Source organism: Pantoea sp. C2G6 (genome assembly GCF_051336815.1).
Classification (GTDB): Bacteria; Pseudomonadota; Gammaproteobacteria; order Enterobacterales; family Enterobacteriaceae; genus Pantoea.
Genome location: NZ_JBGMNJ010000016.1, coordinates 57432 through 113972 on the forward strand (window position 1 = coordinate 57432; position 56541 = coordinate 113972).

General features: G+C 57.4%; 56 protein-coding genes (1 of these 56 cut by a window edge). 16 read left to right on the forward strand and 40 right to left on the reverse strand.

The features are described 5' to 3' along the window. Positions 1–2: 2 nt before the first annotated feature. From ACCW71_RS17775 to dolP, 4 genes are read left to right on the forward strand one after another with little or no spacing between them, the layout of a single operon-like run. Complete coding sequence (locus tag ACCW71_RS17775) at positions 3–2063, forward strand: penicillin-binding protein activator (protein WP_436373650.1); 2061 nt, start codon at positions 3–5, stop codon at positions 2061–2063. After that, positions 2021–2416 carry a YraN family protein gene (locus ACCW71_RS17780; protein WP_436373652.1) on the forward strand — a complete coding sequence of 132 codons (396 nt, stop codon included), beginning with the start codon at positions 2021–2023 and terminating at the stop codon, positions 2414–2416. Before ACCW71_RS17775 ends, ACCW71_RS17780 begins: the two co-directional genes overlap by 43 nt. A 14-nt stretch (positions 2417–2430) precedes the next feature. Then, positions 2431–3018, forward strand: a complete 588-nt coding sequence (diaA, locus tag ACCW71_RS17785) for a DnaA initiator-associating protein DiaA (protein ID WP_436373654.1) — start codon at positions 2431–2433, stop codon at positions 3016–3018. A gap of 14 nt (positions 3019–3032) precedes the next feature. After that, positions 3033–3605: a division/outer membrane stress-associated lipid-binding lipoprotein gene (gene dolP / locus ACCW71_RS17790; RefSeq protein ID WP_436373656.1), complete on the forward strand. Its 573-nt coding sequence runs from the start codon at positions 3033–3035 to the stop codon at positions 3603–3605. A gap of 52 nt (positions 3606–3657) precedes the next feature. Here dolP and ACCW71_RS17795 read toward each other — a convergent pair whose 3' ends face one another. Then, a complete protein-coding gene (locus tag ACCW71_RS17795; RefSeq protein ID WP_436373658.1) occupies positions 3658–4362 on the reverse strand; it encodes a pirin family protein in 705 nt (234 codons plus the stop codon). A 129-nt stretch (positions 4363–4491) separates the two neighbouring features. Between ACCW71_RS17795 and ACCW71_RS17800 the strand changes: the two genes are divergently transcribed. Next, complete coding sequence (locus ACCW71_RS17800) at positions 4492–5391, forward strand: LysR family transcriptional regulator (protein ID WP_436373660.1); 900 nt, start codon at positions 4492–4494, stop codon at positions 5389–5391. 38 nt (positions 5392–5429) lie between these two features. On the opposite strand, the gene ACCW71_RS17805 is transcribed toward ACCW71_RS17800, so the two are convergent. The 11 genes from ACCW71_RS17805 to pmbA form a co-directional block, all read right to left on the reverse strand. Further along, entirely contained in the window at positions 5430–7340 is a 1911-nt protein-coding gene (locus tag ACCW71_RS17805; protein ID WP_436373662.1) for a BglG family transcription antiterminator, read from the reverse strand. Positions 7341–7463: 123 nt separating this feature from the next. After that, on the reverse strand, positions 7464–8204 hold the full coding sequence (dagF, locus tag ACCW71_RS17810; protein WP_436373664.1) for a 2-dehydro-3-deoxy-phosphogluconate aldolase: 741 nt from the start codon (positions 8202–8204) through the stop codon (positions 7464–7466). Then, positions 8201–9322: a DgaE family pyridoxal phosphate-dependent ammonia lyase gene (locus ACCW71_RS17815; RefSeq protein WP_436373666.1), complete on the reverse strand. Its 1122-nt coding sequence runs from the start codon at positions 9320–9322 to the stop codon at positions 8201–8203. The genes dagF and ACCW71_RS17815 overlap by 4 nt, the downstream gene beginning before the upstream one ends. Continuing rightward, positions 9306–10436, reverse strand: a complete 1131-nt coding sequence (locus tag ACCW71_RS17820) for an amidohydrolase/deacetylase family metallohydrolase (protein WP_436373668.1) — start codon at positions 10434–10436, stop codon at positions 9306–9308. Before ACCW71_RS17820 ends, ACCW71_RS17815 begins: the two co-directional genes overlap by 17 nt. A 43-nt stretch (positions 10437–10479) precedes the next feature. Continuing rightward, on the reverse strand, positions 10480–11121 hold the full coding sequence (locus tag ACCW71_RS17825) for a DUF4310 family protein (protein ID WP_436373670.1): 642 nt from the start codon (positions 11119–11121) through the stop codon (positions 10480–10482). 12 nt (positions 11122–11133) lie between these two features. Continuing rightward, the gene (locus ACCW71_RS17830) at positions 11134–11910 is read right to left on the reverse strand and encodes a DUF4311 domain-containing protein (RefSeq protein ID WP_436373672.1); all 777 of its coding nucleotides are present in this window, start codon (positions 11908–11910) and stop codon (positions 11134–11136) included. Positions 11911–12042: 132 nt separating this feature from the next. After that, the gene (locus ACCW71_RS17835) at positions 12043–12342 is read right to left on the reverse strand and encodes a DUF4312 family protein (RefSeq protein WP_436373674.1); all 300 of its coding nucleotides are present in this window, start codon (positions 12340–12342) and stop codon (positions 12043–12045) included. Between the two features lie 2 nt (positions 12343–12344). Next, complete coding sequence (locus ACCW71_RS17840; RefSeq protein ID WP_010256477.1) at positions 12345–12701, reverse strand: SFCGS family glycine-rich protein; 357 nt, start codon at positions 12699–12701, stop codon at positions 12345–12347. A gap of 13 nt (positions 12702–12714) precedes the next feature. Then, positions 12715–13050 (reverse strand): glycine dehydrogenase, encoded by a 336-nt coding sequence (locus ACCW71_RS17845; RefSeq protein ID WP_436373676.1) that lies wholly within the window; start codon positions 13048–13050, stop codon positions 12715–12717. Between the two features lie 296 nt (positions 13051–13346). Then, positions 13347–13733: a cytochrome b562 gene (gene cybC / locus ACCW71_RS17850; RefSeq protein WP_436373678.1), complete on the reverse strand. Its 387-nt coding sequence runs from the start codon at positions 13731–13733 to the stop codon at positions 13347–13349. Positions 13734–13798: 65 nt separating this feature from the next. Next, complete coding sequence (gene pmbA, locus ACCW71_RS17855; protein ID WP_436373680.1) at positions 13799–15139, reverse strand: metalloprotease PmbA; 1341 nt, start codon at positions 15137–15139, stop codon at positions 13799–13801. A gap of 114 nt (positions 15140–15253) precedes the next feature. Here pmbA and yjgA point away from each other — a divergent pair, with 114 nt between their 5' ends. After that, a complete protein-coding gene (gene yjgA, locus ACCW71_RS17860) occupies positions 15254–15799 on the forward strand; it encodes a ribosome biogenesis factor YjgA (protein ID WP_436373682.1) in 546 nt (181 codons plus the stop codon). A gap of 35 nt (positions 15800–15834) precedes the next feature. Here yjgA and ACCW71_RS17865 read toward each other — a convergent pair whose 3' ends face one another. Together ACCW71_RS17865 and mpl are read right to left on the reverse strand one after the other, a co-directional pair. After that, positions 15835–16575, reverse strand: a complete 741-nt coding sequence (locus ACCW71_RS17865; RefSeq protein ID WP_436373684.1) for an oligogalacturonate-specific porin KdgM family protein — start codon at positions 16573–16575, stop codon at positions 15835–15837. Positions 16576–16937: 362 nt separating this feature from the next. Beyond that, positions 16938–18290, reverse strand: coding sequence for a UDP-N-acetylmuramate:L-alanyl-gamma-D-glutamyl-meso-diaminopimelate ligase (gene mpl, locus ACCW71_RS17870; RefSeq protein WP_436373686.1), 1353 nt, complete (start codon positions 18288–18290; stop codon positions 16938–16940). A 168-nt stretch (positions 18291–18458) separates the two neighbouring features. Between mpl and fbp the strand changes: the two genes are divergently transcribed. After that, entirely contained in the window at positions 18459–19466 is a 1008-nt protein-coding gene (gene fbp, locus ACCW71_RS17875) for a class 1 fructose-bisphosphatase (protein WP_436373687.1), read from the forward strand. Positions 19467–19531: 65 nt separating this feature from the next. On the opposite strand, the gene ACCW71_RS17880 is transcribed toward fbp, so the two are convergent. Next, on the reverse strand, positions 19532–20182 hold the full coding sequence (locus ACCW71_RS17880) for a hypothetical protein (RefSeq protein WP_436373689.1): 651 nt from the start codon (positions 20180–20182) through the stop codon (positions 19532–19534). A 151-nt stretch (positions 20183–20333) separates the two neighbouring features. Continuing rightward, complete coding sequence (locus tag ACCW71_RS17885; RefSeq protein WP_436373691.1) at positions 20334–21893, reverse strand: methyl-accepting chemotaxis protein; 1560 nt, start codon at positions 21891–21893, stop codon at positions 20334–20336. Between the two features lie 171 nt (positions 21894–22064). Between ACCW71_RS17885 and ACCW71_RS17890 the strand changes: the two genes are divergently transcribed. The 3 genes from ACCW71_RS17890 (at position 22065) to ppa (ending at position 23617) form a co-directional block, all read left to right on the forward strand. Then, a complete protein-coding gene (locus ACCW71_RS17890; RefSeq protein ID WP_436373693.1) occupies positions 22065–22475 on the forward strand; it encodes a lysozyme inhibitor LprI family protein in 411 nt (136 codons plus the stop codon). A 61-nt stretch (positions 22476–22536) separates the two neighbouring features. Next, on the forward strand, positions 22537–22986 hold the full coding sequence (locus ACCW71_RS17895) for a DUF441 domain-containing protein (RefSeq protein ID WP_436373695.1): 450 nt from the start codon (positions 22537–22539) through the stop codon (positions 22984–22986). Between the two features lie 100 nt (positions 22987–23086). Continuing rightward, on the forward strand, positions 23087–23617 hold the full coding sequence (gene ppa / locus ACCW71_RS17900; RefSeq protein ID WP_009087427.1) for an inorganic diphosphatase: 531 nt from the start codon (positions 23087–23089) through the stop codon (positions 23615–23617). A gap of 57 nt (positions 23618–23674) precedes the next feature. On the opposite strand, the gene ACCW71_RS17905 is transcribed toward ppa, so the two are convergent. Genes ACCW71_RS17905 through tamA form a run of 3 tightly spaced genes read right to left on the reverse strand, consistent with a single transcriptional unit; the run spans position 23675 to position 29513 of the window. Beyond that, a complete protein-coding gene (locus ACCW71_RS17905) occupies positions 23675–24028 on the reverse strand; it encodes a gamma-glutamylcyclotransferase family protein (protein ID WP_436373697.1) in 354 nt (117 codons plus the stop codon). 2 nt (positions 24029–24030) lie between these two features. Continuing rightward, positions 24031–27801, reverse strand: a complete 3771-nt coding sequence (tamB, locus tag ACCW71_RS17910; protein WP_436373699.1) for an autotransporter assembly complex protein TamB — start codon at positions 27799–27801, stop codon at positions 24031–24033. Further along, positions 27798–29513 (reverse strand): autotransporter assembly complex protein TamA, encoded by a 1716-nt coding sequence (tamA, locus tag ACCW71_RS17915; RefSeq protein ID WP_436373762.1) that lies wholly within the window; start codon positions 29511–29513, stop codon positions 27798–27800. The genes tamB and tamA overlap by 4 nt, the downstream gene beginning before the upstream one ends. Before the next feature lie 460 nt (positions 29514–29973). Here tamA and ACCW71_RS17920 point away from each other — a divergent pair, with 460 nt between their 5' ends. Next, positions 29974–31296 (forward strand): hemolysin family protein, encoded by a 1323-nt coding sequence (locus tag ACCW71_RS17920; protein ID WP_436373701.1) that lies wholly within the window; start codon positions 29974–29976, stop codon positions 31294–31296. Positions 31297–31328: 32 nt separating this feature from the next. On the opposite strand, the gene ACCW71_RS17925 is transcribed toward ACCW71_RS17920, so the two are convergent. Then, a complete protein-coding gene (locus ACCW71_RS17925) occupies positions 31329–31535 on the reverse strand; it encodes a DUF1107 domain-containing protein (protein WP_003855513.1) in 207 nt (68 codons plus the stop codon). Positions 31536–31850: 315 nt separating this feature from the next. Here ACCW71_RS17925 and ACCW71_RS17930 point away from each other — a divergent pair, with 315 nt between their 5' ends. After that, complete coding sequence (locus tag ACCW71_RS17930) at positions 31851–32408, forward strand: YtfJ family protein (RefSeq protein ID WP_436373704.1); 558 nt, start codon at positions 31851–31853, stop codon at positions 32406–32408. A 39-nt stretch (positions 32409–32447) separates the two neighbouring features. Here the strand turns inward: ACCW71_RS17930 and cysQ are convergent, their stop codons facing one another. Next, positions 32448–33191 (reverse strand): 3'(2'),5'-bisphosphate nucleotidase CysQ, encoded by a 744-nt coding sequence (gene cysQ / locus ACCW71_RS17935; RefSeq protein WP_436373706.1) that lies wholly within the window; start codon positions 33189–33191, stop codon positions 32448–32450. Positions 33192–33484: 293 nt separating this feature from the next. Between cysQ and ACCW71_RS17940 the strand changes: the two genes are divergently transcribed. Next, positions 33485–35428: a bifunctional 2',3'-cyclic-nucleotide 2'-phosphodiesterase/3'-nucleotidase gene (locus ACCW71_RS17940; protein ID WP_436373708.1), complete on the forward strand. Its 1944-nt coding sequence runs from the start codon at positions 33485–33487 to the stop codon at positions 35426–35428. A 44-nt stretch (positions 35429–35472) separates the two neighbouring features. On the opposite strand, the gene fklB is transcribed toward ACCW71_RS17940, so the two are convergent. Next, positions 35473–36093 (reverse strand): FKBP-type peptidyl-prolyl cis-trans isomerase, encoded by a 621-nt coding sequence (fklB, locus tag ACCW71_RS17945; RefSeq protein WP_436373710.1) that lies wholly within the window; start codon positions 36091–36093, stop codon positions 35473–35475. Positions 36094–36311: 218 nt separating this feature from the next. On the opposite strand from fklB, the gene ACCW71_RS17950 reads away from it, so the two are divergent. Continuing rightward, complete coding sequence (locus ACCW71_RS17950) at positions 36312–36980, forward strand: OapA family protein (protein WP_436373712.1); 669 nt, start codon at positions 36312–36314, stop codon at positions 36978–36980. Positions 36981–37061: 81 nt separating this feature from the next. Here the strand turns inward: ACCW71_RS17950 and rplI are convergent, their stop codons facing one another. From rplI to yjfP, 5 genes are all read right to left on the reverse strand, one after another. Further along, complete coding sequence (rplI, locus tag ACCW71_RS17955; protein WP_436373714.1) at positions 37062–37511, reverse strand: 50S ribosomal protein L9; 450 nt, start codon at positions 37509–37511, stop codon at positions 37062–37064. 39 nt (positions 37512–37550) lie between these two features. Further along, positions 37551–37778 carry a 30S ribosomal protein S18 gene (rpsR, locus tag ACCW71_RS17960; RefSeq protein WP_002210155.1) on the reverse strand — a complete coding sequence of 76 codons (228 nt, stop codon included), beginning with the start codon at positions 37776–37778 and terminating at the stop codon, positions 37551–37553. A 4-nt stretch (positions 37779–37782) separates the two neighbouring features. Further along, positions 37783–38100, reverse strand: a complete 318-nt coding sequence (priB, locus tag ACCW71_RS17965; protein WP_436373716.1) for a primosomal replication protein N — start codon at positions 38098–38100, stop codon at positions 37783–37785. A gap of 6 nt (positions 38101–38106) precedes the next feature. Further along, on the reverse strand, positions 38107–38502 hold the full coding sequence (rpsF, locus tag ACCW71_RS17970) for a 30S ribosomal protein S6 (protein WP_436373718.1): 396 nt from the start codon (positions 38500–38502) through the stop codon (positions 38107–38109). A gap of 218 nt (positions 38503–38720) precedes the next feature. After that, complete coding sequence (gene yjfP, locus ACCW71_RS17975; RefSeq protein ID WP_436373720.1) at positions 38721–39470, reverse strand: esterase; 750 nt, start codon at positions 39468–39470, stop codon at positions 38721–38723. Positions 39471–39629: 159 nt separating this feature from the next. On the opposite strand from yjfP, the gene ACCW71_RS17980 reads away from it, so the two are divergent. Then, on the forward strand, positions 39630–41561 hold the full coding sequence (locus ACCW71_RS17980) for a methyl-accepting chemotaxis protein (protein WP_436373722.1): 1932 nt from the start codon (positions 39630–39632) through the stop codon (positions 41559–41561). Between the two features lie 56 nt (positions 41562–41617). Next, positions 41618–41944 (forward strand): biofilm peroxide resistance protein BsmA, encoded by a 327-nt coding sequence (bsmA, locus tag ACCW71_RS17985; protein WP_436373724.1) that lies wholly within the window; start codon positions 41618–41620, stop codon positions 41942–41944. Here the strand turns inward: bsmA and ACCW71_RS17990 are convergent. The 13 genes from ACCW71_RS17990 to amiB form a co-directional block, all read right to left on the reverse strand. After that, entirely contained in the window at positions 41918–43546 is a 1629-nt protein-coding gene (locus tag ACCW71_RS17990; protein WP_436373726.1) for an isovaleryl-CoA dehydrogenase, read from the reverse strand. The two genes, bsmA and ACCW71_RS17990, sit on opposite strands and share 27 nt — an antisense overlap. A 220-nt stretch (positions 43547–43766) precedes the next feature. Then, positions 43767–44501: a 23S rRNA (guanosine(2251)-2'-O)-methyltransferase RlmB gene (gene rlmB / locus ACCW71_RS17995; protein ID WP_436373728.1), complete on the reverse strand. Its 735-nt coding sequence runs from the start codon at positions 44499–44501 to the stop codon at positions 43767–43769. A gap of 70 nt (positions 44502–44571) precedes the next feature. Then, entirely contained in the window at positions 44572–47061 is a 2490-nt protein-coding gene (gene rnr, locus ACCW71_RS18000; RefSeq protein WP_436373730.1) for a ribonuclease R, read from the reverse strand. A 16-nt stretch (positions 47062–47077) separates the two neighbouring features. Beyond that, complete coding sequence (gene nsrR, locus ACCW71_RS18005; RefSeq protein WP_436373732.1) at positions 47078–47521, reverse strand: nitric oxide-sensing transcriptional repressor NsrR; 444 nt, start codon at positions 47519–47521, stop codon at positions 47078–47080. A gap of 218 nt (positions 47522–47739) precedes the next feature. Continuing rightward, the gene (locus ACCW71_RS18010) at positions 47740–49038 is read right to left on the reverse strand and encodes an adenylosuccinate synthase (protein ID WP_436373734.1); all 1299 of its coding nucleotides are present in this window, start codon (positions 49036–49038) and stop codon (positions 47740–47742) included. Positions 49039–49203: 165 nt separating this feature from the next. After that, positions 49204–49404 (reverse strand): DUF2065 domain-containing protein, encoded by a 201-nt coding sequence (locus tag ACCW71_RS18015; RefSeq protein ID WP_436373736.1) that lies wholly within the window; start codon positions 49402–49404, stop codon positions 49204–49206. Between the two features lie 59 nt (positions 49405–49463). Next, on the reverse strand, positions 49464–50468 hold the full coding sequence (hflC, locus tag ACCW71_RS18020) for a protease modulator HflC (protein WP_436373738.1): 1005 nt from the start codon (positions 50466–50468) through the stop codon (positions 49464–49466). Positions 50469–50471: 3 nt separating this feature from the next. Next, complete coding sequence (hflK, locus tag ACCW71_RS18025) at positions 50472–51710, reverse strand: FtsH protease activity modulator HflK (protein ID WP_436373740.1); 1239 nt, start codon at positions 51708–51710, stop codon at positions 50472–50474. Positions 51711–51880: 170 nt separating this feature from the next. Beyond that, positions 51881–53161, reverse strand: a complete 1281-nt coding sequence (gene hflX, locus ACCW71_RS18030; protein ID WP_436373742.1) for a ribosome rescue GTPase HflX — start codon at positions 53159–53161, stop codon at positions 51881–51883. 74 nt (positions 53162–53235) lie between these two features. Then, positions 53236–53547, reverse strand: a complete 312-nt coding sequence (hfq, locus tag ACCW71_RS18035; protein ID WP_436373744.1) for an RNA chaperone Hfq — start codon at positions 53545–53547, stop codon at positions 53236–53238. Between the two features lie 104 nt (positions 53548–53651). Continuing rightward, a complete protein-coding gene (gene miaA, locus ACCW71_RS18040; protein ID WP_436373746.1) occupies positions 53652–54602 on the reverse strand; it encodes a tRNA (adenosine(37)-N6)-dimethylallyltransferase MiaA in 951 nt (316 codons plus the stop codon). Next, entirely contained in the window at positions 54595–56460 is a 1866-nt protein-coding gene (gene mutL, locus ACCW71_RS18045; RefSeq protein WP_436373748.1) for a DNA mismatch repair endonuclease MutL, read from the reverse strand. Before mutL ends, miaA begins: the two co-directional genes overlap by 8 nt. Before the next feature lie 49 nt (positions 56461–56509). Continuing rightward, positions 56510–56541: the 3' portion of an N-acetylmuramoyl-L-alanine amidase AmiB gene (gene amiB, locus ACCW71_RS18050; protein ID WP_436373750.1), read on the reverse strand. It continues 1636 nt past the right edge of the window; 32 of the gene's 1668 nt are visible here — the last part of the coding sequence; its start codon lies beyond the right edge, outside the window; the stop codon is at positions 56510–56512.

Genomic DNA, 56541 nt, shown 5'->3' on the forward strand with positions numbered 1-56541 from the left:
GTATGCTTCCTTCAAAAGTCGTTCGTCATAAAACAGGACGCTTTCTGCCTGTCATTCTTGCTGGGCTGATTTTAGCCGCGTGTAGCGGTCAGGGGCCGCAAACCTCAACCGTCAATATTCAGGGGCCTGTCACAGCCAATTCTGCTTACTATCTGCAACAAGCGCAGCAAAGCAGCGATGATAGCAAGACCGACTGGCAATTACTTGCAGTCCGCGCCCTGCTGAAGGAAGGAAAGTATCCCGAGGCGACCCAGCAGCTGAGCCAGCTGCCGCAGCAGCTTTCCGAAACGCAGCAGCAGGAGTCGCTGCTGCTGAAAGCGCAGTTGCTGATTGCTCAGCAGAAGATTCAGGACGCTCAGCCACTGTTAGCCGCGGTGAAAACCAGTGCACTGTCGCAGGATCAGCTGGCGCGTTTCTACAGCCTGCAAATCGCCAGCGCGCAGGGCCGTCCGTCGCTCTCACTGCTGCGTACCTATATTGCCCAGGAGCCGCTGCTGAAAGGCACCGATCATCAGGGTAACATTGACGCCACCTGGCAGGCGCTGACGCAGATGTCACCACAGGAAGCCAGCAATCTGGTGATTAACGCCGATGAGAATGTGCTGCAAGGCTGGCTGGACCTGCTGAATGTCTGGCGTACCAATGCCCAGGATGCAGAGATGCTCAAGTCAGCGATTAAGGACTGGCAGACCCGCTATCCACAGAATCCGGCGGCGAAAACGCTGCCGACGCAGCTGAGCCAGGTACAGAACTACACCAAAGCCTCAACCAGCATTATCGCGCTGCTGCTGCCGCTGAATGGCCAGGCGCAGGTGTTCGCCAATGCGATCCAGAAAGGCTTTAACGACGCGAAGAATGGCGTCGCCACACCGACGGCTCAGCCAGCCGCCGCCCAGCCCGCTGCGGCTGACGCGACCGCCAGCGCCACGCCAGCAAACAGCGCCGCCGTGGTCGGCTCGGCCAGCGATCCTATCAGCGCGCCGCAACAGCAGGCCGCCGGGACGACGCAACAGCCCGCCGCAACAACACAGCAAGCGCCCGCCCAGCCCGCCGCCACCGAGTCAGCCAGTAACGCGCAGATCAAGGTCTATGACACCAGCAGTCAGCCGATTCAGCAGGTGATGCAACAGGCGCAGCAGGATGGTGCCACTCTCGTCGTCGGTCCTTTACTGAAGAGCAACGTTGAGCAGGTGGCGAATAGCCAGACCCCACTGAACGTGCTGGCGCTGAACGAGCCGGAGAAGATCCAGAACCATCCGAATATTTGCTACTTTGCGCTTTCTCCTGAAGACGAAGCGCGCGATGCCGCGCACCATATCTGGGAACAGGGCAAACGTCAGCCGCTGTTGCTGGTGCCGCGCAGCGGACTGGGCAACCGTGTGACCAACGCTTTTGCTCAGGAGTGGCAGACGCTGGGTGGCGGTACCGTGATGCAGCAGCGCTTTGGCTCCACCTCGGAGCTGAAACAGGGCATTAACAGCGGTGCGGGTATCAGCCTATCAGGTACGCCGGTTAACGCCGCTCCCGCCGCCTCTCAGGGCGTTTCCATTGCGGGCCTGACGATTCCGGCCCCGCAGCAGAGCACGCCTGAGGTGGTCAGCCCCAGCAGCGCGAACAGCGGCGGCGCGGTCGATTCGGTCTATATCGTTTCAACCCAGGATGAGCTGCAACTGATCAAGCCGATGATCACCATGCGCACCGGCAGCCGCAGCAACATCGCGCTCTACGCCAGCTCACGCAGCGCACAGGCGGGGGCCGGCCCCGACTTCCGTCTGGAGATGGAGGGCTTGCAGTTCAGCGATATTCCCCTGCTCTCCGGCAGCAATCCTGGCCTGATGCAGCAGACCTCGAAGTCATTTAATAATGACTACTCGCTGGTGCGTCTCTATGCGATGGGTATGGATGCCTGGACGCTGGCGAATCACTTCAACCAGATGCGCCAGGCGCCTGGCTTTACGCTGGATGGCAATACCGGCAAGCTCAGCGCCGACACGGATTGTGTGATCAACAGGAAGTTGACATGGAACCAGTATCGCCGGGGCGAAATCGCACCGGTCAACTAAATCGCCGTCAGATTGGTGCCGGGCATGAGTTGCGGGCCCGGCACTATCTTGAGCGGGCTGGCCTGAAATGGGAGGCCAGTAATGTTCACTTTCGCGATGGTGAACTTGACCTGATTATGCGTGACGGGCACTGTTGGGTGTTTGTCGAAGTTCGCTACCGGCGCGATGCGCGTTACGGCGGCGCACTCGCCAGCGTGACCCGCGATAAACAACAAAAGCTGCTGCGTGCTGCCGCTCTCTGGCTGGCGCAACGCGGCGGCAGTTTTGAAACAGTGAATTGCCGTTTCGACATCATCGCCATTACCGGCACGGCGCTCGAATGGCTGCCGAATGCCTTTAATGCAGACGTTTAGAACCAGGTGGTCATGTGCAGGACAGAATTAAAGCGTGTTTTACCGAAAGTATCCAAACCCAGATTGCTGCCGCCGAGGCGCTGCCCGATGCCATCTCCCGCGCGGCAATGACGCTGGTACAGTCGTTACTCAATGGCAATAAAATCCTGAGCTGCGGCAACGGCGCTTCATCCGCCAACGCCCAGCACTTCGCCGCCAGCATGATCAATCGTTTTGAGACCGAGCGCCCCAGCTTACCGGCGCTGGCGTTAAGTGCGGACAATGTGATGCTGACCGCGATTGGCAACGATCGGCTGCATGATGAAATCTACGCCAAGCAGGTGCGGGCGCTGGGACAGGCGGGCGACGTGCTGCTGGCTATCTCAACCCGCGGTAACACCCGCGACATCGTTAAGGCGGTGGAAGCGGCGGTAACACGCGATATGACTATCGTTGCGCTTACCGGTTATGATGGCGGCGAGCTCGCCGGATTGCTGGGGCCGCAGGATGTGGAAATCCGTATCCCGTCGCACCGCAGCGCTCGTATTCAGGAGATGCATATGCTGACGGTTAACTGCTTATGCGATCTGATTGATAACACCCTGTTTCCTCATCAGGAATGACCGAAGGAGCACTAATGAAAGCATTGAATGCTGTAGCTATTCTGTTGACCGCCATGCTGCTGCAAGGCTGTGTTGCGGTCGTCGCCGGCGGCGCGGCTGTCGCGACCAAAACCGCTACCGATCCCCGTACGGTCGGCACCCAGGTTGACGACGGTACGCTGGAACTGCGTGTCACCAACGCCTTAGCCAAAGATCAGCAGATCAAAACCGATGCCCGCGTCATCGCCACCGCCTATCAGGGTAAAGTGCTGCTGACCGGTCAGGCACCTTCGCAGGAGATTGCCAACCGCGCGAAGCAGATCACCATGGGCGTTGACGGTGCCACCGAAGTCTATAACGAAATCCGCATTGGTCAGAAAGTGACGCTGGGGACCACCTCCTCCGACACCTGGATCACCACCAAAATCCGGTCGCAACTGCTGGGCAGCGATCAGGTGAAATCTTCCAATGTGAAAGTGACGACGGAGAATGGCGAAGTGTTCCTGCTCGGTCTGGTTACCCAGCAGGAGGCGCAGGCCGCCGCCGACATTGCCAGCCGCGTCAGCGGCGTGAAGCACGTCACCACCGCGTTCACCATGCTGAAGTAAGGTGCAGAACGCAAAAAGGCGGCCCAGGCCGCCTTTTTTATTGTCTGAATTCTCAGACCGGAATATCGATCACCAGCGCCCGCGTCGCCGTTTTTGCCGTCAGCAGGAGCTGCTGCTCGTCCTGCAAAAAGGCCCCATCGCCACAGCCCAGTTTTTCACGGTGCTCTGCGCCGGAACCCGCCTCCAGCGATCCATGTATCGATTGCAGATAGGCCCGCGGTCCCTTTAAGCGCAGCGCATAGTGCTCGCCTGGTGCCAGCTCAACCTGATGGATCCACACCTGCTGACGCAGTTGCAGGCTGCCATCCACGCCGTCTGGCGAGGCGATCAGCTGAGATACCCTGCCAGCTGGCAGAGCCATTTTCTGCATCCGCGAATTTTCCCGCTCAGGACAGGCGGCCAGCCAGAGCTGCATGCGCGTCAGCGGGTGCTCTTTGCTGAGATTAATTTCCGTATAGTTTACCCCTGGCTGAGCAGAGAGCAGCAGCACTTCCCCCTCGCTGGCGCTGATGCTGTTACCTTCACTGTCGCGATATTCCGCCTCACCCTGTAGCACGATGTTCAGCACATCGACCTGCGGATAGGTACGCGGCTGAAAAGCGGCACCCGGTGCCAGCACTTCCTGGTTCAGGACGCGCAACGAGGCGTAACCCATGAGACCGGGATCAAAATAGTGGCCAAAAGAGAAACTGTAGCGCGCCTGCAACCAGCCGAAGTCGGCCTGTCCACAAGCGGACGCACTGCGGGTTGTGATCATTTTTTACCTCCAGCGTCCGGTGACAAGGATCGGTCACGGACTGTATGCCCCCATGGTAAAAGTCTGGACGCCGGATTGTTAGCCAGTTAATCTGCCCGGCATGTTCAAATTTCCTGACAGAGAACCAGGATGGCCAAAGAGCGTGCGTTAACCCTTGAGTCTTTACGTGTTATGGATGCGATCGACCGGCGTGGCAGTTTCGCCGCGGCGGCTGATGAACTGGGCCGCGTCCCCTCCGCACTCAGCTACACCATGCAGAAGCTGGAAGAGGAGCTGGATGTGGTGCTGTTCGACCGCTCCGGCCACCGCACTAAATTTACCAACGTGGGACGCATGCTGCTGGAACGCGGCCGGGTGCTGCTGGAAGCGGCCGATAAGCTCACTACCGACGCGGAAGCGCTGGCGCGCGGCTGGGAGACTCACCTGACCATCGTCACCGAAGCGCTGGTACCGGTTGAGGCACTGTTTCCGCTGGTGACCCGACTGGCGGACAAAGCCAACACCCAGTTCTCGCTGGTGACGGAAGTGTTAGCCGGTGCATGGGAGCGACTGGAACAGGGCCGTGCCGATATTGTGATTGCCCCGGATATGCACTTCCGCGCCTCGACTGAAATCAATACCCGCAAGCTCTACACCATGATGAGCGTCTATGTCGCCAGCGCCGACCATCCGATTCATAACGAGCCTGAACCACAGTCTGAAGTGACGCGGGTGAAATATCGCGGCATTGCGGTGGCGGATACCGCGCGTGAGCGGCCGGTTCTCACCGTGCAGCTGCTGGATAAGCAACAGCGCCTGACCGTCAGCAGCATGGATGATAAACGCCGGGCGCTGCTGGCCGGTCTGGGCGTGGCAACCATGCCCTACTCGCTGGTAGAGCAGGATATTGCCGAAGGTCGCCTGCGGGTGGTCAGCCCGGAATATACCCGTGAGGTGGACATTATTATGGCGTGGCGGCGCGACAGCATGGGCGAAGCCAAAGCCTGGTGCCTGCGCGAGATCCCGCGTCTGCTGGCGAAGAAAAACTAACGCCGCCAGGTCAGCGGCGACCGGCCGCCTGCCACCGCTTATAGCCGGTTCAGGCACTCCATCGCCACCGCTTTAAAACTGGTGAAATCGCTGCTCTCCCGCAGGCGGGTCATCGCCCGTTCACGCAGAAAGGTGACGAACAGATCGTAGATCGCCATCGCCTCTTCATATTCGCTTTTGCTGATCGCCAGCAGGAAGATGACATAGGCGGTATCGTCGCCCCAGGGAATGCCGTGGGGAGCCAGCACGGTACAGACCACGGTTTTCTTTGCCAGCAGCCCCAGCGAGTGCGGCAGCGCAATGCCTTCCCCCAGCATGGTGCTGACAATCGCCTCGCGCTCCTCCACTGAGGGATAGAACGTCGCGTCGACATAGCCTTCTGCCTCCAGCTGATCGCATAGCTGCCGGAACAGCGCCGACCGGGTCATGGGCCGATCGACGATATGGAAATGCTGAGCATCAAAAAATTTCGCCAACATATAGGGGCGGGTACGATCGACCAGCACCAGCTTGCCAATCTGCTCCAGCTGAAAGCTGGTGGGAAACGGTGACATCACCACCACCGGCTTCTCTTTTTCGCTGAGCCGGATGGTGGAGATAACAAAATCCTCATCAATCCGGCTGCGCGCCTCATATTCGCGCTGTGATAAACGCGCCGTGACCTGAAGCTGCGGATATTTGCGCAGCAGCATCGCCTCAATCATCCGCAGCGTCGAGTTACCGCTGTCACACACCAGCAGCACCTGCGGATGACGCTGATAGCCCACATCGTAGTGGCGCTCCAGCCCGACGCCGATATGCAGCACCAGAAAGCCAATCTCATTCTCGCTGATAACGTAAGGGGTATATTTCCCCCAGCTGGTGACCGCCGCTAACGTCACATCATAGGCCATCGGATAGTGCTGTTTGATGTTATCCAGCAGCGGATTGGGGATATGGATCTGGTAGCGCACCCGGGTAATCATGGTTTTGATATGGGTGAGCAGATCGGCACGCAGCTGCTGATCGCTTTGCAGATTGAAGTTGTAGTGGGTGTTGATAAAGCTGAGCAGGTAATCCACCAGCGCGTCGGCGTCATCGGCATTGATGGCGCTGGGGGCGACCGCCTGAATCTGGCGCGCCGCGATATTGACCCGCAGCCAGCTCTCTTCGGCCGGGGAGATCGGTTTGCTGACCAGCGGGCGCATCAGGTTGATCAGCTGGCGTGCCGCTTCGCACACCTCGTCGCCAATCTCCTCCGCGCCGGGATCGTTCAGCGGGTAGCCTTCGCTGATGCGCCGCACCGCCACGGCGCAGTAAAGCCGCAGATAGCGCTCGCCCTCATCGCTGATGCGGATGTTGTGCCGGGCAAAGCAGTTTTGCAGCAGCGGACGCAGCGTTTCAAGGATGTGGCTGTCGAGCGCTTCGATGGTGAGCAACGGGCTCTCCGGCTGCGCCTGATCGATTTGCCACAGCAGGTCGGTCAGGCAGGTGCGAATCGCCACCTCGCTGCCGAACAGCTTCATGCCGTAGTGCGGCTTGCTCTCAATGGTGAGGTGATAGCGCCCCAGCCATTCGCGCACCTCCGCCATATCATTCTGCAAGGTGGCGCGGCTGACAAACCACTCCTCCGCCAGCTCTTCCAGCTTCAGCGAGTAGGTCGCCGTGAGAAAGCGGGTCAGCAGGTAGCGAACGCGATCCGGCGAGGTGCGCGGCACCCGTAGCGGTGACGCGCTGTGCTGTTGCAGATGCTGAAAGCGCTGAGCGTCCTCAATCTTCAACTGATAGCCCGCGCCACGGTTCAGGATAAACTGCGCGCCATGCTCCGCCAGCAGTGAGTTCAGCGCGGTAATATCGGTGCGCACGGTGCGGGTCGAGACGGCAAAGCGCCGCGCCAGTTCATCCTGAGGCAGCGTTTCGTTTTGCAGGGCATCAAACAGTTGCGCAAGGCGCTGATTGGGAAATCTCACGAGTGTTACCTGTATGCAGACAGAAAAAGCCGAACCATAACATCAGCCTACGGGGATCGTGATGCCACGTCCATGTGGTGTGATCGGCCCACCCGGTGACAGATGAGCCGATCGGCGCGATCCCTAGGCCAGCAGCTGTTTACAGATTGCCAGCAGTTGCCGCACATCTTCAACCCGGGTTTCACCGCTGGCTTTGTCGATGATCGAACTATATACGTGCGGGATCACTTTGCTGACGCCCGCGTCCAGCGCGATGCGTACGATCTCGCCGAAGTTCGCCAGATCGATACCGCCGGTTGGCTCCAGCCAGAAATCCTGTTTCGCACAGGCTTCGGCGACCGCACGATACTCATCCACCGCCTGCAAACCGCCCATCGGGAAATATTTCACCGAGCTGCCGCCCATATCCTGTAGCATCGCGATGGCCGTTTCAACGGGCACTATTCCGTCGCGACGCTGCGCGCTGCGCGGTCCGGTCGAGATTTTTACCTGGCCTGGCGTGCCGGTTGGCGAGATCAGCCCGTTGACCACGGTCTGCGACTGGCCCAGCAGCGCACGGCTGGTGGCGACGCCGGTAAAGACCTGGTTCACATGTTGCGGTTGCAGCACCGCGGAAATCTCACTCACCATCTGCGACTGATTAGGATCGCCCGCGCCCAGTCCAACCGAGAGCGCGTTATCGATCAGCGCGGCATACTCGCGCATATCGGCGATGGCAGCCTCATTGCTGGTGTAGTTTTTCGACAGCACGCCAACCAGTACATGCCCTTCCGCCGCCTGCCAGATGGCGCGCGCGTTCTCTTTTGATCCCGCCAGTACGTTCAGGCAGAGACGATCCTGATAAAAATGGGGTGTCAGCGTCATGCTTGTTTTTCTCCGGTTAACAGCGCCTGGATGCGGCTAAAAATGGTGTGCAACTGCTCGGCGCTGACGCTGCGCACATCCGCTTCAATAATCCCTTCGTTGGCTTTATAGCCACGGAAGTAGATGGCGATCTCGCCGTTTTTCAGCGCCTGCACCAGATCGCCGGTGCGCTGCCGGATCACGGCTTCATCAAAGGCGATCTCCGCCCTGGCGATGTCACGTCCTGCCCCATCCCACACCACGCGAGCGGTCACGCCCGGCAAGGTGTTGAGCTGCTCAATAAACGGCGTCATTTTTTCCACCATCTGCGCGCCGCTGATTTTTGGCTGCGTCAGATAGTTTTCAATCGCCTGGGTCAGCCCCAGAATGCCCTCTTTGCCCACTTTCATGGCGCGGCCAATGCCGTTGGTCTGCCGTTTAACCCACTCAACGTAGTGGTGGCGGCCAATCACCAGCCCGCTGGTCGGCCCTTCAATCGCTTTTGCGCCGCTGTAGATCACCAGATCGGCTCCTGCCTGGTAGTAGCATTGCAGATCTTCTTCCGCTGCCGCGTCGACGATCAGCGGGACGTTATGTTCGCGCGCCACCGCCGCGGCCTGCGCCACATCAAGGTGACTTTTCTGCACGCAGTGGTGCGACTTCACGTAGAGGATCGCCGCGGTCTGTGGGGTGATCGCCGCCGCCAGTTGTGCCGGTGAGCATTCGTTGCTGTAACCCGCCTCTACCAGTTGCCCGCCACCCAGCGCCACCATGCTGCCGACCGGCGCGCCATAGTTAACGTTGTGGCCTTTCGGCACCACGATCTGATGCGGCACGGTCAGCGGCGCGGCATGCAGGTTATCCACCAGCCAGTCGTTGTCTTTGACGATCACCGCCGCCACGCTCTGGGCGATGCCTGCCGAAGCGCAGGAGACCACCAGCGCGTTCTCCACCTTCAGCAGACCGGCGATATAAGCCCCGGTCTTATCCACCAGATCTTTCATCTCAAAGTAGTGATCGAGGCCATATTTCACCGTATCGATCACCTCACTCGACGGCGTGGAGACGCCGAGGATCGTCATACGGCCAGAGGCGTTAATCACCGGCTTCAGGCCATACTTCTCATATACCGAGGTCATGCGCTACTCCTTCTTCAGTCGTGATCCATTGACCGGCGACCACCGCCGCCAGCGGGACCAGATGTTTCTCACCCGCGATCTGCTCACCTTCTGAATCGATGAACGGCCGGGTTTCCTGTTTAACGGTGAAAATGGTCAGATCGGCGTCATAGCCCACCTTCAGTGCACCCTTACCCGTCAGCCGCAGGGCGGCCGCGGCGTTTACCGTCACGCAGTCGATCACCTGCGGCAGGGTCATCCCCACCGTGAAAAATTTCGACATCACGTGCGCCAGGTTGTGTACCGGTCCTGCCAGACGATTGCGGCAGTAAATATCGGAGCTGATGGTGTCGGGCAGAATGCCCTGCGCAATCGCCACCCGCGCAACATCAAAGCTGAAACTGGCGCTGCCGTGACCCACATCCAGTTTTACGCCGCGCGCCATCGCCTGCTTAACCGCCGCTTTCAGCTCACCCTGCGGCGTCAGAATGCGGTTGGGTTTGCCGTTAAAGCAGTGGGTAATGATGTCGCCGGAAGTGAGTAAATCGGCGATCTGCTCAAGATTGGGTGGATTATTGCCAATGTGCACCATCAGCGGCAGACCCCCGCTCTGCTGCTGGATCGCTTTGGCTTTCACCAGCGGCTGCACGCCGTTGTCGCCCACCACGCTGCTGCTGATGCGCGCCTTGAGGCCGACAATAAAATCGGGCAGTCGCGTCACCGCCTGCTGCACCGCCGCGCCATCGATCTGCGTCATATCGGCCAGCTCATTCTGCGTGACGATGCCGGTGCGGGCGATGTTGATCAGCGCATAGACCTGGGTCTGCGCCGCGCGTGTCAGCTGATAGAAGTCATCAATATGGTCAGCACCGGTGCTGCCCGCATCGACCACGGTGGTGACGCCATGCGCCACACCAATCGCGTCCGCTTCATCGTGATAAATCGGTGACTTGGGGTAGCAGTGAACATGAGAGTCGATCCAGCCCGCGCTGAGGTAATAGCGGCCAGCCAGATCGCGCTCATCGTGCGCACGGCCCTCGACGCTGCCGATGGCGGCAATCCGGCCATTCTGCACCGCGATGTCCACCAGCCGTTCATCGCTGAGTCGTGCCCCACGAATAATCAGGTCGTACATGATTTCTCCTTAACGGCAGCCCGCTGCCGGGCTGCCGGTGACATCAGAGAGCAACCGGGAAAATCGCCCCGAGGATCATGGCACCGAGGATGGCACCACCGGTAATCGGCTTGTTCCACAGGTAGAACAGCAGCGCGCCCAGCAGCGAACCCAGACCAATCGGAATCGAGGCCGCCATCGCGGACAGGATGATCAGCGGCCCCAGGAAGCGGCCTGAGGTGTTGCCCGCGCCCATCATCACATCCGCGCCGTAGGTGGAGTCGCTCTGGTTGATGGTGAATTTACGCGCCAGAATAATCAGGTAGCCAATCGCCACGCCAATCACCAGACCGGTTGCCAGCGAAGCCGCGAAATTGGCCACCGGAAAGACGATGCCCGCGCCCAGCAGCAGGGCCGGTACACCCAGCCCGACGCCGGTCTGAATCGCTCCGCCAATATCGAGAATGCCCACCAGCGAGCCTTCAATAATGCGGGCGAACAGGAAGCTGGCACCGAATGCCGCGACCGCGCCATAGACGCCGGTCTCCATGCCGGAGCGCAGCATCGACACAAACGCCACTTCGTTAAACGCGCCGATACCATAGAGGTAATACATATGGGTCCCGGCAAAGACACCGGCAGAGAGCAGGCCAACAAAGATCGGGAAAGACCAGTCGGCGTACCAGAAGCCTTTATTTTCGTTCATCAGCATCGCCTCCTATTTACCGCTCACGGTGTTGTGGATCATGTCGAGCCAGCCAGGAATGCCGAGCTGGAAGGACTGCAACAGTTTCATGTCGAACCCGCGGAAGAAGCCGCTCAGCACAAACAGCAGCACGATGGCGGTCATCATCACTTTGGTGACCCGATTCCAGCCGCTCTCTTCCACCCCTTTGCCGATCAGAATACCCAGCACCAGACCCGGTACGGCGTTGCCCATAATCAGCTGCGCCAGGCCGCCGAAAATCGTGGCCCAGAAGCCCGATTTGCGGCCCGCGTCGATCGCCGCCAGCCAGAAGATCACCGGCATCACGGTATTCACCAGCAGGTTGGCGGCAGGCACCAGCACTTTCACCGCGGTGACCTGCAACGCAGCAGGCACGGCGGAGGCGGTGGAGTTGAGGAAGGCGACCACCACCATGCCGATGATGCCGCAGGCGATAGCCATTTTTTTCGGGTCGTGCAGCGTTTCTGCCACGTTACGATTCTTTATCATCAGTGCGGCGGCACCCCAGTTTGGAATGATGCGATGATCGACATCCTGGGTGAATGAACCGGCCGCGACTGAAGATGCCCAGGCGTTGAAAAAGAAGCCAAGACCAAAGGAGAAGTGAGAGGCCGGATCGCCTTCGCACGAGTTCAGCTCGCCCAGCGTACGAAATGCGCCCATGCCCTGAGTGGTGGGTGCGTGAAACATCCGCGCAGCGCCAGCGCCGACGCCGACCCCCACCAGTCCCCCGATGATCAACGACTTAAACAAAATGATTAAAAACATGTTGTTGTACCTTGTTGTCGTTTTTACCCGTTTTGCCCCAGAGGCCGCCCGGCTACCGCCTGGCCGCTGCGGAGTGGCAGACGGTCAGCAGCGGGTCGGGCAAACGGCTGGCTGAGGTGAACAGGTTTTGTTTCAGGATGTCGCCGTAAACGTCACCTGGTCGGTGTCGAAAACGGTGACGCTGACGGTGATCTCCAGCGTGACGCTGAAGGTCCGCCGTTGGCGCGCCAGAAAGAAGAAGAGAAACTTCTCGGTTCTGACGCTCTCCTGCGCACGCAGCACCCGGACATCCTGAGGTTCAATGCGCAGCAGAATTTTTTGCGTCGCGCGCAGAACCTGGCTCTGCACCCGACTCAGGGCATCGGCAAAGGCTTTCGCCCTGGTGTCGCCTTTGCCCTCGACCGTCACCTGGGTAACGTATTGTTCTTTCATAATCAGCTGCCGTGCTTCTTGTTCCAGGCCTGCACCAGCCGCTCGCCTAACTCTTCTTTATCCATAAAGCCGAAGCCCAGCACCGTGGCACCTTCGTTAATGGCGGTGACACCTTCATCCACAGAGCGCATTCCGTGTTTCGCTTTGTAGCCATATTTGTTCTGGGCGGTAATGGCACCTGCGCCACCGCTGCCGCAGAACGAGATGCCGAAATCGGCGTTTTCCGCCTTCATCACATCCCCCAGCTTCATGTCGGCGGCGACACCGGGCACCACCACGGCGCGGCCACCCGCTTTTTCAATGCCCGCGGCCACTTTCTGGCCTTTACCTAAACGATCGCCAATCACTACAGTTACCATGTTGCGTTCCTCTCTAGTTGTTTGCCCGGGCGACTTCAATGTGTACCGACAGCAGCCAGGCCTCTTCGCGTGGCAGGTTGCCGAACAGATCCACCACCTGCTGCGCCAGTTGCAGCGTGTCTGCCGGAATATCTTCAAACAGCTCCGCTTCCACCTCCGGCAGCGGCTCCCCGCTCAGGGAGCGGGAGGCCATCGCCCCGACATGGGATTGCAGCATCTGCTGCTGAACCGCGTTGGGCTGAATGCCGTGCTGCTGATAGATCAACGCGATTTGCGCCATTATCCTGTCAGCCAGCTGTTGCACTTTCTCCGGTGGCGCTTCGTGCACCGGGACGCCGTTGTTGCTCACCTTGCTACTCCTGTTAAACCGGATAATTCGCGTTGAAAATAAATTACCCGCGATAGCCGCCCCTGTGGAGAGGCAACATTTCCAGCAGCAAGTGGAAATCGAAGTGAAGGGTGTGCGCCAGATCGCAGGCTGCACGCTTAGTGCGACATGCGTCGCAAAATGCACGGGGTGATGGTGTTAACGCTCAGTAATGGTGATGTTGTGCAGCGGCGATCGGCAGGTGCGACAAGGGGAATAAGCGGTAATAAGCAGAAGTGATGATAAAAAACCGCCGGTCGGGCTGACCGGCAGTCTGATTAACGGAATTTTTTATGGTTGCTGTTGCGGATCTCATCAAACCGGGCGGCTTCGCGCTTTGCGCCCGCTACGTTGTTGGCTTTCGCCAGTTCGCTGACCACGTCGATCTGGGCAATCAGCGAGTCGAGACCCGCGTGGTAGTCTTTGATTTGCGCGCTGTCAGCGGGCTGACCTTCCAGTTTATCCGGGGTCGACTGCTTCGCGTCCTGCGCGGCGGCGCGCATTTTGGTTAACGCCTGCTGCATCTCCTGCGCATCGTCAGTTTTTTTGACGATTTTCAGGTTCGCATTCAGCGTGTCCATATCCTGCTCCAGATCGGCCGCATAGAGGCTGACGCTGGAGAACAACAGAGAAGCCGATAACATTGCAATTACGTGCTTACGCATCATTACTTCCTTTTTTTATTGTGATGAAAAAAAGCAGCCAACCGGCTGCTTCAGAAATTCATCTTTTACTGTCCCGCTATCTTCATCTCAGGCAGCAGCACTGAGCCGCACTGGATATTGCTGCGGGTTTCAATATCGTCACCGATTGTCACCATATTGCGCCACATCTCTTTGAGATTGCCGGCGATGGTCACTTCGCTGACCGGGTACTGAATCACGCCATTCTCTACCCAGAAACCGGCCGCGCCGCGCGAGTAGTCACCGGTAATGGCACTGACGCCCTGCCCCATCAGTTCAGTGACCACCAGCCCGGTGCCCATCTGCTTCAGCAGGTCGTCAAAGCTGTTGCCCTGACCCGCGATGCGCCAGTTATGAATGCCACCGGCGTGACCGGTGCTGGTCAGGCCCAGCTTGCGGGCCGAGTAGCTGGTCAACAGCCAGGTTTGCAGCACGCCATCTTTAATGATGTCACGCGCCTGGGTGCGCACCCCTTCGCTGTCGAACGGGGTGGAGGCCAGGCCTTTCAGCAGATGCGGCTGTTCCTGGATAGTCAGCCAATCCGGCAGGATCTGCTGCCCCATTGAATCGAGCAGGAAGGTCGATTTACGGTAAACGCTGCTGCCGCTGATCGCCCCCACCAGATGACCAAACAGACCGGTCGCCACTTCAGAGGCGAAAATCACCGGCGCTTTCATGGTCGGAAGTTTACGCGGAGCCAGACGGGAGAGCGTGCGACGCGCGCACTCTGCGCCCACCCACTCCGGGCTTTTTAAATCTTCAAACGCGCGGCCAATGGTGTAGGCGTAGTCCCGCTCCATATTGCCATCCTGCTCGGCAATCACACAGCTGGAGAGCGAGTGGCGGCTGGAGCAGTAGCTCTGAAGCATGCCGTGACTGTTACCGAACACCTTAATGCCAACGTGACTGTTGAAACTGCCGCCTTCGGTGTTAGTGATGCGTTTGTCGGCGCGCAGCGACGCCTGCTCAGCCTGGGCCGCCAGTTCAATGGCGCGGTCAGCATCAATCTCCCACGGATGGTAGAGGTCGAGGTCCGGCGCGTCATAGGCCAGCAGCTCCGCGTCGGCCGGGCCAGCGAAGGGATCGGGCGAGGTGTAGCGCGCAATATCGATGGCCGCCTGCACGGTACGTTTGATCGCCTCCGGGCTGAGGTCGGTCGATGAGGCGCTGCCTTTACGATTCTGATGATAAACGGTGATGCCCAGCGCACCGTCGCTGTTGAACTCGACGTTTTCCACTTCGCCATAGCGGGTGCTGACACCGATGCCGGTGGTTTTACTGACCGCCACTTCCGCGCTGTCCGTACTGGCTTTAGCCAGTTCAAGCGCCTGTGCGATGGCCTGCTCCAGTACTTTTCGCTGTTCTGCAACCTGAGTAGATACGTTCATCGACCTGCCGTCTAATCTTATGTGTGAATGATTTGAGTCTATCAGAGTCAGAGAACAATTTCGCAGTCACCCGATAAACTGGTAGGATTAGCCTCTTTTTTCAGGAGCCCGGAAATGACCAGAAAGCCCGATGAGTGGCTCGACGATGTGCCAGATAATGATAAAGAAGAAGATGAAGAGATTATCTGGGTCAGTAAGAGTGAAATTAAACGCGATGCGGAAGAGCTGAAACGCCTGGGGGCCGAACTGGTTGACCTGGGTAAAAACTCGCTGGATAAGATCCCGCTGGATGAGCGTCTGCGTAGCGAAATCGAACTGGCGCAGCGCATCACCAAAGAGGGTCGCCGCCGTCAGTTGCAGCTGATTGGCAAACTGCTGCGCAGCACCGATGTGGAACCGATCCGCACCGCGCTGGATAAGCTCAAGAATCGCCATAACCAGCAGGTTGCGCTGTTCCATAAACTGGAAATGCTGCGCGATCGTCTGATCGAACAGGGTGATGACGCCATGAGTGACGTGATTGCGCTCTATCCCCATGCCGATCGCCAGCAGCTGCGCAGCATGATCCGCAACGCGCAGAAAGAGAAAGCGGGCAGCAAGCCGCCGAAATCTGCCCGTCAGATCTTCCAGTATCTGCGCGAACTGGCCGAAGCGAAGTAACACCCTGGCGGGCAGCCCGCCCGCCTCCCGGACGATTACTTATAGATGTAGAGAATGCCGGTACGCAACCGCAGCTGGCGTTCGCTTGAGGTGGCGGAGCGTCCAATATCGCCAAAGGTGACGTAAGGCACCCAGACGCGATCGTTGCCCAGCGCATAATCGAACTGCAACTCCTGCTCATAGTCGTCATGTTTGTTAGCAAACAGCTTCGCATCCGCGTGTTTATAAACCAGCTTATAGGTGGTGGTCAGCCGATCGCTTTTATTACGCAGGTAGAGATCAAAACGGTTAGCGGTGCGATGCCGATCGGTATCGCAATAATCGATGCCACCGGTTCGGCAGTTATCGTCATGGGCGTAATCGGTGAGTTCCAGTCGGTAAAGACCGCCGAGCGACCAGCTGTCATTAAATTTATACCAGGGCGCGACACCAAATTTCCATTCGGTGCGTGAGGAGTTAAACTCCGGCTGAATAAAGGGGGAGAGCGTCCAGTTTCCCCAGTAGTACGATTTCAGAAAGGTCACTTCCACGACATTTAAGACGGTGTCGTTATAAAATTTATCTTTCGGATCTGCGCCGCCGGTTTTAAATTTGGTTTCCACACCTAAGAACATATTATCCGGCAGGGTGGTGCTCAGCCCAAGTTTGTCATAGTGGGTGCGATCGCGCAGGCGGTACTCATGCCGGTAATCCACCGTCGCGGTCGCCAGCGCCGCGGCAGAACTGGCTAACAGCGTTACGCCCAGCACTAACGTTAATGGCTTATTCTTTCCCATATCAACATCCTTATTTTTGGTAAGCGGGACAATGAATTTCTCCCAGCGCATTCATTAACCCAAAATTAACTTATATTTAAAAATCCTTGCCAGAATAAAGGTGCACGCCGGACCAGCCGGTAACCGGTTGCGCTAAGAGAATCTGGCTCATTGCTTTTTTATCAGCTTATGGCAACAGTGCAGATGCTAGAAATAAGTGGCGCGCTAAGCCTTTCTGTTTTAGACAGGAAAAGAAGAAAAATGGCAGCAGCAGGAAGAGTCAGCAGATCAGACTCAAAAATATGGGGTATAAATGACGGGAATAATCGTCGCGGCAATCGTATCTGGAAAAATCAGCGCCCGGCGCGGGCGCTGAATGGATGTTATGCCAGTCTCTCCAGCAGCCTCTGATGAATACCGCCGAATCCGCCGTTGCTCATCACCAGAATTGAGTCGCCAGGCTGAGCGGCTTTCGCCACCATCTCGACCAGCGCATCAATATCCGCACTCCAGTGTGCGGGTGGGATGCAGGCTTCGGCCACGTCTGACACCTGCCACGGAATATGGTGCGGCTGGAACAGAAAGACTTCATCGGCGCGCGCCAGCGAGGGAGCCAGATCGTTTTTATTGACGCCCATCTTCATGGTGTTGGAGCGCGGCTCCAGCACCGCCAGAATGCGCGACCGGCCGCCAACTTTACTGCGCAGCGCGGCCAGCGTCGCCAGAATCGCCGTGGGATGGTGAGCGAAGTCATCATAGACTTTGATGCTGTTTACTTCACCGCGCAGCTCCAGCCGCCGGCGGGCGTTGATAAAGCTGTTCAGCGCCTGGCCGGCGTCTTCCGGCTTCACCCCGACATGACGCGCGGCGGCAATCGCCATCAGCCCGTTATGCATGTTGTGTTCGCCGACCAGCCCCCAGTTCACCTCGCCGACTTTCTCGCCGTCGAGCCACACTTCCCAGTGGGAAGCGTCGGTGGTCAGCTTCTTCGCCTGCCAGCGCCCATGCTCGCCGACGCTCTCCTGCTCGCTCCAGCAGCCCATCGCCATCACCTGTTTGAGATTGGCATCATGTTCCGGCAGCAGGATCTTGCCCTGGCCCGGCACGATCCGCACCAGATGATGGAACTGCTTCTGGATCGCCCGCAGATCGTCAAAAATATCGGCATGATCAAACTCAAGGTTGTTGAGGATCAGGGTACGCGGCGAGTAATGGACGAATTTGGAACGCTTATCGAAAAAGGCGCAGTCGTACTCATCCGCCTCGATCACGAAGAATGGACTTTTTCCTAATTTTGCTGAGACGTCGAAGTTTCCTGGCACCCCACCGATGATGAAGCCAGGTTCAAGGCCGCACGACTCCAGAATCCACGCTGCCATCCCGGCTGTCGTGGTTTTGCCGTGGGTTCCCGCCACCGCCAGCACCCAGCGATCGCGCAGGACGAAATCGTGCAGCCACTGCGGGCCGGAGAGGTAAGGAATGTTGCGTTCCAGCACCGCTTCCACACAAGGGTTTCCGCGCGTCATCGCATTGCCGATAATCACCAGGTCCGGGGTCGGGTCAAGCTGACTGGCGTCATAACCTTCTGTTAATTCAATGCCTTGCTGTTCGAGCAGGGTGCTCATTGGCGGGTAAACGTTGGCATCTGACCCGGTCACCTGATGACCAAGTGAACGGGCCAGCATCGCCAGACCGCCCATAAAAGTGCCACAAATCCCAAGGATGTGAATGCGCATAACATGATCCATTACTCAAAAGTTCGGCGCACAGTGTAACGCCGCTCGCAGACGGAAGAAACGGATTAGGACTATGGTTTTTGAAGTTCAATCGGCTAAACTGCGTACGCATCCGTTGGCAGACTGTTACGCGTGCTGCCACTCCATCGAAGAAGCAGGGAATGTGTTATGAAAACGTTGGGCGAATTTATCGTCGAGAAGCAGCACGACTTTCCGCACGCTACAGGTGAACTGACAGCGCTGATTTCCGCTATTAAGCTGGGTGCCAAAATCATCCATCGCGACATCAACAAAGCCGGTTTAGTGGATATTCTGGGTGCCAGCGGCGTCGAGAATATTCAGGGTGAGCAGCAGATGAAGCTGGATCTGTTTGCCAACGAGAAACTGAAAGCGGCCCTGAAAGCGCGCGGCATCGTCGCCGGTATCGCGTCTGAAGAAGAAGATGAGTTTGTCATCTTTGAAGGTGAAGAAAACGGTAAGTACGTGGTGTTAATGGACCCACTGGATGGCTCTTCTAACATCGACGTTAACGTTTCTGTCGGCACCATTTTTTCCATCTACCGTCGCGTCAGTGAACCGGGTACGCCGGTGGTTGAAGCGGACTTTATGCAGCCGGGTAACAAACAGGTTGCTGCCGGTTATGTGGTTTACGGTTCATCAACCATGATGGTCTACACCACCGGTGCAGGCGTGCATGCGTTTACCTACGACCCTTCGCTGGGTGTTTTCTGCCTCAGCCACGAGCGTATGACTTACCCGCAGACCGGTTACACCTACTCGATTAACGAAGGTAACTATATTCGTTTCCCGCAGGGTGTGAAGAAATATCTGAAGTTCTGTCAGGAAGAGGATCTGGCGACCCACCGTCCTTATACCTCACGCTACATCGGTTCGCTGGTGGCGGATTTCCACCGTAACCTGCTGAAAGGCGGGATCTACCTCTATCCAAGCACCGCCAGCCATCCTCAGGGTAAGCTGCGTCTGCTGTATGAGTGCAACCCGATGGCGTTTCTGGCTGAGCAGGCGGGCGGTAAAGCCAGCGATGGTCAGAAGCGTATTCTGGACATCCCACCGGTCACGCTGCATCAGCGCTGCCCGTTCTACTGCGGTAATGAGGCGATGGTAAACGACGTTGAGCGTTTCCTGGCTGAGTTCCCGGATTGCCGTCAGGGCTGATCACGTTCTGGTAGAGTTAAAACATAAAAAGCCTGCTTAAAGCAGGCTTTTTTATTGATGTGTTATTATCGCATTTCAGAAACATGACTATGCTGGTAATAATTGGCTATCTCTTTTTCAGCCTGTTTGCGCATGCTGCGACTGGCAGGAAAATGGCCTAAGCCACCGAAATAAAACACCATCCCTAAAAGGCATATTAATAATCCAAACATCAAACCTAAAGATATAATCCAGAACCCAAAGCATAGCATAAGCAGGCCGATAGCCAGCAGCAATAAAGCTTCAACGAACCTTACTTTTATTTTATGCTCACTGAAAAACAATTTTCCATCGCTATCAACATCCAGAACATATTGATAGATTGAAAAGTATTTGAAGTTTTTTATCTGACTTGAGTTATCGATAATATTAATGACTTCACGCTGAATAAAACTATTTTTGACACCATATATTTTCTGATTTAACAGGTTTTCATAGCACTTTTCGAGTTGCTTCTGTTGATGCGCTCCAATCACCCCATCCTTAAGCTCATTTTTTATGAAACGTAGTTTATTACTGATCGTATGCTGGAAAAGATGTTCAGCTTTAATATTTTTTGTTAACCAGCGGATAAACCCTACCACAGCAATGAAGACAATAGCAGCACCTATATAGATAGGGTTGCTTTCAAAAGCTGCAATGAGTTTATCGATATTGCTAATCACTAAATTTTCCACAATTTACTCCCGAATATCCATTCTTTCAGACGTTTAACCATATTAACCAATTCGGGAAATGATAGAAATCATGCAGGCAGAGTAATGAGGAGCTTAAAAGGCGAATAAGAGAAGGCGAAATGAGCACACCAGAGTGTGCTCACCATTGTTATTACGCGGTCTGCAATCTGAACTGCGCCATAGTGGCCTGGAGCTGACCCGACTGCGCTTCCAGCGACTGCGTCGCCGCCGTCGCCTGCTCCACCAGCGCCGCGTTCTGCTGCGCCGCCTCATCCATCTGGGTGACCGCCAGATTGACCTGTTCGATACCCCGGCTCTGCTCGTCAGAGGCCATTGAGATCTCTTTCATCAAGGCGGTGACGCGCATCACCTCACCGGAAATTTCATCCATCGTCTCTCCGGCGCGCGTCGCCATCTCACTGCCCTCTTTGACCCGTGACTGGGAATCCCCGATCAGCGTACGGATCTCTTTGGCGGCGTTCGCACTGCGCTGCGCCAGCGTGCGCACCTCGTTCGCCACCACGGCAAAACCGCGTCCCTGTTCTCCGGCCCGCGCCGCTTCCACCGCCGCGTTAAGTGCCAGGATATTGGTCTGGAAGGCGATGCCGTCAATCACGCTGAGAATGTCGCCGATGCGATTGGCGCTGTCGGTAATCTCGTGCATTTTCTCCATCACGTAGCAGACCACTTCCGCGCCACGATCGGCAGTATCTGACACCGCATTAGCCAGCTGATGCGCCTGCTGGGCATTGCTGGCGTTGAGCCGGACCGTCGCGGTGAGCTGCTCCATGCTGGCCGCGGTCTGCTCCAGCGAAGCGGCGGACTCTTCGGTACGCTGCGACAGGTTGACGTTACCGGCAGCCAGTTCGCGGCTACCGATATCGATTTGCAGACTCGCCTCACGCACCTGGCTTACCGACGCGCGCAGCGACTGCTGCATCCCGGCCAGCGCATGATTAAGCCGTCCCAGCTCATTGTTGCTGGCGGGCGGCAGCGCCTGCGACAGATCGCCCGCTGCGACCTGCTCCAGATGCAGAATCGCCAGGTTCAGGGGTTGCAGCAGCATCCGCCGCAGCAGCTGCCAGGCGAGCACCAGCAGCAGCAGGGTTAAGACCATCGCCACCGCAATCAGAATTTTCATTTTGGTTTCGTTATAGGCCGCCTGTTTCAGTTGCGCCTCTGTGACCTGCCCGGCGAACTGACCAAAGTCCTCCACCGCTTTGTTATAACTGGCCGCCAGCGTCGCCAGGTTGCCTTCCAGCAGCTGGTAATATTCATCGGTATATTGCTTATCCAGCGCGCTCATCATCGGCTGGATGCCCTGATCGAGATAGGCTTTGTAACTGCCCGACACCGCATCCGCCAGCGTTTTACCGTGCGCGGTCACCGTACCGGCGTCAACGAAGCGCTTAAGGCTTTGCTGCGACGCCACCACGTCAGCCTGCGCCAGTTTTGTTACGGCAGCGCCCTCTTCCAGCAGGCCAATTTCAATTTTGCGCACCGCCAGCGCCGCATTAGCGCGTGCCCGCATTAAATCAGCATTGCTTTGATAGAGACTGTTTAGCTCGATCCCCTGAATGCGGTTGATCACATCCAGCGAGCGGTTTCCTTTGTTAATTGCCACGATACCCATAAAACTCACCGCCAACAGCAGCAGTGTCATAAATGCCAGCAGTGCCAGCAACCCCGTGCGAAGTGATAACTGTTTCATCTTGATAGTTTCCGTGTATGAGGAAAGGCGAAATGTCCAGCGGCCCTGAAACGGAACAAGTATCGGCCATAACCCTCCGAAACTTTAACCTGGGTTGAGTGTTAACAGCTTGATCATCACGGAAACATCAATCAAGCTGATCACCGCTTGTCCGCTACCCGGAGACTGAGAATGAAAACAGCCGTAGTTCTGACGCTGCTGTTCAGCAGCGCGACGGCAGTGGCGCGGTCGCTGCCCGCCGACGCCGCACTCGATCACTGCCTGAACGACGCCACCACCACCCTCGCCATCAATCAGTGCTACGCCACCGCGAACCAGGCCTGGGACCAGGAGATGAACTGGCAGTATGAAAAACAGATGAAAACCCTGACCGGTGAGGCTAAAAGCAAATTGCGCAACGCCCAGCGCGCCTGGCTGAGCTACCGTGATAGCTGGCTGGCGGCGAGCCGTAGCCAGCTCGCCACGCAAGGCACGCTCGGCAGCGTGGCGCTGAGCGTGCAGGGCCTCAGCCTGGTGCGGAATCAGGCGCTGATGTTGCAGTCACTGGGTAAAGGCAGCTGCGCCAATCCCGACGACTGCTGATTAATAAACGGATCGGGCGCTGGCTGCGGTCAGTGCGCTCCTTCACCTTCAGGGAGAAACCATGGCTGCTTACGCCTCCACCCTTATTCTGGTCGGCCTTGCCGTGCTGAGTTACTTCGTTCACAACAACGCCGTCACCATTTCCATACTGGTGCTGCTGGCGATCAAAATAACGCCGCTGGCCCAGTTCTTCCCCTACGTCGAAAAACAGGGCATTACCTTAGGCATTATCATTCTTACCGTGGCGGTGATGGCTCCGCTGGCCAGCGGTTCGCTGCCCGCCGCCACGCTGCTGAAATCCTTTGCTAACTGGAAGTCGATTGTGGCGATTCTGGTGGGGATTTTTGTCGCCTGGCTGGGCGGCCGTGGCGTGAACTTTATGAGCGCGCAGCCCTCGGTGATCGGTGGCCTGCTGATTGGCACGGTGATTGGCGTCGCCTTCTTCCGTGGCGTGCCGGTAGGGCCACTGATTGCCGCCGGGATTGTTTCGCTGTTTGTGGCGGCGAAGTAGCGTTAGGGCGCATTCCGAAACGCCAAAAAGAGGGCATACTTTCAGAGTCAGTTGGCTATAATAGCCGACACTCAACATACGACTACTGAAGGAATGCCAGATGAGTTTGAACCAGGTGCCAGCAGGTAAAGACCTGCCAGAAGATATCTACGTTGTCATTGAGATCCCGGCGAATGCCGATCCGATCAAATATGAAGTTGATAAAGAGTCTGGTGCCCTGTTTGTAGACCGTTTCATGTCTACCGCCATGTTCTATCCGTGCAACTACGGCTACATCAACCATACCCTTTCTCTGGATGGTGATCCGGTTGACGTACTGGTTCCGACCCCGTATCCGCTGGTGCCAGGCTCAGTGATCCGCTGCCGTCCGGTTGGCGTGCTGAAAATGACCGACGAGTCTGGCGAAGACGCCAAACTGGTTGCGGTTCCGCACACCAAACTCTCTAAAGAGTACGATCACATTAAAGATGTGAACGACCTGCCAGAGCTGCTGCGCGCCCAGATCACCCACTTCTTTGAGCACTACAAAGATCTGGAAAAAGGCAAATGGGTGAAAGTGGATGGCTGGGATAACGCCGAAGCCGCGAAAGCCGAAATCATCTCCTCATTCGAGCGCGCCCAGAAGAAATAATTCTGCCGTCAGCCCGTGAGTAAAAAAAAACACCGTCCAGCTGGACGGTGTTTTTGTTCAGGCCTCTGACTCCTCATCACGCTTCAGCCAGTCACCGCTCATAATGCGCTGGCGTCCTGCCACCGAGCGTTGATAGACATAAAGCCATGCACTGCCAAACGGCGTCTGAGTCAGATAACGTTTGTACTCTCCCCCTTTGGTGCGAAGCGCATCCAGCTCCGCAAGGGTTGAGGCATCAATGCGGTACACTTCACACTGCACCGCTCCCTTGCCCTCTATAACGCCGGGATAATGGCCCAGACTGTAAAGCTCAAAGCCTTCAATCTGGTGATCTCCCAGCCACTGCGCATTGGTCATCCAGTGACTGTTTCCCTGTTTGCGCCGTAAACTGCCGTAGACAATTATTCGCATTGCTAAAACTCAAACTGATAGAGCAAATCGAGAGCCTGATCCACACCGGACACGGCTTCCAGATAGAGTTTAGGCATCAGGCGGTAACGCAAGGTTAACGTCGCCAGTGAATCAAATATGCCAACACCGTATTTTACTTGAAGACCCGGCAGTACATAGCCGCTGACCTGCACCTGCTGGCTGTCGCCAACACCGGCAGTATCAAGGGCCAGGTTACTGACACCGAAGGTCTCCCCGATTTTACCCACAACCTGCCCACTTTGTGCAACCCCTAAGCCAACCAGCGCGGAAGTCAGTGCGTTACTGTCACCGTCGCTGCCGAGCCCCTGACCGCGCAGCAGGTAAGAGAGCGCCTCCTGTTGCGACATCGCCGGGTCGGAGAAGACTTCGGCTTTCGGCTCATCCGCCAGCCCGGTGACGCGCAGCCCGGCGGTGACGTCATCTTCGGTGGCGTCCGGGTTACGAATCGCTTCAAGGTTGATGTAAGGCTGATCCGGCGGACCGGCAAACTGCAACTCACCTTTACGCACGATCAGATCCTGCCCGTAGGCGTGGAAGCGACCCGACGGAATGTTGATCTGGCCGTTTAAGCCCAGCCCGGATTTGTCCTGTACCAGCTTCAGATCGCCATTCAGCTTCGCTTTCAGGCCGAAAGCGGAGAGCCGCACGTCGTTGCCGACGTGGATCACCAGGTTGCTGTTAATCGGGATAGCGGCGGTTTGCGGCTGAATCGGCTTCAGCTGTTTATCCAGCATCACCTCATCCGACGAGACGCCGGTGGCGCTTTCCGGCACCTCCTGCACCGTGATGCGCGCCCACGGAATATCGACGCGACCATCAAGGTTAAAGGCGGCGGGCGTCGCTTCAAACACCAGGTCTGGCGAGACATCCATGCGCACCATCGGCGGCACCGTCACCCGCACCCGACTGCCCTGCGCCGCGACGCGCGCGCGCCAGTTATCCAGCTGGCTCCAGTCGGCGTTACCGCTGAGGTTGATGTTGCCCTGCGCGGTCTGCACCAGCCCGTTCAGGGTGGAACTCATGCCGTTGAATACCAGATTCAGGTTGGCAGCGGTGAGATCGACCGGCATAAAGTTGCCATCCACATCGACCCCGGTCAGGCCAAGCTGACCAAACACCTGCGGCTGCTGCACGCTGCCGCCCAGTCGCAAGCTGCTGTTGAGGTTACCCTTGATCTTCTCGCCCTGCATCAGCGCCGGATTGAGCATCGCCAGCGAAATATTGCGGATGTTGACGTTACCGCCCAGCGTGCGGCGGTTGGCCGGATCGGCGATCTGCACATTGCCATCAAGCTGACCGTTATTGGCGATGCGGATCAGCCAGTCGAGCTGGGCGCGACCGTTACGCAGCGCGGCGTTGAGGTTCAGGGTGTCGAAGGCGATCGGCAGGTTATTGCCCTGCACATCCTGCACCACTTTCACCCCGTTGCCCTTGAGCGCCACGGTGCCGGTCGGCAGCCCACCATCGGCGGTCCAGTTGACGCGCACGTCACCGCTGAACAGTCCGCTGAGCTGGGTGGTGTCCGGCATAAAGGGCTTGATCATCGCCAGGTCAAAGCGATTCAGCACCACATGCGCATGACCGGCAGGACCCGCTTCAACCGGTTCCGGCACACAGAGCTGGGCGTTGGGGTTCTGCCAGCAGTGCGGTCCGATGGTGGCGGTCTGACGGCTGTTGAGATAGTCGATCGCCATCGCCCGGGTCAGTCGCCATTCCCCTACCGGCGTATCAAAGCGGGTATCGTTCAGGGAGCCTTTCCAGCGCTGCGTCTGGCGATCAAAGCTGCCGTTCAGGGCCAGCTGGCCCGATACCGGTTCGCCCTGCACGTTGAGCTTCAGCTGATGCTGATGCTCATTACCGTCCGCATTCAGCGTCAGCAGACGGATAGTGAGCGCATCCTGCTTCAGCTGCTCAACGCGCAGTTGCAGTTTACCCGCCACCTGCTCGCCGGAGCTGACGTCGCCGTTCAGCGTGACGCGATTAATCTGCATCTGCTGCCAGCGCAGGCCACGGCCATTGAGATCGGCCAGCAGCTGCGGAGCTGCCAGCGTACCGCGCGCTTTTATCGTGCCTTTCACTACGCCGCCCAGACCTGGCAGCGCATTGTCGAGCTGCGGCGCGTCAATGCTGGCGTCCAGATCGAGACTCTTGCCCAGCGCCCCTTTCACATCCAGATGGTTACGTCCCAGCGCCAGTCTGATGCCCGGCACCGTCCACTGGTTGTAGCTGTTGCCGGTCAGTGAGCCATCGGCAGTCACCGCGTTCTGCTTCACGTTTCCTTTCAGCTGTAACTGTGGCACGCTCAGCTGCCAGCTGCCGCCATACAGACTGCCGCGGGTAGTGATTTTGCCATCCAGCCGCGCTGGCCAGTCGGGATACTGTTTCGCGGTATTGATCCCCGCCAGCGTCAGCTCACTGCGCCAGCTGATCGCCTTGCTCCAGTCCACCAGCGCGGTGAGGTCGATATTGCCCTGCAACGCGGCAACGCGCAGCCGATCGAGGCTGAACTGCTCAACGTTGCCTTTACCCGCCAGCGTAACGGTCGCCGGTGGCACAGATTCGCCCTTCACGGCGGTGTGCAGCGACATGACATAGTCGGTCGCTTTGCCTTTGAACTGATAATCGAGATTGTCCGCCTGATACTGGACCGCGCCGGTCAGCGGCCAGCGCAGTTGCGGGCTGGTCAGGTGCAGTGACAGCGGCAAGCCGGCCACCGCCAGCTGGGTTGTGGCATCCAGCTGCGCCTTTACCGGACCGGCAAGGTTCAGCGCCAGCTTCAGCTCGTCGCGCATCGCGCCGTTGAGTTTCAGATCGAGCTTTTCACCTTTGATCGGGTCGGTATTGACCGTGCCGTTCAGCGCGAAATCCACCGGCCAGTTGTCCGCCAGCGTCGCCTGGCCGCTGCCGTTAAGTTTGCCGAGGTTTGAGTCGACCTCCAGCGTGCTGAGCTGCATATGGCGATCGGCGGTTCTGGCTTTCAGCAACAAGCGGCTGACCGAAATATCGGTGTCACCGGTAATGCGCAGCTGTTCACCGAGGATCTGCTGCACCTCAATATCCAGCGGCAGACGGAAATCGGGCAGCGCAGGCAGCAGCGGTTGTGCAAACATCGCCTGCAAGGTCTCACCCAGCGGTTTTTCGGCGGGCTGCGGCTGCTGCACTTTCGGCTGCACCACCTGTTCATTCGCCACCTTCGCCGCTTTGGGCAGCGCAATCAGCAGGCTTTGAATGTGGGTCGGGTTCAGCGTCAGCGCACGATCCTGCCATTGCAGGCCGGTGGTGAAGTCGAGCAGCGAGATGGCGGTATCATCAACTTTGACATTGATGTTGTGCAGGCCAAGATGCCGCAGCGTGATGGGATAAGGCGTGCTGAGGTTGGCGTTGCCGCTCTCCTCTTCTTCCGGCTGGGGTGCCGCAGGGGTCATCTTCTTGCTGTCGACCACCACACTTATATCGCTCAGGCTGACATCATTCACACACACCGAGGAGTGCAGCAGGCAGTTGAGATCGACCGCCAGATGGATTTTTCCGGCATCCACGCTGACACCCGGCATCTGATAACGCAGACCGTTGAGCGTCAGGTTACGCCAGCCGCCATCGACCTGTTTGATCGACAGGCCCGGCACCCAGCGCGATGCCCCCTTCAGCACTAAGTGCAGTCCTGGCGTGGTGCCGATTAAAAACGCCACGCCGCCCAACAGCAGCACCAGAAAAATCAGAATGCCGATCAGGACCTTTTTCCACAGCTTCATAGTTCAGGCCCCAGTCCTACGTAAAATTGCAATCCATGTTCCTCGTCATCCCCAATCGGACGGGCAATATCAAATTTGATCGGCCCGACCGGTGAAGACCAGCGCACGCCGACGCCCGCGCCGGTTTTAATATTGCTCTGCTTGATGTCGTCGACCGCTTCACCCGAGTCGACAAACACCGCGCCCCACCATTTGCCGCTGACGTTGTACTGATACTCCAGCGAGCCGGTGGCGAGTTTAGAGGCGCCGGTCAGTTTGCCATCGTCGTCGCGTGGTGAGATGCCTTTATATTTGTAGCCGCGAATGCTGCGGTCGCCGCCCGCGAAGAAACGCAGATCCGGCGGGACTTTTTCGAAGTCGTTGGTTTCGATCCAGCCCAGGTTGCCGCGCGCCACAAAGCGATGGCTGTCGCCCAGAGTGCGGATCCAGACGTTCTGCGCCTGCATGATCAGGAAGTCGACGTCCGATCCCCAGGTGGTATCAGAGACGTCGACGGAGTAGCGCTGGGAATCCCCCCAGGTCGGCATCAGCCCGCCGCGCGAACGGGTGCGGTTTACGCTGACGCCGGGATAGAGCAGCATCGTGGTGTTGGTGACGCTCCCCTGGGTAAAGTGGTCGAGGCTCCAGCGCAGGTTAACCGCCTTCTGCCAGCCGCTGCTGCTGTCCCAGTTGCGCGACATCGCCAGGGTGGTGGTGTCCGCTTTGGTGTCGTTGAGGTCGGTGCGCTTCAGACCGCCCGAGAAGGTGTAATACTGCTCCAGCGGGCTTTTCAGCAGTGGCACTTTGTAACTCAGATCGACCTGCTGTTCAGGCGCAGAAATGTAGGCGCTGGCCGCCAGGCTGTGGCCGCGATCATTGACCCACGGCTTTTTCCAGGTGCCCTTCAGGCGGGGGCCGACATCGGTTGAGTAGCCCACCCCGGTCTCAATGGTGTTTTCGGTGCGCGGCGACACCACGGCACTCAGCGGCAGGACTTTGGTCTGTCGGCCCTTGCTGAACTCCGGGGCGACCACCACCGAGTTAAACCAGCCGGTGGCGGAGAGACGACGGTTCAGCTCGGCCAGGTCACGCGAGCTGTAGAAGTCACCCTCTTTAAACGGCACCAGGTTTTGCAGATACTCTTCGCGGATCTGCGAACCCTCGAAGGTGACATCGCCAAAGCGATAGCGCTCGCCGCTGTCGTAGTCGATGTCCCAGAACGCTTCACGCCGCTCCACCGAAACACCGAGCTGGCTCTTTTTAAAGGTTCCGTCGAAGTAGCCATTACGCAGCGCGAGATTAGAGAAGCCGCTTTTGAATTTGTCATACGTGCCGTGGTTGAGCTGGCTGCCCACTTTGGGGCGTCCCTGCGCGACCCAGGCTTTGTAGTCGGCGTCGTTGCGCGCATCCCCTTCAACAACAATGCTGCTGCCGCCAATTTTAACCGGCTCACCTGGCGTCACGCGCGCCACCAGCACCGGACGGCCACCCTTTGCGGGCGCAGGACGGGATTCAAAATCGATCTCTGGCTCGTAATAGCCGAGCGCGCGCAGCCCCTCTTTTATCGCGACAGAGACCCGCGCACGAAAACGGCCATCGTTGGAAACCTCATCGCTGCCGATGGTGGACAGGCGCGCTCTGACATTTTTTTGCAGATCCCCGGTCAGACCTTCTACCTGTAACCGCACGGTCGCCGCCTCAAGGGCGGGCGCGGCAAGCAGCAGGCTGGCCATGCAATAAACATAAAATCGTGGCACCTGTACTCCTGTTAAATCATGCCGGCCCCTTTTCCGCGGGGCGCTTATTAATCATCTTTGCCCGCACCAGCGCGACGGCAACACCCTCATCATAGCCGCACTTTATGCTAATCGGCGGGGCAAAATCGACATCTAAGTCAAATACCGGGCTATTGTCGGTAAATGAGGCGGTCGATACAACAACCGCGGCGAGGAATGATCGCCGCGACCGCAAGTGGTTTGCCCTCTGGCGGCCCGGTGAGGGCACCTGCTATAATCTGCCACCACAGGCATTTCGCCTGTTTTCATTTCTGCCCCGACATTGTCTCTCCTGTCGAACTGGCGCAGACATTTTTGGCACGGATAGCCCTGTATCACGGGTCAGCAGATCACTCCCGATCGCGCCTGTACGCTGCCCAGGCCAAAAATGACAAGTGGATAACCCTTTGGATCTCTTATGTTAGATAGCTTACTTGTCATCCTGTTACTGATCGTCATTAGTGCCTTTTTTTCCCTCTCGGAAATCTCGCTGGCGGCCGCCCGCAAGATCAAACTCAAACTGCTGGCTGATGAAGGCAATATCAACGCGCAACGTGTGCTGAAGATGCAGGAAACGCCGGGCATGTTCTTTACCGTGGTGCAGATTGGCCTGAATGCGGTGGCCATCCTCGGGGGTATCGTCGGTGACGCCGCCTTCTCGCCCGCCTTCAGCAGCCTGTTTAACCGTTTTATGGCCCCGGAGCTGGCGGAACAACTTAGCTTTATCTGCTCCTTCACCATCGTCACCAGCCTGTTTATCCTGTTCGCCGATTTAACCCCAAAGCGGGTGGGTATGATCGCCCCGGAGACCATCGCGCTGCGCATTATCAACCCGATGCGTTTCTGTCTGCTGCTGATGCGTCCGCTGGTGTGGCTGTTTAACGGTCTGGCCAACGTCTTCTTCCGCATCTTTAAACTGCCGATGGTGCGTAAAGATGACATCACCTCCGACGATATTTATGCGGTGGTGGAGGCGGGTGCGCTGGCCGGGGTGCTGCGTAAACAGGAACATGAGTTAATTGAGAACGTGTTTGAGCTGGAGTCCCGTACCGTCCCCTCCTCCATGACCTCGCGCGAAAATATCGTCTGGTTTGATCTGCATGAAGATGAGAGCAGCCTTAAAACCAAAATCGCCCAGCATCCCCACTCTAAATTCCTGGTGTGCAGCGGCGATATTGACCATATCGTCGGCTACGTTGACTCGAAAGAGCTGCTGCTGCGCGTGCTGGGCAACCAGAGCATGGCGCTGAATAGCGGCCTGCAAATTCGCTCGGCGCTGATCGTGCCGGATACGCTCACCCTCTCGGAAGCGCTGGAAAGCTTTAAAACCGCCGGGGAAGATTTCGCGGTGATCATGAACGAATATGCGCTGGTGGTGGGCATTATTACCCTGAATGACGTGATGACCACGCTGATGGGTGATCTGGTCGGCCAGGGCATGGAAGAGCAGATTGTGGCGCGCGACGAGAACTCGTGGCTGGTGGAGGGCGGTACGCCAATTGATGATGTGATGCGGGTGCTGGATATTGACGACTTCCCGCAGTCCGGCAACTACGAAACCATCGGCGGCTTTATGATGTATATGCTGCGTAAGATCCCGAAGCGGACCGATTTTGTGAAGTTTGCTGGCTACAAGTTCGAGGTGGTAGATATTGACAGCTATCGCATCGACCAGCTGCTGGTCACCCGCATTGACGAACGACCGCCGGTGCTGAGCATGACCAAAAGCGACGACGAATAGAAAGACTAAGGGCGCCATCGGCGCCCTTGCTGTTAGTTGAACTCAAGTTTCAGACGAACCACCTGGCGGTTAATTTCTGACATCACGCTCAGATGCTGTTTGTCTTTGACGCGCGGGATTAACACCTTCCCTTTATCGAACTCAAACGCGCCGACATCCTTGATATACAACCTTCCTTTGAACAGCGTTTTGACATATTTCGCTATCTGTAGCGGATTATAGCGCTGGAAGATCTTCATACTGACTAACTCCTGTACCATTTTAAGCACGCTTCGCCGTTACCAAATTAGGTTTCAGCCCATGAAGCGCGAATTCGGGGATAACTATAGAACACACCACAGCAGTGTTGTGCCGAAAAGTGACTTTTTTTACTGAATTGACACATCATTACAGAACACTCTGTTATTACGTTCACGCAACACAGTATAAACCTTCATAGGTTAAGGAATTGTGGCGGCGATAACAAACCTGACACCTTTCCAGGACAGGCGCATCATCCCTGTTTACTATTACAGTAAAATGACCCACTGGTCTGATCACTTAAGGAAAGCGCAATGCGAATAACTCTGGCAGCGATGATGCTGTCGTTACTGATCCCGGCGAGCGTAACGGCACATGATCTGAAACAGAACCTGCGGGTACCGGCAGTCGGCGTCAATGACAAAGGCGAGCTGTTATTCCAGCACGAGAAGTTTAGCTATAAAAACTGGAATAGCGCGCAGCTGAGCGGAAAAGTGCGGGTGATCCAGCATATTGCCGGTCGCTCATCCGCCAAACAGATGAACGCGGCACTGATAGAGGCGATCAAGGCCGCGAAGCTGCCCCATGACCGCTATCAGACCACCACCATCATCAACACGGATGATGCGATCCCTGGCACCGGCATGTTTGTGCGCAGCAGCATTGAAACCAATAAGCAGCAGTATCCCTGGTCGCAGTTTATCGTCGACAGCAACGGCAATGTGCAGCACGCCTGGCAGCTGCAATCGGCCAGCTCGGCCATTGTGGTGCTGGATAAACAGGGAAGAGTGGCGTTTGTGAAAGAAGGTCCGCTGACGCAGCAGGAAGTGACCCAGGTTATCGCCTTAGTCACTTCGCTGCTGAAATCGTAGCGGCGATACCGGGGCGGGAGGAGCGCTCCCGCCTGCGGGTTAAAACAGGGAAACGCGGAAGCCGGGGTTAAGGAAAGATTCACGCGGCGCATAGTCCAGGGTTTTGCCCTGCCAGTCATGCACGTGCGCCCCCGCCGCCATCGCCACCGCGTGGCCCGCGCCGGTGTCCCAGATATTGGTCGGTCCGAAGCGCGGGTAGAGCTGGGCTTTCCCCTCCGCCACCAGGCAGAACTTCAGTGAAGAACCGGTGGCCACCGTCTGATGCTCACCCAGCTGCTTCAGATACTGCTTCATCTCATCGTCATCACCGTGCGAGCGGCTGACCACCACCAGCGGCGGCCGGGCGTCACGCACATGGATCTGCTCACGCTGACCGCCCTCCTCTTTCCACGCCTTACCTTCCGCCGCGGAGTACATCACGCCCAGTACCGGCGCGTAGACCACACCCATCACCGGTTTGCCCTGCTCAATCAGGGCGATATTGACGGTGAATTCGCCGTTGCGCTTGATGAACTCTTTGGTGCCATCCAATGGGTCGACCAGCCAGTAGCGCTGCCAGTGCTGACGGACTTCCCAGCCAGGCGGGTCCTCTTCTGACAGCACCGGTATCTCTGGCGACAGCTGCTTCAGCCCTTTCAGAATGACCTCGTGCGCCGCGATGTCTGCGGCAGTCACCGGCGAATCGTCCGATTTGTGAGAAACGTCAAGCGGCGCGGCACCGTTGTAGACCTGCATAATCGCGTCGCCCGCTTCGCGTGCCAGTTGGCAGATTTGCTCTAACATTTTTCACCTCGTTGTCTCTACCTGTGCAGGATCAGCTCAGCGTCAGATAGTGATATTTTAGCAGTTCCGCCTGGTGTGCCAATCGGCAGCGCGTCAGGCGGATCAATTTATAAATATATCAATATCATAGTTGACCGTTTATCGCCACGCCTGCGCCGCCGCGTCCTGTTCAGCGCCTCACGGGCTACTGACCGATGCGCCAAAACGTTATACCCATCACGATTTAAAATGACCATCCAGCAGGCTTTTACATTATTTTGAGAGCCTTAATCTCTTTTGCAGCAGGAGCAAGCATGTTCAAGCCTGGAATGGTGTTACTGGCCCTCAGCGTTTCCCTCGGTGTACAGGCCGCGACGGTGGATTTACGGATACTGGAAACCACCGATCTGCACAGTAATATGATGGATTTCGACTACTACAAAGATACCCCCACCGAAAAATTTGGCCTGGTGCGGACCGCCACGCTGATCCATGCCGCCCGGCAGGAGGTGAAAAACAGCCTGCTGGTGGATAACGGCGACATCATTCAGGGCAGCCCGCTGGGCGACTACATGGCGGCGAAGGGGTTAGCGAAAGGTGAGATCCATCCGGTCTATAAGGCGCTGAATACCCTTGATTACAGCGTCGGCAACCTCGGCAATCACGAATTTAACTACGGTCTGCCCTACCTGAAAAAAGCGCTGGCCGGGGCCCGCTTCCCCTACGTGAACGCCAACGTGATTGACGTGAAAAGCGGCAAACCGCTGTTTACCCCCTACCTCATCAAATCCACCACGCTGGTGGATCGCGCCGGTAAATCGCAGACTCTGAAGATCGGCTATATCGGCTTTGTGCCGCCGCAAATCATGGTGTGGGATAAAGCGAATTTACAGGGCAAAGTCCGGGTTGATGACATTACCGAAACGGCGCGTCGCTATGTGCCTGAGATGCGCGCCCAGGGTGCCGATCTGATTATCGCCATTCCCCACTCCGGGCTGAGCAGCGAGCCTTATCACGCGATGGCGGAGAACTCGGTGTACTATCTCAGCCAGGTGGAGGGCATCAACGCCATTCTGTTTGGACATGCCCATGCGGTCTTCCCCGGTAATGATTTCGCCGCGATTAAAGGGGCGGATATTGCGAATGGCACACTGAACGGTGTCCCGGCGGTGATGCCGGGCATGTGGGGCGATCACCTCGGCGTGGTTGACCTGGTGCTGAACAATGACAATGGCCACTGGCAGGTGAGCAGCGGCAAAGCCGAGGCGCGGCCGATTTATGATACCGCCGCCAAAAAATCGCTGGCCGCGGAAGATCCGGCGCTGCTGAAGGTGCTGGCGGAGGATCACCGTGCCACGCGCGCCTTTGTGGCGAAGCCGATCGGCAAGTCCGCTGACGTGATGTACAGCTATCTGTCACTGGTGCAGGACGATCCGACGGTGCAGATCGTCAACAATGCGCAGCGCGCTTACGTAGAGCATTTCATTCAGGGCGATCCCGACCTCGGCCATCTGCCGGTGCTCTCGGCTGCCGCGCCGTTCAAAGCGGGTGGCCGTAAGAACGATCCCGCCAGTTATGTCGAAGTCGAGAAAGGGCCACTGACCTTCCGCAACGCCGCCGATCTCTATCTCTACCCCAATACGCTGGTGGTGATGAAAGTCAGCGGAGCCCAGGTGAAAGAGTGGCTGGAGTGTTCCGCCGGCCAGTTTAATCAGATCGATCCGCACAGCAGTAAAACCCAGTCGCTGATCAACTGGGATTTCCGCACCTACAACTTCGACGTGATCGATGGGGTAACCTACCAGATTGATGTGACCCAGCCTGCGCGCTATGACGCGGAGTGCCAGCTGATCCATCCTGACGCTTCACGTATCCGTCAGCTGAGCTGGCAGGGCAAGCCGATCGATCCGCAGGCGACCTTCCTGGTGGCGACCAATAACTATCGCGCTTACGGCGGTAAGTTTGCCGGCACCGGCGATAAATATATCGCTTTCGCCTCACCGGATGAGAACCGCTCGGTGGTGGCAGCCTATATCAGTGCAGAGACGAAAGCACACGGTGAAGTGCAGCCAAAGGCGGACAATAACTGGCGACTGGCACCGATTACCTCCTCAACCCCGCTCGATATTCAGTTCGAAACGGCACCGGGTGCTAAAGCGACCGGGTTTATTCAGCAGCATGCGCAATATCCGCTTCAGCCGAAAGGGAGCGATGCAATTGGCTTTGCGCTGTGGCAGGTTAATTTACAGCAGAAATAAGGCGGGAGAAAACGCTGCAACCCGTGGGTTGCAGCGTTCAGCGATTACAGAATTTCTAGCAGTTCAACTTCGAAGATCAGGGTGCTGAATGGTGGGATAGAGGCACCGGCTCCACGCTCACCATAGGCGAGGTTCTGCGGGATCACCAGTTCCCACTTCGAGCCGACCGGCATCAGGGTCAGCGCTTCGATCCAGCCAGCGATCACGCCGCTTACCGGGAACTCTGCTGGTTCGCCACGGGCAACGGAGCTGTCGAACACGCTGCCGTCGATCAGTTTGCCGGTGTAGTGCACGCGCACGCGATCCTGACGAGACGGGATCGGACCGTCACCCTGCTTAATCACGCTGAATTGCAGACCTGATTCGGTGCTGCTCACGCCTTCACGCTGCGCATACTCTTGCAGGAACGCCTGACCTTCTGCCGCCATCGCTTCGGTACGCTCACGACGCACGCCTTCAGCGCGCTCATGGACTTCACGCAGTGCACGATGGACCACATCAACCGGAACGGCCGGTGAGTTCCCTTCCAGCGCGTCGCGCAGGCCCGCGAGCAGTGCTTCTGGTTGCAGCCCCTGCAAACCAGACTCCAGCAACTGCTGGCCAACCTGTAAACCAATACCGTAACTTGCTTGTGCTTCGACGCTGTCGAAAGAAGGGGTAGTCATCTTCGTTCCTTTCACTCTCGGATAAATTCGAAACGGCAGCATAGCAGCGCAGGCCGCTGGCGTAAAATGCCCTGCGCCGCAGATGACTTTTGCCGGCGAAAGAGAAACAATAACCGGGTCAGATTTATCAATGCTGGCAGGCACTTCGCGCCGGTATTGCCCATACTATAACTGTTGACGGGATTTTCCTGTCTGAAGCACAAGAGAAGAGAGAAAACATGGGCCAGATTGCCCCACGACGCCGCAGGATGCGCGCACCCCACATTGTATCCCGGTTGCAGAGCTGGCTGGCCGCACGTAAGCCAGCGCAACCTGCCGGAGAGGAGAACCCCCGCATGGCTTCAGACGCTTCATCCCGCCTGCCGGCATGGCTTCAGCGTATCTGGCATTTTACCGACCACCTCAGCTGGATGGCGCCGCTGCCTGCGCCACACCGGCGTGGCATCGTTATCGCCCTGCTGGTGATGCTGCTGGCTTTCCTGTGGCCCACCAGCACGCCGCGCTATCCGGTGGAGCGTACGGTCACACCGTCCGCGGAGAAAGAGGTGCCGATGCAGGCGGATATTTATGACAACAGCACCCGGCAGCCGTCACAGTCGCAGCAGACGCCAAAGGCCGATTCTCAGGGCGAGTGGCGTAACCTGACGATCGCCTCTGGCCAGACGCTGGCGCAGCTGTTTCGGGATAACAATCTGCCCGCCAACGATGTCTTCGCGATGGCGCGCGTGGAAGGCAGCGATCAGCCGCTTAGCTCACTGAAAAGTGGTCAGCAGATTAAAATTCGTCAGGATGCAGAGGGCGTGGTCACAGGGCTGACCGTGGATGGCGCAAACGGTCCGGTGCTGTTTACCCGCCAGCCGGACGGCAGCTTTATTCGGGCACAGTAAGCTGTGGCGAGCTGAGCGCAACGGATAAAAACAAAAACGCCGGCACAGGGCCGGCGTTCTGGTCGTGCTCAGTAATAAAAATTACCCAGCAACAACATTCACAGTCAGTTTAGCGAAGACATCGCTGTGAACCTGGAAGTCCACTTCATGCTCACCGGTAGTGCGCAGAACGCCGTTCGGCAGACGAACTTCGCTCTTAGCCACTTCAACGCCAGCTGCGGTTACTGCATCAGCGATGTCGCGGGTACCGATTGAACCGAACAGTTTACCTTCATCGCCTGCTTTAGACGTGATGGTAACGGTGCCCAGTGCATTGATTTTCTCAGCGCGTGCAGTTGCAGCAGACTGAACGTCAGCCAGTTTGGCTTCCAGTTCAGCACGGCGTGCTTCGAAGAACTCAACGTTTTTCTTGGTAGCAGGAACAGCTTTGCCCTGTGGTACCAGGAAGTTACGAGCGTAGCCCGCTTTAACGTTAACCTGATCACCCAGGCTGCCCAGGTTTGCTACTTTATCAAGCAGAATAACTTGCATTACCTTATCCTCTTAAAGTCGTTAATGGACAGTTGCCGATTACTGATGACGATCAGTGTACGGCAGCAGAGACAGGTAACGCGCACGCTTGATGCAGCGAGCCAACTGACGCTGGTATTTTGCACGAGTACCGGTGATACGGCTCGGGACAATTTTACCGCTTTCGGTAATGTAGTTTTTCAACGTTGCGATGTCTTTGTAATCGATCTCAACAACGCCTTCCGCGGTGAAACGGCAGAACTTGCGACGACGGAAATAACGTGCCATTAGGCTAGTCTCCAGAATCTATCAATTCAATCTGCTCGGCATGGAACACCACTTTGCTCTGGCCATTGCGTGCCTGATGGCAACTAATGAAACCGTCGAGTGTGAGTTGCGTGCCGACCGTTATATGTTGAGTAATCACCTGATGGTCGCCGCCGCTGATAATAACCGGCATACGACACCAGGCTTGCCGGTGAAACCCGGCCTCCTCCTGCACTGAGCGGTGCTCAAGCACAAACTGACAGTGCGGAATTCCTGACGGGCTAACTCTTCTGACCGGTGTCTTGCACACAGTGCCAGACAGGCGAAGTCGATTAACCGTCACGATGGATTACTCTTCAGAATCCCCAGCATCTGACTCATCAGCGGATTCGTTAGCAAAATCTTCGCGACGATCACGACGCTCATCTTTCGCTTTAACCATCGGTGATGCTTCAGTTACCGCGTTTTTAACGCGCATAACCATGCTACGGATAACGGCGTCGTTGAAGCGGAAGTTCGTTTCCAGCTCATCGATCGCTTCCTGCGGCGCTTCAACGTTCATCAGAACGTAATGCGCTTTGTGCAGTTTGTTGATCGGGTAAGCCAGCTGACGGCGGCCCCAGTCTTCCAGACGGTGGATCGTGCCCTGTGCACCAGTGATAGCACCAGTGTAACGCTCGATCATGCCCGGAACCTGTTCGCTCTGGTCAGGATGAACCATAAATACGATTTCGTAATGACGCATCGAAATTGCTCCTTACGGATTATTCAGCCTCCTGTCGGGGTCAGCCGCGGCCCATGGAAGCAAGGAACGTTATAGGCTGTGTCCCACAAAAGTTCGCGCTGGCGAGCGCTTGTGGGACACAGCCTGAGAATGCGGCTGAAAAATTGACGGCTAAGCATACAGGCGGTGGGGGTCAAACTCAAGCGCGCATTTGAATAAATCGCCGGACGGACGGCGGGCTAGAGCTGCTGTTCGAAAAAACGCACCAGCGCGGTCAGCGCCGAGGGCGTGATCTTATGCCCAATCTGCTCTTCCGCCAGTGAGGTCAGATGGTGCGCCTGCCCGCTGTCCCGCAGCGCCCTCTCCAGACGCTGACTCTCCGCGTACGGCACCACCTCATCCGCTTCCCCATGCCATAACAGCAGCGGACGGTTGGCCAGTGCCTCCAGATGGTTACAGGGATCATACTCCGCCAGCGGTGCCATGCGGGCGGCAAACTGCGCCTGCTGCTCTGGCGTTACCGCCTCCAGCGGCGGAAACAGCGACTGGCTGAGCTGCATAAAGTAACCTGAGCCCATCATGCAGGCGACGCTGTGGATCTGCGGATAACGCGCCATCGCGCCCAGCGCGGTCATGCCGCCCATCGACGCGCCCGCCACCCCAAAGCGCTCGCCCTCAATCAGATCGGCCGCACGCAGCGCCGCCTCCAGCTGCGGCAATTCATCAATGTTCTGTTTCAGGATCTCCCAGAAACGGCGGAGGCGGGTTGCGGCATCCCCCTGATAACGCGCGCCATGCAGCTCCGCGTCTGGCATCACCGCGCGAAAGCCCGCCTGGGCCAGGGCGACGGCGAAATAGGCGTAGACCTCCTTTGAGGAGGTAAAGCCGTGATAAAACAGCACGGTCGGCAGCCGGCTGTGGCGCTGGCCTGCGGGCGTCGCGTGCAGGCACTCAATGCCAGCCAGCGTTTCAGTGGTGAGTTCAATCATATTCTCTCCTGACAAAGGGCGGGACACGCCCTGCCAGTGTACGTTCTGCCGCCTGATTTGCGAACCGGTTCACCGCCCACGGCGGCAGGAAATGAGCCTAAACTTTTTCCCTTTTCTGCCGTTGATGGTGTATCGCCCTCTTTTGATCAAAGGTAATTTATGAAGCGTCTCTCTCTCAGCGGACTGAGCCTTGGGGTTAAGCTGTCTGTATTGACGTCTCTCAGCGTCGCACTGCTACTGCTGGTACTGACACTTACCCAAAGCCACACCGCCTCCCGCCAGCTGGAAAATCTCGCCATCGATGATATGCACAATCAGGTGCAGGGCATCAGCGAAATGACCACGATGTTCAATGCCACGCTGACCGAAGAGGTGGGCCACTATACCAACCTGTTTATCAGCTTCTTACCCAAGCGTTTCAGCATTGATGAAACGTCGCGGGTACAGGTCGGCAGCTTTTCCACGCCGGTGCTGCGCGCCGGATTAAAAACCCTGAACCTCGATCAGATCGCGGTGGATGAATTCACCGAACGCACCGCGGCGGTGGCGACCATTTTCGTGCGTGACGGCGATGACTTTATCCGCATCTCCACCTCGCTGAAAAAGCAGGATGGCAGCCGGGCTATCGGGACGCAGCTGGATCGCAGCGGAGCCGCCTGGAAAAGCGTCCATCAGGGTGAAACTTATCAGGGTCTGGCGACGCTGTTCGGCCATCGCTACATCACCCAGTATCAGCCGGTGAAAGATCAGAACGGCAACGTGGTCGCCATCCTGTTTGTTGGTGTCGGCATTGATAAGCAGTATGCGCTGATGCGTGAAAAAATCCTGTCACGCCGGCTGGGTGACAGCGGCCACTTCTTTGTGCTTAACGGCGCCCCAGGCCCGACGCAGGGGCAATACCTGTTTGATCAGCATAACGAAGGCAAGCAACCGGCGTGGGACAGCGCTATCCAGCAGCAACTGCTGACCCAGCCGAAAGGGATGCAGCAGGTGGAGATTAACGGTGAACCTAAAATTCTCGCCTGGCAGCAGTTGCCGGGCTGGAACTGGGTGATCACCGGTGAAGTCAACCGGGACAGCCTGCTGGCACCCATTACCCACAGCCGTAACCTGTTCCTGCTCACCGGACTGACGCTGGTGGTGGTGTTTGCGCTGGGCTTTGTCTGGTACAGCCGCCGGGCGATTACCCGCCCGCTACAGCAGGTGATCCATCTGGCGGAGCAGTACGCCGCCGGTAATCTCCGGGTGCATCTCGACACCGCGCGTCGTGACGAGGTGGGTCAGCTGATCAGCGCGATTAACGGCATTGGCGATGGTCTGGAGAAAATCGTTGGTCAGGTGCGCGGTGCCGCGCAGGAGATCAGCGAAGGCACCGATACCATCGCCGCCAGCAGCCATAACATCAGCGAGCAGATTGGCCGTCAGGCCAGTAGCGTCGAACAGACCTCGGCCAGCATGGAGCAGTTTGGCGCGACGGTGGAGCACACCGCCGACAGCCTGCGCCAGGCGATGACCCTGGTGGCCGAAGCCAGCGATATTGTAAGCCGGGGTAGCCAGACCGTGGTGCGCTCGGTAAATACCATGTCGGCGATTAAGGTTTCCTCCCAGAGCATCGCGGATATTACCCATGTGATCGAATCGATCGCCTTCCAGACCAATATCCTGGCGCTGAATGCCGCGGTGGAAGCGGCGCGTGCCGGTGAGCAGGGACGCGGTTTCGCGGTAGTGGCCGCCGAAGTACGGGCGCTGGCACAGCGTTCGGCGCAGGCCGCCAAAGAGATTGATGGATTGATCTCCACCTCCATCGGCAAAGTGGCGGAGGGCCATCAGCTATCGGAGCAGACCCACGAGGCGATGTCCCACATTGTGAGCCATATCGAACAGGTACAGGCGCTGATGGGCGAAATCAACGTGGCGGCGCAGCAGCAGGCGGCGGGTATTGGTCAGGTGAATCTGGCGATGAACCAGATCAGCCAGGCGACCCATCAGAACAGCGAACTGGTGGCTCAGGCAGAGGGCAGCGCCCAGAACCTGAGCGATAAAGGTCATCACCTGACCCAGCTGGTCAGCGTTTTTAGCCTGAAATCCTGACGCCCTTTGGGGCGATGGCATACACTTGATCCATCGTCCTGAATGAGGGTTTTGCTATGCGTTTCGCTTACTTACTGGTTATCAGTCTGCTGCTGTCAGGCTGCTCCGCGTTTGAGACCACACCCAAAGCCCCGCCCGCGCCGACGCAACAGGCGCAGGAAATTTCACGGGCGCAGAGTGCTGGCCTGCCGAAGCTGGGCAATATTACCGTCAACGTGCATGGTTCACCGGATGATGCCGAGCGGGCCGTGGCGGCACAGGCGAATCAGGCCGGGGCCGCTTACTATCAGATCGTGATGCTCAGCGAAACGATCATGCCCGGTTTATGGTACGCCAGCGCCATCCTCTACGGCCCTTCAGCCACCGCAGGCGCGCGTCAGTAACCGATCGGTGAGCACGCCATCCAGCGGTCGCGCACCGCGCTGGTCGAGCCACTGTCGGCACCACGCATCGGCCAGCGGCGGCTCGGCATACTTCAGCAGCTGCGCCCCGGTCGCCAGGTGCAGCAGCGTGCCGGTAACCTCCCGTGCCTGTGTTTCCGCTATTTTGTGGAGCCGCAGCCGTAACTGACGCCAGCGCGTATCGAAGTGACGGTTGCACCCTTTCACCGCTTCAAATTCCTGACTCAGCATCTCTGTCACCTCGCCATGACGGGCGAGCACGCGCAGGACGTCCAGGCACATGATATTGCCGGAGCCTTCCCAGATGCTGTTGACCGGCATGTCGCGATAAAGCCGGGGCAGTTCGCTCGCTTCGCAGTAGCCGATCCCGCCCAGCACCTCCATCGATTCCGCCACAAACGGCGCGCCCGCTTTGCATATCTGATATTTTGCCGCCGGGGTAAAGAGCCGGGCAAAGCTGACCTCATGGGGTTTTGCCGGTTGTGACCAGGCGCGCGCCAGCCGCATCAGTAACGCGGTTTGTCCCTCAAGTTGCAGCGCCTGCTGCGCCAGCACCTGACGCATCAGCGGCTGATCCACCAGATTTTTCCCCATCACCTGACGCTGGTGCGCATGAGAGATCGCCACCGAGAAGGCGCGGCGCATCTGACCGTGGCTGCCCAGCGCGCAGTCGAAGCGCGTCATACCGCCCATCTTCAGCATCAGCCGCACGCCCTCGCCCTCCTCGCCCAGCAGCCAGCCGGTCGCGTCACGGAACTCCACTTCGCCACTGGCGTTCGAGCGGTTGCCCAGCTTCTCTTTGAGCCGCTCCACCAGGATAGCGTTGCGGCAACCGTCCGGTAACAGGCGCGGCAGGAAGAAGCAGCTTAAGCCAGCGGGCGTCTGCGCCAGCACCAGATGCGCATCGCTCTGCGGGACCGAGAAAAACCATTTATGGCCGGTCAGCCGGTAGGCCTCACCGGGACCACGTGCCGCCAGGGGCTCGGCGTGAGTGCTGCTGCTCAGCAGATCGCTGCCGCCCTGCTTTTCGGTCATGCCCATGCCAATCAGCAGGCCGCGCTTCTGGTCGCCAGGCTGCGCATGGGTGTCGTAGCGGTCACTGAGCAGCGGATCGAGCCAGCCTTCAAAGGCGGCGGGCAGATAAGTCTGCAACAAGGGGATCGCCGCGTGGGTCATGGTCACCGGACAGAGCGTACCGGCCTCCACCTGCGCATGCAGAATAAAGCGCGCGGCGCGCGCCACGCTGGCCTGTTCACGCACGGTGGGCTGCCAGCTGAGGTTGTGCAGTCGGCTGGCGCAGACGCCCTGCATCAGCAGATGCCAGGCGGGATGAAAGCGGACCTCATCAAGACGCTCGCCACGGGCGTCATAGCGCAGCAGCTCGGGCGGTTCCGCATTGGCGAGCCGCCCCAGCTCCAGCGATTCGGCGCTGCCCAGCGCTAATCCGACGGAGGCCAGCCATTCGCGGTCCCACTCTGCGCCTTCGCGGGCAAGTGCCTCGACGAGCGGCGTATCGGTGAGGAACAGGTTGCTGTTGCTGAGAGGATGGGGCTGATTAAAAACGGTGTGTGTTGTCCAGGTCATAACCACTCCTCGCGGATGTCACTCCATAAGTATACCCGTCGTCTTTCAAGCTGCATTTTTGTTGGCTGCGTTCACTCACCCGAATCACTTACTCATGTAAGCTCATCGGGATTCGTTCTCTTGCCGCCTCAATGCAACCCGAAATCCTTTGGGTATATACGAATGACGCGCGGTTATGCCTGGGACAGAAACTGATTTGTGGCGGGGATCACATCGGGATTCAGGCGTTGCGCTGACGCACCGCTTCAAACAGGCAGACGCCGGTCGCCACCGAGACGTTCAGCGAAGAGACGCTGCCCGCCATCGGAATGCTGATCAGCTCATCGCAATGTTCGCGGGTCAGACGACGCATCCCTTCCCCTTCCGCGCCCATCACCAGCGCCATTGGGCCAGTCATTTTGCTCTGGAAGACGGTATGGTCAGCTTCACCCGCGGTGCCGACCACCCAGATGTTGTACTCCTGCAACAGACGCAGGGTACGCGCCAGGTTGGTGACGCGGATCAGCGGCACATTTTCTGCCGCGCCGCTGGCCACTTTTTTCGCCGTGGCATTGAGCGGCGCAGAGCGATCTTTGGGCACGATAACCGCATGGACGCCCGCCGCATCGGCGCTGCGCAGGCAGGCACCGAGATTGTGCGGATCGGTTACGCCATCCAGCACCAGCAGAAAGGGGCTCTCCAGGCTCTGTAACAGATCGGGCAGATCCCCTTCCTGATACTGACGGCCCGGTTTGACCCGCGCCACGATACCCTGATGCACACCGCCTTCCACCTGGCTGTCGAGCCATTTGCGTTCAGCCAGCTGAATCACGATGCCCTGAGCTTCCAGCGCGGCGACCACGGGTTGCAGGCGACGATCGTCGCGGCCTTTGAGGATAAAGACTTCCTGGAAACGTTGGGGATCGCGCTCCAGCAGCGCCTGCACGGCATGGATACCAAAAATAATTTCGCTCATCGATCTGCTCAGTGGTTGGAAATGAATAAATTACCGCCCTTTCTCCTCGGAAAAAGGGCGGAGAGGCGCATCAGGCGGAATCGGCCTTTTTACTGGCGCGCTTCGCCCGCGTGGCGGCGGCGATTTTACGGGTTTTTTCCGAGACGTTTTTACTTTTTTTCCCGGTTTTCGCGGCGGCGGGCTGGCCTTTATCGCCACGGAACGCGGCGTCCGGCTCAAAATTCGCTTTTTTGCTCACGTCACGACGGCGTTTCGCTGGCGCTTTATCGTCACGCTTCGCCCGGTCACGCGCGGTTTTGCCTTCACCACGCACCTGACGCTGGCTGGAGATCAGGGCAAAGTCGATTTTACGCTCGTCCATGTGGACCGCTTCTACCCGCACTTCTACCGTGTCGCCCAGACGATAGGTGCGACCGCCCGATTCACCAATCAGACGCTGACCCACCGGGTCGAAACGGTAGTAGTCGTTGTCGAGTGTGGAGACGTGCACCAGACCATCAATAAACAGATCGCTTAAACGCACAAAGAAGCCAAAGCCGGTGACGCTGGAGATAACGCCGTTGAAGACGTTGCCGACCTGATCCTGCATAAAGTCGCACTTGAGCCAGTCCGCCACGTCACGGGTCGCCTCATCGGCGCGGCGTTCGGTCAGTGAACAGTGCAGGCCCAGTTGCAGCATCTGCGGCATGTCGTAGTGATAGCCGCCAGTCGCCGTGGTGAGATCTTTGGCATTTTTATCTTTTGGCATCAGGTATTTGATGGCACGTTGTACCAGACCCTTGCCTTCACCCTGCTCTTTTGCCAGCAGATATTTGATCGCGCGGTGCAGCGTCAGATCCGGGTAGCGGCGGATTGGCGAGGTAAAGTGCGCATATGACGAGAGCGCCAGGCCAAAGTGACCACGGTTTTCTGGATCGTAAACGGCCTGCTTCATTGAACGCAGCAGCATGGTTTGCAGCATTTCCGCGTCAGGACGGTCGGCCACCTGCTTCAGCAGCGCCGCGTAGTCAATCGGCTGCGGTTTGTTGCCGCCAGGCAGACTCAGCCCCAGCTCGTTGAGCACGGTACGGAAGCTCTTGATGCTTTCATCGGTCGGGCGATCGTGATCGCGGAACAGCGCCGGTTCCTGATTTTTCTCAACAAAGCGCGCCGAGGCGATATTCGCCAGGATCATGCACTCTTCGATCAGTTTATGGGCGTCGTTACGGGAGACGCGCTCTACGCGCTCAATGCGGCGCTCGGCGTTGAAGATGAACTTCGCCTCTTCCGTCTCAAACGAGATACCGCCCCGCTCTTCCCGCGCGGTTTCCAGCGCCTGATAGAGGTTGTGCAGCTCTTCAAGATCTTTAACCAGCGGCGCATAGTGCTGACGCAGCTCTTTGTCGCCCTGTAGAATGCTCCACACTTTGTTGTAGGTCAGACGCGCATGGGAGTTCATCACCGCTTCGTAGTGCTTGTAGCCGGTCAGCTTGCCTTTGGTCGAAATGGTCATTTCGCACACCATACAGAGGCGATCAACCTGCGGGTTAAGCGAACATAAGCCGTTCGACAGCACTTCCGGCAGCATTGGCACCACCTGCGAAGGGAAGTAGACCGAGGTACCGCGCTGATGCGCTTCGTCATCCAGCGGCGTGCCGGGACGAACGTAATAGCTCACATCGGCGATAGCCACCCAGAGACGCCAGCCGCCACCGCGCTTCTTCTCACAGTAGACCGCATCATCAAAGTCACGGGCATCTTCGCCATCAATAGTCACCAGCGGCAGTTTGCGCAGATCGACGCGCCCTTTTTTCGCCTCTTCCGGGACCTCTTCTTTCAGCTTGCTGACCTGCGCTTCCACTTCCGGTGGCCAGGTGTGCGGGATCTCATGGGTGCGCAGCGCCATATCGACCGCCAGGCTGGTGCCCATGTCATCGCCCAGGATTTCAGTGACTTTACCAATCGCTTTGCTGCGACGGTTTGGACGCTGGACCAGCTCAACCACCACCACGGAACCCATGCGGGCGTTCATCGTCTCTTCCGGTGGGATGAGAATATCGAAACTCAGTCGGCTGTCGTCCGGGACCACAAAGCCAGCACCGGCATCGGTAAAGTAACGGCCGACAATCTGGTTGTTGCGCGGCTCCTGCACGCGGACCACGCGCGCTTCGCGGCGGCCTTTGCGATCGGCGCCCAGCGGCTGCGCCAGGATGACGTCGCCATGCATACAGAATTTCATCTGTTCGGCGGAGAGGTAGAGGTCATCTTTCTGACCTTCTGCCCGCAGGAAGCCGTAGCCATCACGGTGGCCGATGACTTTACCGCGCAGCAGATCGAGGCGTTCTGGCAGGGCGTAACATTGACGGCGGGTAAACACCAGCTGACCATCACGCTCCATGGCGCGGAGGCGGCGACGCAGCGCCTCAAGCTGATCTTCATCCTGAAGGTTCATTTCCTGGGCCAGCTCTTCGCGGCTGGCCGGTTTTTCACGTTTTTCTAATAGCGCCAGAATAAATTCACGGCTGGGAATAGGGTTTTCATATTTACCCGCTTCTCTATCCTGAAAAGGATCTTTTGACATAACGGTTCCTCCGATGTCATTTAATATTTATATCCACTGGCGAACTGGACAGTATGATTTCATAAAGTGGTGTATTTCCTTCGACCAAATCCGCCAACGTATAGCTATCCAGCTCCTGCAAAAATCGCTGCACCGCGTCATGCAGCGCCCGCTTCAGACGACAGGCCGGGTTAATAGAACAGGAAGCGCAGTCCACTAATTGTAGTGGCTCCATCTTACGCACAACGTCACCGATCACAATCTGGCGCGGCGGCATCCCCAGACGAATCCCGCCATTTTTGCCGCGCGTTGCCGCGACATAACCCGCCCGGCTCAGCTGATTAATGATTTTGACCATATGATTACGGGACAAACCGTAGGTGTTTGTCACGTCGGTAATATTGGTTTGCTGACCTTCCGGCAGCGATGCCAGATAAATCAGGGCCCGCAGACCGTAATCAGTAAAACTTGTGAGCTGCACAGTAACCTCAGTGAATCAGCAGGCGTGACAGAGTGTGATTCGCCTTTCGATGGATGTCAGGAGTCGATCGGATCGCCATTTGATTAACTACGATGATAAACCAGAGTCTGTCTGGCCGTGCGTTTTTTTAAGCCAGCACAAGGTTTGACAAGCGAAGGGAGTATAAGTGGCATCAAAGAGTGGAAAAACAAGGGCCGGACAGCGTCCGGCCCGGATGATTACGCGTCGAACGGATCGCGCAGAATCATCGTTTCACTGCGGTCAGGACCGGTTGAGATAATATCAACCGGCACGCCTGTGACCTCTTCCACGCGCTTGATGTAGTCACGCGCGGCCTGAGGCAAACCTTCCAGCGTCTTAACGCCAAACGTTGTCTCGCTCCAGCCTGGCAGGGTTTCGTAGATCGGCTCAATGCCTTCCCAGTTCTCTGCCGCCAGCGGCGTAGTGGTCACTTCGCGGCCATCCGGCATACGGTAAGCAACACAGATCTTCACCTCTTTCAGGCCATCCAGCACGTCCAGCTTGGTCATGCAGAAGCCTGACAGGGAGTTGATCTGCACCGCACGGCGCACCGCAACCGCATCCAGCCAGCCGGTACGACGACGGCGGCCGGTGGTGGCACCAAACTCATTACCCTGCGCACAGAGGAACTCACCGGTTTCATCAAACAGTTCGGTCGGGAACGGACCTGCACCCACGCGGGTTGAGTAAGCTTTCACAATACCCAGCACGTAGTCGACATAGCGCGGACCGATACCGGAGCCGGTTGCGACGCCGCCCGCGGTGGTGTTGGATGAGGTGACGTAGGGATAAGTACCGTGGTCAATATCCAGCAGCGTACCCTGCGCACCTTCAAACATGATCAGATCGCCCTTCTTGCGCGCGCTGTCCAGCAGTTCAGAGACGTCAACCACCATGCCAGTAAGGATGTCAGCAACTTCCATCACGTCACTCAGCACTTTATCAAAGTCGACCGCTTGCTCTTTGTAGTAGTGCACCAGCTGGAAGTTGTAGAAATCGACCACTTCTTTCAGTTTGGCAGCAAAGGTTTCTTTGTTGAACAGATCGCTGACGCGCAGTGCACGACGAGCCACTTTATCTTCATAAGCCGGACCGATGCCGCGGCCGGTGGTCCCAATCGCTTTGGCACCACGCGCTTTTTCGCGCGCCATATCCATCGCTACATGGTATTGCAGGATCAGCGGACAGGCTTCAGAAATCAGCAGACGTTCACGTACCGGGATCCCGCGCGCTTCCAGGCCTTTCATCTCTTTCATTAAGGCTTCAGGAGAGAGCACTACGCCGTTACCGATGATGCTGGTGACGTTATCGCGCAGAATGCCAGAGGGGATCAGGTGGAGGACGGTTTTTTCACCGTTGATGACAAGCGTGTGGCCCGCATTGTGGCCGCCTTGATAACGCACAACGTAATTCGCGCGCTCAGTCAGAAGGTCTACAATCTTACCTTTGCCTTCGTCACCCCATTGGGTGCCCAGTACGACGACGTTCTTACCCATTTCTCAAAATCACCGATTGCTTAAAAAAGGATTCTACCATCTGATCCCGTGGTTTTCAGCACTTTTAGCATACGATTGCGCGCTTTTTTGCCTGAGTTTTGATCACTACAACATGTTGGGGATAATGGTACAGAGAGGCACAATTTAGGCGGTCTGACCCTCAGGTCAGAGATTGCCATGCAGGCTGAGCATGCAATAGATCACCATACCGGCCACCACCAGCCCACCACCAAAACGGTGTAACAGGCGATCGGGTAAGCGGGTCATCGCCAGGATCATGCGTCGCCAGGCGCGCGGCATGAACATCGGTCCCAGTCCCTCCAGCACCAATACCAGCGCCAGTGCCATCCAGATGCTTGTTTTCATACGGCTATCCAAAAAAAAAAGGGCCGACAACATTGTCGGCCCACAGGTTATATCAGTTCTTAACGTGTCGCGTTAGAGGGCGCCTTCATATATCGGAAGAAGTCGCTGTCCGGGCTTAACACCATCACATCCTGATTTTCGTTAAAGCTGTTTTCATAGGCACGCAGGCTACGAATAAAGGCATAGAAGTCGGGATCTTTACTGAACGAGTCGGCAAACAACCGGGCTGTTTCCGCGTCACCATCACCGCGGGTGATCAGCGCTTCACGCTGGGCTTCGGCGAGGGTGCGCGTTACCTGGTAGTCCGCCTGGGCACGCAGTTTTTCCGCCTCTTCCTGACCCTGTGAACGCTGGCTACGCGCTACCGCTTCACGCTCGGCGCGCATACGGTTGAAGATCGCATCTGACACTTCGGTCGGCAGGTTGATCTGCTTGATGCGCACATCCACCACCTGGATCCCTAAGGCCGCCATACTGTTCGGGTTAGGCGCAGGCTCGCTGCTGTTGGTTTCACGCTCAACGCGGGCGGCGGCGCTGGCAATCGCATCGTCCGCAGCCGGGGTGGCGATTTCATCATCGCTGCCCGCTGAACCGGTGTTCAGCGCGTCACGGACATCGGTGGTCAGACGGCCACGCGAATCGGTGACAATATCTTTCACATCCAGACGGCCCATTTCAGAACGTAAGCGGTCACTGAACTTACGTTTCAGCAGCACTTCCGCCTGTGAGACATCGCCACCACCGGTGGCCAGGTAGTAGCGACTGAAGTCGCTGATACGCCACTTGATGTAGGAGTCGACGATCAGATCTTTCTTCTCTTTGGTGACGAAGCGATCGGCCTGGTTATCCATAGTCTGAATACGTGCATCCAGGGTTTTCACCGTTTCCAGGAATGGGATCTTGAAATGCAGACCCGGTGCAAACACCTGCGGCTTGTTTTCGTCGTCGCGCAACACTTTACCGAAGCGCAGGACAATGCCTCGCTGGCCTTCCTGCACCACAAACAGCGATGCATAGAGCGCGACCAGCACGACAATGATTAAAAACAGAATTGGCTTACGCATCGATTACTCTCTCCCTTCGCGCTGGCTGTCGCTGCGCTGAGCATTCGCCCGACGCTGATCCATGATGTTATCCGGACTATATGACGACGTGTCACTGCGGCTGGCGCTGCTGTCAGAGCGGGCGGGCTGTGAAGCGCCGTTAGCACCTTTCTGACCGTTCTTGCCGAGGGCAGCCTGGCCGCCATGCATCAGTTGATCAAGCGGCAGCACCATCAGGTTGTTACCCCGATCGTTCACCAGCACTTTGCGGGTATGACTCAGTACGCGCTCCATGGTTTCGATATAGAGACGCTCTTTGGTGATTTCAGGCGCGGCTTTATATTCCGGCAAAATCTTGGCGAAACGCGCCACTTCACCCTGCGCTTCCAGAACCGTACGCTCTTTGTAAGCACGCGCCTCTTCCAGAATACGTTGCGCCTGGCCGTTAGCCCGTGGCTGAACTTCGTTGGCATAGGCTTCCGCTTCACGAACATACTGCTCGCGGTTTTCACGGGCGGCGATGGCGTCATCAAACGCCGACTTCACCTCTTCCGGTGGACGCGCAGCCTGGAAGTTGACGTCCAGTACCGCAATCCCCATGTTGTAAGGGCGAATCGTCTCATCGATTTCACGCTGGGTATCGCTACGCACCACGGTACGGCCTTCGGTCAGAATGCGGTCCATGGTAGAGCGGCCAATCACGCCACGCAGCGCGCTGTCAGTGGCCTGACGCAGGCTGTCATCGGCGCTGGTCACCGCATAAAGATAGCGTTCCGGATCGGTCACGCGGTACTGCACGTTCATCTCCACGCGCACCACGTTCTCATCCGAGGTCAGCATCACGCCGGAGGCGGCCAGTTCACGCACCGACTCAACGTTAACCGCACGCACCTGATCAATGAAGGTTGGCTTCCAGTTCAGGCCAGGTTCAACCAGATGGCTGAATTTACCGAAGCGCGTCACCACGCCACGTTCCGCTTCTTTGATGGTGTAGAAACCGCTTGCAGCCCAGATGACGACCGCCGCAACCGCGACAATGCCAACAATTTTGCCACCGCTGCCGGAGCCGCGCTGACCGTTGTCGCTCTGTTTGCCACCGCCCAGTCCACCAAGCTTCTTGCTCAGCTTACGGAAGATGTCATCCAGATCAGGAGGCCCGGACTCCCGTCCTCCTTTATTCCCCCCAGAGTTGCCGCCTTGATTATTGCTGCTTCCCCACGGGTCGCGGTCCTGTCCGTTATTTCCGGGCTGATTCCACGCCATGTCTCTACTCCATTTATTGTATTTGCGGCTTACCCTTTATCTTTCAGGCAGTTGCGGCGTTGGCTGCTTTCACTCACCCTGGTGACTTACCGCGGTAAGCGCCGAGGGACTCGTTCAGTTGCCGCCTTGCGACCACCTGAAATCTTTTGGATAAGTTCGATTGGGCAACATCAAACAATGTAACTGGTCAGCGACGGTTCCTGCTTACATAAACGCATCCATTCAATCATGGGCATACGTATCTGCAATCCTACACTGCCGTCCTCTTCATTCCACTCTTTCTCAATCGCCTGCAACTGATAGAAGCGGCTGCGCAGACGCCCCGCCTCCGGTGGCAGGCATAACTTATGCTGGGCGATTTCGCCCGACAGACGTTCGGAAAGCGCCTGCCATAACAGCGGAACGCCTGCGCCGGTCTGGGCGGAGAGCCAGACACGGATCGGCAGGTTCTCTTCGTTACGATCGATACGCGGTTCAAAACCTTCAAGCATATCGATTTTGTTCATGACCAACAGCGTCGGGATTTCGTCCGCTTCGATCTCTTCCAGTACGGTATCCACGGCTTCAATATTTTCCGTGACGCGCAGGTCAGCCCCATCGATGACATGCAGCAGCAGGGTCGCCTGCCGGGTCTCCTGCAAGGTGGCTTTAAAAGCGGCAACCAGATCATGTGGAAGATGGCGAATAAAGCCGACCGTATCTGCCAGCACCACATCACCCACATCGGCAACATTCAGACGGCGCAGGGTCGGATCGAGGGTGGCGAATAGCTGGTCTGCGGCAAAGACGTTGGCAGAGGTCATGGCGTTAAAGAGTGTCGACTTACCGGCGTTGGTATATCCCACCAGCGAAACGGTAGGCACATCCGCTTTGGCACGCGATTGACGCCCCTGCTCGCGCTGTTTTTCAACCCGCTCAAGACGAGACAAAATCTGGCTGATACGCCCACGTAACAGACGACGGTCAGTTTCTAACTGCGTTTCGCCGGGGCCACGTAAACCGATACCGCCTTTCTGACGTTCAAGGTGAGTCCAGCCGCGTACCAGACGGGTGGCAAGATGGCGCAACTGGGCCAGCTCAACCTGCAATTTACCTTCATGGGTACGCGCGCGCTGGGCAAAAATATCCAGAATTAAACCGGTGCGATCGATTACCCGGCATTCGCACAGGCGCTCAAGGTTTCTTTCCTGAGCGGGTGTAAGGGCATGATCGAATAAAACGACCGATGCTCCAGTTGTTTTTACCGCATCGGCAATTTCAACGGCCTTTCCTTCACCGACAAAATACTTGGGGTGTGGCGCTTTACGGCTGCCAGTAACCACTTGCAGCGCCTCAACGCCAGCAGAAGAGACCAGGGTTTCAAATTCCTGTAAATCTTCTACTTCTTTGTCTTGGGAGAACCAGATGTGTACCAGTACGGCCTGCTCACCGGCATCATAACGGTCAAACAAGCTATAACCTCGCTAAAATAAAAGACCAGGACGGAAACCCATCTGTTTTCCTGTCCTGGCTGTACGGCGACGCCTTATTCTGCGCTATCACCGTCTTGTTGTGGCTGTGGCTGTGCAGATGTGTTGCTGCCACCATGATGGTAATTATTGCTGCCGCCACCGGTATTATTGCTATGGTGAGAAACCGGGCGCGAAGGAACAACGGTAGAAATGGCGTGCTTATAAACCATCTGACTGACCGTGTTTTTCAACAAAATTACAAACTGATCAAATGACTCAATCTGACCCTGCAACTTAATACCGTTAACCAGATAAATCGAAACCGGAACACGTTCACGACGCAGTGCGTTCAAAAACGGGTCTTGTAATGATTGCCCCTTAGCCATTCTATCTTTTCCTTATATGCTTGTTGTTTGTTGCTAGTAGAACCTATGGTTCTGAAAAAAACTGCGTAAAAATTTGCGCACGATAACCCATCAATTGTACACAATCACCCATGCTTCGCACTAAGAACCTGTAACACTGTATCACGCGCCAGCCGGGGCTCATCACTGTCTAACCAGTGAATATTTTCCCAGCCGCGTAACCAGGTTATCTGGCGTTTAGCGAGCTGCCGGGTTGCGCAAATTCCCCGATAAACCATCTCGCTGTAATCGATTTCGCCAGACAAATAGGACCACATCTGACGATAGCCAACACAACGAATGGAAGGCATGTCCGTATGCAAATCACCTCGTGCAAACAGGGCCCGAGACTCCGCTTCAAATCCTGACGCCAACATCTGCTCAAAACGCAACGCGATGCGCTGGTGCAACAGTTCACGGCTCGCGGGGGCGATGGCAAACTGGTGCACGTCGTAGGGTAACGCTTCACCGGACGTTTTTGTCAGTTCAGTTAAAGTTTTACCCGAAATAAAAAAAACTTCCAGTGCTCGCGAAAGTCTCTGCGGATCATTCGGATGAATACGACTGCCGGCAACCGGGTCGATTTCACACAGCTGGCGGTGTAAGGCCTCCCAGCCCTTTTCACGCGCCGTTTGCTCTATCCGCTGACGAACGTCGGGATCGGCCGAGGGCAGCGGCGACAATCCTTCAAGTAACGCCTTGAAGTAGAGCATGGTTCCACCAACAAGCAACGGTATTCGTCCGGCTTCAACGATTTCCGCCATTTCTGCTAACGCATCACGTCGAAACTCCGCCGCCGAGTAGGCTTCCGCGGGATCGCGTATGTTGAGCAGACGATGGGGCGCCACAGCTAACTCCTCAGCCGACGGTTTCGCCGTGCCAATATCCATCTGACGATAGATTAAGGCAGAATCTACGCTGATTAGTTCCACAGGTAAGTGCTTACGCAATTCAATCGCTAAAGCGGTCTTGCCAGACGCCGTGGGTCCCATCAAAAAAATAGCCTTTGGCCGGCCAGCCTGGTTTAGTTCACTCATGCTTCAACGCGGTAATCGCGCTCTCAATCTCTATGGCCTGTAGTAAGCCTGAAGGTGGCGACTTCAGCAGCTGTGGACAGAGCCGTTCAAGCTCTGCCAGCAGGTTGATCGCCTGTGAGTGATTCCAGTCGGAGGGTTCTGCATCGGGACGCCGTGCCAGCCACTGGGCCAGCTGCGTCGCAGAACTCTCCTGCTGCCGGGCGAGATAGCCTAACAGTTCAGGAATCAAGATTTGTAAATTTTGTGTTCGTAACGGTAAAGGCACGGCGCGCAGCGTCACGTGGTCACCGTCGGGTTGCAGCTCAATGCCCATCTGATTGAGCAACTGGCTATTTGCCTCGGCCGCCTGGCGTTCGTCGCGGGCGATTTTTAAACGCACCGGAATCAATAATGGCTGCGGTTTGAGCCCGGTTTCGCCCGGCTCCAGCTGCGCCTGTTTCAGCCAGCGCGCCGCCACCGGCAGCGCCATCAGCATTAATTTCTGGTCCTGCTCCAGCAGGGCATAGTGGTTTTGCAGCACCGTCAGCACCCGGCCAAAACTCTGCGCGTGTGCCGCCAGCGGCGACGCCTGCGCCACCCGACGCGGGGCCGCTTCGCGGGCGGCGGACGGCAGCGTGCTGACCGCAGGCGTTTTCAGCAACTGCTGATAAACCGCGCCTTCACGCTGACGATAGAGGTTCTCTTTGTTCTGCCAGGCCGGTGGTGGTGCGGGCGGCGTTTCACGGGCGGGGTGATTGGGCTGGCGTTCGCTGGCGGAGGCCGCAGGCTGAGCAAAATGGTTCCCGCCCGCCGCCTGACGGTTTTCCGGCTGTCGCCGTGGAGCCGCCTCTTCTGCCTGCACCGCGGGTAATACCGGTGCAGCCACTGCCTGTAGCGCGCTGATCACGCCCTGATAAATAAAGTCATGCACCAGCCGCGACTGATGAAACCGCACCTCATGCTTTGCCGGATGGACATTCACATCCACCTGATGCGGATCGATCTCCAGATAGAGCACGTAAGCGGGCTGCTGCTCATCCTGGAGCTGAGTCTGGAACGCCTGGCGGATAGCATGGTTGATCAGCTTGTCGCGCATCATCCGGCCATTAACGTAGCAATATTGCAGATCGGTGACCTGTCGCGAACCCGCGGGATCGGCGACCCAGCCGCGCAGCGAAAGATCGTCATGCTGCCAGTCGATACGCATCGCATGCTGCATAAAGGTGGTGCCGCAAATCGCGGCCAGCCGCCGCTCCTGCTGACTCTCATCACTGACGGCGCGGTACTGCCGCATCATTTTGCCGTTGTGACTCAGTGATAGCGCGACATCAAAGCGCGCCAGCGCAATACGGCGAATCACTTCGTCGATATGACCGAATTCGGTTTTTTCAGTGCGCATGAATTTGCGCCGCGCCGGGGTGTTGTAAAAGAGATCCAGCACCTCCAGCGTGGTGCCACAGGGATGGGCCGCGGGCTTCACCGTCACATTCATCTCACGCCCTTCGGCGTACGCCTGCCAGGCTTCGGTTTGATCGGCGGTACGTGAGGTCAAGGTCAGACGGGAAACCGAGCTGATACTGGCCAGCGCCTCACCACGGAACCCCAGACTCATGATCGCTTCGAGGTCATCCAGTGAGGCGATTTTACTGGTGGCGTGACGGGCCAGCGCCATCGCCAGGTCGCTTTTTGTGATGCCGCAGCCGTTGTCACGGATGCGGATAAGTTTTGCGCCGCCTTTTTCAATATCAACATCAATGCGCGTCGCACCAGCATCAAGGCTGTTTTCCACCAGCTCTTTTACCACCGACGCAGGACGTTCGACCACTTCACCCGCCGCAATCTGGTTGGCCAGCTGTGGCGGTAAAATTTGTATCGGCATGGTGGGTATCCTTTTGGCTGACAGCCCGGCACGGTGGCCGGGCAAACAATCAGGATGCAGGGATCTTCAGGTTCTGACCCA

Excerpts from the sequence above, each read along its gene's own strand:
- tamA (WP_436373762.1), bottom strand. The coding sequence starts at position 29,513 with ATGGCCAGCCTGCTGCTTGCCGCGCCCGCCCTTGAGGCGGCGACCGTG.
- ACCW71_RS17825 (WP_436373670.1), bottom strand. The coding sequence starts at position 11,121 with ATGAACGAAAATAAAGGCTTCTGGTACGCCGACTGGTCTTTCCCGATC.
- ACCW71_RS17795 (WP_436373658.1), bottom strand. The coding sequence starts at position 4,362 with ATGATCACAACCCGCAGTGCGTCCGCTTGTGGACAGGCCGACTTCGGC.
- fklB (WP_436373710.1), bottom strand. The coding sequence starts at position 36,093 with ATGACTACCCCTTCTTTCGACAGCGTCGAAGCACAAGCAAGTTACGGT.
- rlmB (WP_436373728.1), bottom strand. The coding sequence starts at position 44,501 with ATGAGCGAAATTATTTTTGGTATCCATGCCGTGCAGGCGCTGCTGGAG.
- ACCW71_RS17980 (WP_436373722.1), top strand. The coding sequence starts at position 39,630 with ATGAAGCGTCTCTCTCTCAGCGGACTGAGCCTTGGGGTTAAGCTGTCT.
- bsmA (WP_436373724.1), top strand. The coding sequence starts at position 41,618 with ATGCGTTTCGCTTACTTACTGGTTATCAGTCTGCTGCTGTCAGGCTGC.
- ACCW71_RS18010 (WP_436373734.1), bottom strand. The coding sequence starts at position 49,038 with ATGGGTAAGAACGTCGTCGTACTGGGCACCCAATGGGGTGACGAAGGC.
- pmbA (WP_436373680.1), bottom strand. The coding sequence starts at position 15,139 with ATGAACGTATCTACTCAGGTTGCAGAACAGCGAAAAGTACTGGAGCAG.
- hfq (WP_436373744.1), bottom strand. The coding sequence starts at position 53,547 with ATGGCTAAGGGGCAATCATTACAAGACCCGTTTTTGAACGCACTGCGT.
- fbp (WP_436373687.1), top strand. The coding sequence starts at position 18,459 with ATGAAAACGTTGGGCGAATTTATCGTCGAGAAGCAGCACGACTTTCCG.
- ACCW71_RS17940 (WP_436373708.1), top strand. The coding sequence starts at position 33,485 with ATGTTCAAGCCTGGAATGGTGTTACTGGCCCTCAGCGTTTCCCTCGGT.
- cysQ (WP_436373706.1), bottom strand. The coding sequence starts at position 33,191 with ATGTTAGAGCAAATCTGCCAACTGGCACGCGAAGCGGGCGACGCGATT.
- ACCW71_RS17775 (WP_436373650.1), top strand. The coding sequence starts at position 3 with ATGCTTCCTTCAAAAGTCGTTCGTCATAAAACAGGACGCTTTCTGCCT.
- tamB (WP_436373699.1), bottom strand. The coding sequence starts at position 27,801 with ATGAAGCTGTGGAAAAAGGTCCTGATCGGCATTCTGATTTTTCTGGTG.
- ACCW71_RS17830 (WP_436373672.1), bottom strand. The coding sequence starts at position 11,910 with ATGTTTTTAATCATTTTGTTTAAGTCGTTGATCATCGGGGGACTGGTG.
- ACCW71_RS17885 (WP_436373691.1), bottom strand. The coding sequence starts at position 21,893 with ATGAAACAGTTATCACTTCGCACGGGGTTGCTGGCACTGCTGGCATTT.
- dolP (WP_436373656.1), top strand. The coding sequence starts at position 3,033 with ATGAAAGCATTGAATGCTGTAGCTATTCTGTTGACCGCCATGCTGCTG.
- ACCW71_RS17925 (WP_003855513.1), bottom strand. The coding sequence starts at position 31,535 with ATGAAGATCTTCCAGCGCTATAATCCGCTACAGATAGCGAAATATGTC.
- ACCW71_RS17835 (WP_436373674.1), bottom strand. The coding sequence starts at position 12,342 with ATGAAAGAACAATACGTTACCCAGGTGACGGTCGAGGGCAAAGGCGAC.
- mpl (WP_436373686.1), bottom strand. The coding sequence starts at position 18,290 with ATGCGCATTCACATCCTTGGGATTTGTGGCACTTTTATGGGCGGTCTG.
- ACCW71_RS18015 (WP_436373736.1), bottom strand. The coding sequence starts at position 49,404 with ATGAAAACAAGCATCTGGATGGCACTGGCGCTGGTATTGGTGCTGGAG.
- hflK (WP_436373740.1), bottom strand. The coding sequence starts at position 51,710 with ATGGCGTGGAATCAGCCCGGAAATAACGGACAGGACCGCGACCCGTGG.
- ACCW71_RS17895 (WP_436373695.1), top strand. The coding sequence starts at position 22,537 with ATGGCTGCTTACGCCTCCACCCTTATTCTGGTCGGCCTTGCCGTGCTG.
- ACCW71_RS17820 (WP_436373668.1), bottom strand. The coding sequence starts at position 10,436 with ATGTACGACCTGATTATTCGTGGGGCACGACTCAGCGATGAACGGCTG.
- rnr (WP_436373730.1), bottom strand. The coding sequence starts at position 47,061 with ATGTCAAAAGATCCTTTTCAGGATAGAGAAGCGGGTAAATATGAAAAC.
- hflC (WP_436373738.1), bottom strand. The coding sequence starts at position 50,468 with ATGCGTAAGCCAATTCTGTTTTTAATCATTGTCGTGCTGGTCGCGCTC.
- ACCW71_RS17780 (WP_436373652.1), top strand. The coding sequence starts at position 2,021 with ATGGAACCAGTATCGCCGGGGCGAAATCGCACCGGTCAACTAAATCGC.
- dagF (WP_436373664.1), bottom strand. The coding sequence starts at position 8,204 with ATGACGCTGACACCCCATTTTTATCAGGATCGTCTCTGCCTGAACGTA.
- ACCW71_RS17920 (WP_436373701.1), top strand. The coding sequence starts at position 29,974 with ATGTTAGATAGCTTACTTGTCATCCTGTTACTGATCGTCATTAGTGCC.
- ACCW71_RS17905 (WP_436373697.1), bottom strand. The coding sequence starts at position 24,028 with ATGCGAATAATTGTCTACGGCAGTTTACGGCGCAAACAGGGAAACAGT.
- miaA (WP_436373746.1), bottom strand. The coding sequence starts at position 54,602 with ATGAGTGAACTAAACCAGGCTGGCCGGCCAAAGGCTATTTTTTTGATG.
- mutL (WP_436373748.1), bottom strand. The coding sequence starts at position 56,460 with ATGCCGATACAAATTTTACCGCCACAGCTGGCCAACCAGATTGCGGCG.
- ACCW71_RS17815 (WP_436373666.1), bottom strand. The coding sequence starts at position 9,322 with ATGACCTCGGTATATGAGAAGTATGGCCTGAAGCCGGTGATTAACGCC.
- ACCW71_RS17890 (WP_436373693.1), top strand. The coding sequence starts at position 22,065 with ATGAAAACAGCCGTAGTTCTGACGCTGCTGTTCAGCAGCGCGACGGCA.
- yjgA (WP_436373682.1), top strand. The coding sequence starts at position 15,254 with ATGACCAGAAAGCCCGATGAGTGGCTCGACGATGTGCCAGATAATGAT.
- ACCW71_RS17930 (WP_436373704.1), top strand. The coding sequence starts at position 31,851 with ATGCGAATAACTCTGGCAGCGATGATGCTGTCGTTACTGATCCCGGCG.
- rpsF (WP_436373718.1), bottom strand. The coding sequence starts at position 38,502 with ATGCGTCATTACGAAATCGTATTTATGGTTCATCCTGACCAGAGCGAA.
- ACCW71_RS17865 (WP_436373684.1), bottom strand. The coding sequence starts at position 16,575 with ATGGGAAAGAATAAGCCATTAACGTTAGTGCTGGGCGTAACGCTGTTA.
- ACCW71_RS17800 (WP_436373660.1), top strand. The coding sequence starts at position 4,492 with ATGGCCAAAGAGCGTGCGTTAACCCTTGAGTCTTTACGTGTTATGGAT.
- ppa (WP_009087427.1), top strand. The coding sequence starts at position 23,087 with ATGAGTTTGAACCAGGTGCCAGCAGGTAAAGACCTGCCAGAAGATATC.
- rpsR (WP_002210155.1), bottom strand. The coding sequence starts at position 37,778 with ATGGCACGTTATTTCCGTCGTCGCAAGTTCTGCCGTTTCACCGCGGAA.
- ACCW71_RS17990 (WP_436373726.1), bottom strand. The coding sequence starts at position 43,546 with ATGACCTGGACAACACACACCGTTTTTAATCAGCCCCATCCTCTCAGC.
- cybC (WP_436373678.1), bottom strand. The coding sequence starts at position 13,733 with ATGCGTAAGCACGTAATTGCAATGTTATCGGCTTCTCTGTTGTTCTCC.
- yjfP (WP_436373720.1), bottom strand. The coding sequence starts at position 39,470 with ATGATTGAACTCACCACTGAAACGCTGGCTGGCATTGAGTGCCTGCAC.
- rplI (WP_436373714.1), bottom strand. The coding sequence starts at position 37,511 with ATGCAAGTTATTCTGCTTGATAAAGTAGCAAACCTGGGCAGCCTGGGT.
- ACCW71_RS17950 (WP_436373712.1), top strand. The coding sequence starts at position 36,312 with ATGGGCCAGATTGCCCCACGACGCCGCAGGATGCGCGCACCCCACATT.
- ACCW71_RS17840 (WP_010256477.1), bottom strand. The coding sequence starts at position 12,701 with ATGGTAACTGTAGTGATTGGCGATCGTTTAGGTAAAGGCCAGAAAGTG.